General features: G+C 67.9%; 50 protein-coding genes (2 of these 50 running past the window's edge). 26 read left to right on the forward strand and 24 right to left on the reverse strand.

Going from position 1 to position 57,671, the window contains the following annotated elements; genetic code table 11:
* The 9 genes from CDA09_RS22725 to CDA09_RS22765 all read right to left on the reverse strand — a co-directional run.
* On the reverse strand, positions 1-68 hold the 5' portion of the coding sequence (locus CDA09_RS22725) for an alpha/beta fold hydrolase (protein WP_121430599.1). 703 nt of this gene lie to the left of the window's left edge; the window shows 68 of its 771 coding nt (coding positions 1-68); it begins with the start codon at positions 66-68; the stop codon falls past the left edge of the window.
* Entirely contained in the window at positions 69-827 is a 759-nt protein-coding gene (locus CDA09_RS22730) for an ABC transporter ATP-binding protein (protein WP_121430982.1), read from the reverse strand. It abuts the gene before it with no gap.
* Positions 828-858: 31 nt separating this feature from the next.
* Positions 859-1,617: an ABC transporter ATP-binding protein gene (locus CDA09_RS22735; protein WP_121430600.1), complete on the reverse strand. Its 759-nt coding sequence runs from the start codon at positions 1,615-1,617 to the stop codon at positions 859-861.
* On the reverse strand, positions 1,610-2,578 hold the full coding sequence (locus CDA09_RS22740) for a branched-chain amino acid ABC transporter permease (RefSeq protein ID WP_121430601.1): 969 nt from the start codon (positions 2,576-2,578) through the stop codon (positions 1,610-1,612). Before CDA09_RS22740 ends, CDA09_RS22735 begins: the two co-directional genes overlap by 8 nt.
* A gap of 13 nt (positions 2,579-2,591) precedes the next feature.
* Positions 2,592-3,458: a branched-chain amino acid ABC transporter permease gene (locus CDA09_RS22745; RefSeq protein ID WP_121430602.1), complete on the reverse strand. Its 867-nt coding sequence runs from the start codon at positions 3,456-3,458 to the stop codon at positions 2,592-2,594.
* A gap of 229 nt (positions 3,459-3,687) precedes the next feature.
* On the reverse strand, positions 3,688-4,851 hold the full coding sequence (locus CDA09_RS22750) for an ABC transporter substrate-binding protein (protein WP_121430983.1): 1,164 nt from the start codon (positions 4,849-4,851) through the stop codon (positions 3,688-3,690).
* A gap of 174 nt (positions 4,852-5,025) precedes the next feature.
* The gene (locus tag CDA09_RS22755; protein WP_121430603.1) at positions 5,026-6,618 is read right to left on the reverse strand and encodes a benzoate-CoA ligase family protein; all 1,593 of its coding nucleotides are present in this window, start codon (positions 6,616-6,618) and stop codon (positions 5,026-5,028) included.
* 220 nt (positions 6,619-6,838) lie between these two features.
* Positions 6,839-7,306, reverse strand: coding sequence for a DUF4863 family protein (locus CDA09_RS22760; RefSeq protein WP_121430604.1), 468 nt, complete (start codon positions 7,304-7,306; stop codon positions 6,839-6,841).
* Between the two features lie 53 nt (positions 7,307-7,359).
* The gene (locus CDA09_RS22765; RefSeq protein ID WP_121430605.1) at positions 7,360-8,937 is read right to left on the reverse strand and encodes a 3,4-dehydroadipyl-CoA semialdehyde dehydrogenase; all 1,578 of its coding nucleotides are present in this window, start codon (positions 8,935-8,937) and stop codon (positions 7,360-7,362) included.
* A 327-nt stretch (positions 8,938-9,264) separates the two neighbouring features.
* Between CDA09_RS22765 and CDA09_RS22770 the strand changes: the two genes are divergently transcribed.
* The 7 genes from CDA09_RS22770 to CDA09_RS22800 all read left to right on the forward strand — a co-directional run bounded on the left by CDA09_RS22770 (position 9,265) and on the right by CDA09_RS22800 (position 17,862).
* The gene (locus tag CDA09_RS22770; RefSeq protein ID WP_121430606.1) at positions 9,265-10,167 is read left to right on the forward strand and encodes a helix-turn-helix transcriptional regulator; all 903 of its coding nucleotides are present in this window, start codon (positions 9,265-9,267) and stop codon (positions 10,165-10,167) included.
* Between the two features lie 30 nt (positions 10,168-10,197).
* Complete coding sequence (gene boxC, locus CDA09_RS22775; RefSeq protein WP_121430607.1) at positions 10,198-11,865, forward strand: 2,3-epoxybenzoyl-CoA dihydrolase; 1,668 nt, start codon at positions 10,198-10,200, stop codon at positions 11,863-11,865.
* Positions 11,866-12,018: 153 nt separating this feature from the next.
* Complete coding sequence (boxB, locus tag CDA09_RS22780; RefSeq protein ID WP_121430608.1) at positions 12,019-13,440, forward strand: benzoyl-CoA 2,3-epoxidase subunit BoxB; 1,422 nt, start codon at positions 12,019-12,021, stop codon at positions 13,438-13,440.
* 177 nt (positions 13,441-13,617) lie between these two features.
* Complete coding sequence (gene boxA / locus CDA09_RS22785; RefSeq protein WP_121430609.1) at positions 13,618-14,862, forward strand: benzoyl-CoA 2,3-epoxidase subunit BoxA; 1,245 nt, start codon at positions 13,618-13,620, stop codon at positions 14,860-14,862.
* A gap of 232 nt (positions 14,863-15,094) precedes the next feature.
* The gene (pcaF, locus tag CDA09_RS22790; protein ID WP_121430610.1) at positions 15,095-16,303 is read left to right on the forward strand and encodes a 3-oxoadipyl-CoA thiolase; all 1,209 of its coding nucleotides are present in this window, start codon (positions 15,095-15,097) and stop codon (positions 16,301-16,303) included.
* 17 nt (positions 16,304-16,320) lie between these two features.
* Positions 16,321-17,265, forward strand: a complete 945-nt coding sequence (locus tag CDA09_RS22795) for a methyl-accepting chemotaxis protein (protein WP_121430611.1) — start codon at positions 16,321-16,323, stop codon at positions 17,263-17,265.
* Between the two features lie 15 nt (positions 17,266-17,280).
* Complete coding sequence (locus tag CDA09_RS22800) at positions 17,281-17,862, forward strand: hemerythrin domain-containing protein (protein WP_121430612.1); 582 nt, start codon at positions 17,281-17,283, stop codon at positions 17,860-17,862.
* Between the two features lie 15 nt (positions 17,863-17,877).
* Here the strand turns inward: CDA09_RS22800 and CDA09_RS22805 are convergent, their stop codons facing one another.
* A complete protein-coding gene (locus tag CDA09_RS22805; RefSeq protein WP_121430613.1) occupies positions 17,878-18,276 on the reverse strand; it encodes a thiol-disulfide oxidoreductase DCC family protein in 399 nt (132 codons plus the stop codon).
* 96 nt (positions 18,277-18,372) lie between these two features.
* On the opposite strand from CDA09_RS22805, the gene CDA09_RS22810 reads away from it, so the two are divergent.
* The 10 genes from CDA09_RS22810 (at position 18,373) to metW (ending at position 28,620) form a co-directional block, all read left to right on the forward strand.
* The gene (locus CDA09_RS22810) at positions 18,373-19,557 is read left to right on the forward strand and encodes an FIST signal transduction protein (RefSeq protein ID WP_121430614.1); all 1,185 of its coding nucleotides are present in this window, start codon (positions 18,373-18,375) and stop codon (positions 19,555-19,557) included.
* Positions 19,554-20,252, forward strand: coding sequence for an esterase/lipase family protein (locus tag CDA09_RS22815; protein ID WP_121430615.1), 699 nt, complete (start codon positions 19,554-19,556; stop codon positions 20,250-20,252). Before CDA09_RS22810 ends, CDA09_RS22815 begins: the two co-directional genes overlap by 4 nt.
* 157 nt (positions 20,253-20,409) lie before the next feature.
* The gene (locus tag CDA09_RS22820) at positions 20,410-20,976 is read left to right on the forward strand and encodes a phasin family protein (protein ID WP_121430616.1); all 567 of its coding nucleotides are present in this window, start codon (positions 20,410-20,412) and stop codon (positions 20,974-20,976) included.
* A 117-nt stretch (positions 20,977-21,093) separates the two neighbouring features.
* Positions 21,094-22,449: a prephenate-dependent tRNA uridine(34) hydroxylase TrhP gene (gene trhP / locus CDA09_RS22825; RefSeq protein ID WP_121430617.1), complete on the forward strand. Its 1,356-nt coding sequence runs from the start codon at positions 21,094-21,096 to the stop codon at positions 22,447-22,449.
* Between the two features lie 48 nt (positions 22,450-22,497).
* Entirely contained in the window at positions 22,498-24,123 is a 1,626-nt protein-coding gene (locus CDA09_RS22830) for an ABC-F family ATPase (protein ID WP_121430618.1), read from the forward strand.
* Positions 24,124-24,334: 211 nt separating this feature from the next.
* Positions 24,335-24,718: a PTS sugar transporter subunit IIA gene (locus CDA09_RS22835; RefSeq protein ID WP_121430619.1), complete on the forward strand. Its 384-nt coding sequence runs from the start codon at positions 24,335-24,337 to the stop codon at positions 24,716-24,718.
* Positions 24,719-24,729: 11 nt separating this feature from the next.
* Positions 24,730-24,999 carry an HPr family phosphocarrier protein gene (locus CDA09_RS22840; protein ID WP_121430620.1) on the forward strand — a complete coding sequence of 90 codons (270 nt, stop codon included), beginning with the start codon at positions 24,730-24,732 and terminating at the stop codon, positions 24,997-24,999.
* 5 nt (positions 25,000-25,004) lie between these two features.
* Positions 25,005-26,735, forward strand: a complete 1,731-nt coding sequence (gene ptsP, locus CDA09_RS22845; RefSeq protein WP_121430621.1) for a phosphoenolpyruvate--protein phosphotransferase — start codon at positions 25,005-25,007, stop codon at positions 26,733-26,735.
* A gap of 167 nt (positions 26,736-26,902) precedes the next feature.
* On the forward strand, positions 26,903-28,030 hold the full coding sequence (gene metX, locus CDA09_RS22850; RefSeq protein ID WP_121430622.1) for a homoserine O-succinyltransferase MetX: 1,128 nt from the start codon (positions 26,903-26,905) through the stop codon (positions 28,028-28,030).
* 2 nt (positions 28,031-28,032) lie between these two features.
* Positions 28,033-28,620 (forward strand): methionine biosynthesis protein MetW, encoded by a 588-nt coding sequence (gene metW / locus CDA09_RS22855; protein ID WP_121430623.1) that lies wholly within the window; start codon positions 28,033-28,035, stop codon positions 28,618-28,620.
* 70 nt (positions 28,621-28,690) lie between these two features.
* Here metW and CDA09_RS22860 read toward each other — a convergent pair whose 3' ends face one another.
* A complete protein-coding gene (locus CDA09_RS22860) occupies positions 28,691-29,008 on the reverse strand; it encodes a hypothetical protein (protein ID WP_121430624.1) in 318 nt (105 codons plus the stop codon).
* A 183-nt stretch (positions 29,009-29,191) separates the two neighbouring features.
* Between CDA09_RS22860 and CDA09_RS22865 the strand changes: the two genes are divergently transcribed.
* The 4 genes from CDA09_RS22865 (at position 29,192) to CDA09_RS22880 (ending at position 35,322) form a co-directional block, all read left to right on the forward strand.
* The gene (locus tag CDA09_RS22865) at positions 29,192-30,568 is read left to right on the forward strand and encodes an AmpG family muropeptide MFS transporter (RefSeq protein WP_502697082.1); all 1,377 of its coding nucleotides are present in this window, start codon (positions 29,192-29,194) and stop codon (positions 30,566-30,568) included.
* A 33-nt stretch (positions 30,569-30,601) separates the two neighbouring features.
* Entirely contained in the window at positions 30,602-31,324 is a 723-nt protein-coding gene (locus tag CDA09_RS22870) for a uracil-DNA glycosylase family protein (protein ID WP_121430626.1), read from the forward strand.
* Between the two features lie 481 nt (positions 31,325-31,805).
* Positions 31,806-33,383, forward strand: a complete 1,578-nt coding sequence (locus tag CDA09_RS22875) for a hypothetical protein (protein ID WP_121430627.1) — start codon at positions 31,806-31,808, stop codon at positions 33,381-33,383.
* A 310-nt stretch (positions 33,384-33,693) separates the two neighbouring features.
* Positions 33,694-35,322 carry a methyl-accepting chemotaxis protein gene (locus tag CDA09_RS22880; RefSeq protein ID WP_121430628.1) on the forward strand — a complete coding sequence of 543 codons (1,629 nt, stop codon included), beginning with the start codon at positions 33,694-33,696 and terminating at the stop codon, positions 35,320-35,322.
* A gap of 51 nt (positions 35,323-35,373) precedes the next feature.
* On the opposite strand, the gene CDA09_RS22885 is transcribed toward CDA09_RS22880, so the two are convergent.
* Positions 35,374-36,048, reverse strand: coding sequence for an SDR family oxidoreductase (locus CDA09_RS22885; RefSeq protein ID WP_121430629.1), 675 nt, complete (start codon positions 36,046-36,048; stop codon positions 35,374-35,376).
* 133 nt (positions 36,049-36,181) lie between these two features.
* Between CDA09_RS22885 and CDA09_RS22890 the strand changes: the two genes are divergently transcribed.
* The 5 genes from CDA09_RS22890 (at position 36,182) to CDA09_RS23225 (ending at position 44,041) form a co-directional block, all read left to right on the forward strand.
* Positions 36,182-37,192 (forward strand): AI-2E family transporter, encoded by a 1,011-nt coding sequence (locus tag CDA09_RS22890; protein ID WP_164844465.1) that lies wholly within the window; start codon positions 36,182-36,184, stop codon positions 37,190-37,192.
* 61 nt (positions 37,193-37,253) lie between these two features.
* A complete protein-coding gene (locus CDA09_RS22895) occupies positions 37,254-37,925 on the forward strand; it encodes an MOSC domain-containing protein (protein WP_121430631.1) in 672 nt (223 codons plus the stop codon).
* Positions 37,926-38,308: 383 nt separating this feature from the next.
* On the forward strand, positions 38,309-41,269 hold the full coding sequence (locus CDA09_RS22900; protein ID WP_286164502.1) for a type VI secretion system Vgr family protein: 2,961 nt from the start codon (positions 38,309-38,311) through the stop codon (positions 41,267-41,269).
* Positions 41,270-41,280: 11 nt separating this feature from the next.
* Complete coding sequence (locus tag CDA09_RS22905) at positions 41,281-43,236, forward strand: peptidoglycan DD-metalloendopeptidase family protein (RefSeq protein ID WP_121430632.1); 1,956 nt, start codon at positions 41,281-41,283, stop codon at positions 43,234-43,236.
* A 10-nt stretch (positions 43,237-43,246) separates the two neighbouring features.
* A complete protein-coding gene (locus CDA09_RS23225; RefSeq protein WP_128106591.1) occupies positions 43,247-44,041 on the forward strand; it encodes a hypothetical protein in 795 nt (264 codons plus the stop codon).
* Between the two features lie 47 nt (positions 44,042-44,088).
* Here the strand turns inward: CDA09_RS23225 and CDA09_RS22910 are convergent, their stop codons facing one another.
* The 12 genes from CDA09_RS22910 to ureG all read right to left on the reverse strand — a co-directional run.
* Positions 44,089-46,089, reverse strand: a complete 2,001-nt coding sequence (locus tag CDA09_RS22910; protein WP_286164503.1) for a hydrogenase maturation protein — start codon at positions 46,087-46,089, stop codon at positions 44,089-44,091.
* A 12-nt stretch (positions 46,090-46,101) separates the two neighbouring features.
* A complete protein-coding gene (hypE, locus tag CDA09_RS22920; RefSeq protein WP_121430633.1) occupies positions 46,102-47,166 on the reverse strand; it encodes a hydrogenase expression/formation protein HypE in 1,065 nt (354 codons plus the stop codon).
* The gene (gene hypD, locus CDA09_RS22925) at positions 47,163-48,314 is read right to left on the reverse strand and encodes a hydrogenase formation protein HypD (protein WP_121430634.1); all 1,152 of its coding nucleotides are present in this window, start codon (positions 48,312-48,314) and stop codon (positions 47,163-47,165) included. Before hypD ends, hypE begins: the two co-directional genes overlap by 4 nt.
* Entirely contained in the window at positions 48,311-48,565 is a 255-nt protein-coding gene (locus CDA09_RS22930; RefSeq protein WP_121430635.1) for a HypC/HybG/HupF family hydrogenase formation chaperone, read from the reverse strand. The genes hypD and CDA09_RS22930 overlap by 4 nt, the downstream gene beginning before the upstream one ends.
* Before the next feature lie 3 nt (positions 48,566-48,568).
* A complete protein-coding gene (locus CDA09_RS22935) occupies positions 48,569-49,717 on the reverse strand; it encodes a Kae1-like domain-containing protein (protein WP_121430636.1) in 1,149 nt (382 codons plus the stop codon).
* A 7-nt stretch (positions 49,718-49,724) separates the two neighbouring features.
* A complete protein-coding gene (gene hypB, locus CDA09_RS22940; RefSeq protein ID WP_121430637.1) occupies positions 49,725-50,732 on the reverse strand; it encodes a hydrogenase nickel incorporation protein HypB in 1,008 nt (335 codons plus the stop codon).
* A 45-nt stretch (positions 50,733-50,777) separates the two neighbouring features.
* Positions 50,778-51,119, reverse strand: coding sequence for a hydrogenase maturation nickel metallochaperone HypA (gene hypA, locus CDA09_RS22945; protein ID WP_121430638.1), 342 nt, complete (start codon positions 51,117-51,119; stop codon positions 50,778-50,780).
* Entirely contained in the window at positions 51,112-52,233 is a 1,122-nt protein-coding gene (locus CDA09_RS22950; RefSeq protein ID WP_121430639.1) for a nickel-dependent hydrogenase large subunit, read from the reverse strand. The genes hypA and CDA09_RS22950 overlap by 8 nt, the downstream gene beginning before the upstream one ends.
* A 271-nt stretch (positions 52,234-52,504) precedes the next feature.
* Positions 52,505-54,676, reverse strand: a complete 2,172-nt coding sequence (locus CDA09_RS22955; RefSeq protein WP_121430640.1) for a primosomal protein N' — start codon at positions 54,674-54,676, stop codon at positions 52,505-52,507.
* A 499-nt stretch (positions 54,677-55,175) separates the two neighbouring features.
* On the reverse strand, positions 55,176-56,246 hold the full coding sequence (hemE, locus tag CDA09_RS22960; protein ID WP_121430641.1) for a uroporphyrinogen decarboxylase: 1,071 nt from the start codon (positions 56,244-56,246) through the stop codon (positions 55,176-55,178).
* Between the two features lie 114 nt (positions 56,247-56,360).
* Positions 56,361-56,936 carry a HupE/UreJ family protein gene (locus CDA09_RS22965; RefSeq protein ID WP_121430642.1) on the reverse strand — a complete coding sequence of 192 codons (576 nt, stop codon included), beginning with the start codon at positions 56,934-56,936 and terminating at the stop codon, positions 56,361-56,363.
* A gap of 118 nt (positions 56,937-57,054) precedes the next feature.
* Positions 57,055-57,671, reverse strand: partial view of an urease accessory protein UreG gene (gene ureG, locus CDA09_RS22970; RefSeq protein WP_286164301.1) — the 3' portion only. It continues 64 nt past the right edge of the window; only the last 617 of its 681 coding nucleotides appear in the window; its start codon lies off the right edge, out of view — the gene reads right to left on this strand; it ends in the stop codon at positions 57,055-57,057.

Consider the following 57,671-nt stretch of genomic DNA (forward strand, 5'->3'; position numbering starts at 1 on the left):
TCGCGCGGATGCGCGGACGGCAGCCGGACGTATTCGAGATTCTTGCCGCCGACTCGAACCTGTTTCATTCAGACCCCCAGGTGTTTTTGGATGAGCTCGGGATTATTGCGCACCTCCTCGCTCGGACCGTCGAACACGACCTGGCCCTTCACGAGGATCATCGAGCGGTCGGTCAGCGCGGTGACGGCCGAATGGTTCTTGTCGACGATCACGGTGGCGATGCCGCTGTCGCGGATCTCGCGCACCACGCGCCAGATCTCGCGCACGATCAGGGGCGCCAGACCTTCGGTCGCCTCGTCGAGAATCAGCAGATCCGGATTGGTCATCAGCGCACGCCCGATCGTGAGCATCTGCTGCTCGCCGCCCGAAAGTTGACCGCCGCCGTTGGTGAGGCGTTCGGCGAGGCGCGGGAAAGTCGCCATCACGCGGTCGAACGTCCAGTCGCGCTGGCCTTCGACGCCGGCGCGCGCGGCCATCAGCAGGTTCTCCTTCACCGACAGGTTGGGGAAGATGCCGCGGCCTTCGGGCACGTAGGCGATGCCGAGGCGCGCGATCTTGTGCGTCGGCCCGCCGGTCATGCGCTGGCCGCGCACCAGCACGCCGCCGGCCTTGGGCGTCAGGAAGCCCATCATCGTGCGGATCAGCGTCGTCTTGCCCATGCCGTTGCGGCCCATCAGGCCGAGCGCCTCGCCCTTGCGGATGTGGAAGTTCACGCCGTGCAGGATGTGGCTGGAGCCGTAATAGGTATGCAGGCCGATCGCTTCCAGCAGCAGCTCGCGCGTATCCTCGGCCTTCTCGACTGCGGGCGCGGTGGCGGGCGCCAGCATGGCGCCCTCGTTCAGTATCGGCATCGACATGTCATTCATGCTCCGCCTCGTGTCCGAGATAGGCCTGCTGCACGTCGGGGCTGTTGCGGATCTGCTCCGGCGGACCCGATTCCAGCACCTGGCCGTTGACCATCACGGTGATGCGGTCCGAAACCGCGAACACCGCGTCCATGTCGTGCTCGACGAGCAGGATCGCGCGCGTCGTCTTCAGGCGATTGAGCAGCGCGACCATCTGCGCGGATTCCTCCGAGCCCATGCCGGCGAGCGGCTCGTCGAGCAGCAGCACTTCGGCGTCGGTCGCAAGCACCATCGCGATTTCCAGCTGGCGCTGTTCGCCGTGCGACATCGTGCCGGCGACGCGCTCCTCGCGGCCCGCGAGGCCGGCCTCGACGATCGCGGCGCGCGCGCGCTCAACGGCCTCGGGCATGGTCAGCGCGTCGGTGAGCAGGCTCCACGGGCGCGGCTTTCGCGACTGCGCGGCCAGCCGGCAGTTCTCCAGCACCGTGAACTTCGGGAAGATGTTGGTGCGCTGGTAGCTGCGGCCGATGCCGATGCGCGAGCGCTGGTAGGCGGTGAGGCCGGTGATGTCCTCGCCCTTGAAACGGATCGTGCCTTCGGACGGCGGCAGGTCGCCCGACAGCATGTTGATGCAGGTCGATTTCCCCGCGCCGTTCGGGCCCAGCAGCGCGTGCAGCACGCCGCGTTCGAGCTGGATATTGACGTTCTGGTTCGCCGTGAGGCCGCCGAAGCGGCGCGTCATGCCTTCGGCGGCAAGCAGCACTTCACTCATTGGTCTTTCCCCCGTTGATGCGCGCGAGGATGCGGGCCGGCGTCGCGGTCATGCCGCCCGGCATGAAGAGCACCGCGGCGACGATGGTGAGGCCCATCAAGAGCTGCCAGTGCTTGGTGAGGCCGGTGAAGATCTCCTGCAGGCCGACGAGCGCGACCGCCCCGGCGATCGCGCCGACGAGGTTGCCCATGCCGCCGAGGATCACCATCAGCAGCACGTCGCCGGACTTGTGCCACGACAGGTATTCCGGCGTGACGAAGCCGAACAGCACCGCGTACAGGAAGCCCGCGAGCCCCGCGAGGCCGCCCGCCAGCGTGAAAGCGGCGAGCTTGTAGCGGAAGGTCGCGTAGCCGAGCGAGAGCATGCGGTGCTCGTTGCTGCGGATGCCGACCAGCACGCGGCCGAAGGGCGAGCGCAGCACGAGCTTCAAGAGCGCATAGACGAAGAGCATCGCGCCGACGACGAAGTAGTACAGGTGATGCGGTTCGTTGAGGTCGAACGGCGCCCAGCCGGCGATCGCGGCGTCGGGCTTGAAGTTGAGGTAGATGCCGTCCGAGCCGCCGCCGACCGGCGTGTCGTGGAACACGTAGTAGGCCATCTGCGCGAACGCGAGCGTCACCATGATGAAGTAGATGCCCTTGGTCCTGAGCACGAAGAGGCCGATCAGGAAGGCGGCGACCGCCGCCGCGAGTACCGAGGCGGGCAGCGCCAGCCACAGGCTCGCCGGGTCGTACTTCGGCGTGAGCAGCGCGACCGCATAGGCGGCGATGCCGAAGTAGGCCGCGTGGCCGAAGGACACCAGCCCGGTGATGCCGACCAGCAGGTCCAGGCTCATCGCGAAGATCGCGAGGATCAGCACCTTCGCGACCAGTTCGGCGTAGAAGGCCGAGCCGAAGGCCGGGAAGGCCAGCACGCCGGCCAGCACTGCGAGCTTGAGGATGGTGGAGGTACGGGAATTCATCGTCTTGTCTCCCTCAAGCCTTTTTGAAGATGCCTTCCGGGCGCCACAGCAGCACCACGGCCATCACGAGATAGACCATCAGGCCCGCGAGGTCCGGCAGCAGCACCTTGCCGAAAGTGTCGGCGAAGCCGATCACGAGCGCCGCAACGAGCGCGCCCCACACCGAGCCGACGCCGCCGATCACGACGATCACGAAGGAGATGATCAGCACGCTGCTGCCCATGCCCGGATACACGGACGAGATCGGCGCCGCGAGCATGCCGGCGAGCGCGGCGAGCGCGACACCGAGCGCGAACACCGTGCGGTACAGCAGGTTGATGTCGATGCCGAGCGCCTTGACCATGTCGCGGTCGTGGCTGCCGGCGCGGATCATCATGCCCAGGCGCGTCTTCTGGATCAGCCAGTACAGCCCGCCCGCGAGCGCGAGACACACGATCGAGATCACCAGGCGATAGACGGGGTAGCTGAGGTTGTCGGAGAGCGGGATCGAGGCCGAGAAGAGCTCGGGGATCGTCACGCCATGCACCTCGTCGCCGACCGCGAGGCTGCGCAGTTCCTCGAAGATCAGGATCAGGCCGTAGGTCAGCAGCACCTGCTCGAGGTGGTCGCGCTTGTACAGATGCGAGAACAGCGCCCATTCGAGGATCGCGCCGAACACGAAGGCGAGCGGGATGCCCAGCGCGATCGCGAGCATCAGGTTGCCCGTCATGCTCGTCAGCGCGAACGCGAGGTAGGCGCCGACCATGTAGAAGCTGCCGTGCGCGAGGTTGATGATGCCCATGATGCCGAACACCAGCGTCAGCCCGCTGGCCACCAGGAACAGCAGCAGGCCGTACTGCAGCGAGTTCAGCACCTGGATCAGGAAGGAAACGAAATCCATGAGTCTTCCCCTCCGGGCACCGTTTCAGGGTGCCCGGATATGTTGGATTGGAGCGGATGGGACGGACTGCTATCGGCCCGGTAGGCACGGTCGCTCCCTCCCCTTCAAGGGGAGGGCTGGGGTGGGGATGGGTGGACTCCGAAGCGCCCGAAAGAAACCCATCCCCATCCTGTCCTTCCCCTTGAAGGGGAAGGGACCTTGTCTGAACCGGTGGCCGGGCGAGTTGGCCTTACATCCTGCAACCGCGCGCCGGGTCCGCGAGTGCCTTCTCGGCGACGCCGACGAGCTTGTTGTCGCGGCCTTCGACCTTGCGCAGGTAGATGTCCTGCACCGGGTTGTGCGCCTTGGAGATCGTGAAGGCGCCGCGCGGGCTGTCGATCTTCGCCGCCGCCATCGCCTTCGCGACCGCGTCCTTGTCGAACTTGGCGCCCTTCAGGCTATCCAGGCCGCTCTTGAGCATCTGCGCCGCGTCGTAGCCCTGCACCGCATACACGTCGGGCTGCATCTTGTAGCTGATCGCATACGCCTTGCGGAAAGCCTGGTCCTTCGGATTGGTCAGGTTGTCGGCATAGTGCAGCGTCGTCATCAGGCCTTCACCGGAGCCGCCCATCGCGTCGATCGTGCCGTCGGTGAGGAAGCCCGAACCGTACAGCGGGATCGACTTCTTCAGGCCCGCGGCGTCGTAGTCCTTGACGAACTTGACCGCGCCGCCGCCGGCGAAGAACACGAACACCGCGTCCGGCTTGAGCGAGGCGATCTCGGTCAGGAAGGGCTGGAACTCGACGTTCGGGAAGGGCAGATACAGCTCTTTCGCGACCTTGCCGCCGGCTTTCTCGAACGCTTCCTTGAAGCCCGCCACCGACTGCTCGCCGAAGGAGTACTTCCAGCTCACCGTGACGACGTTCTTGTGGCCGCGCTCGGCGACGATCTTGCCCATCGCGTAGGCCGGCTGCCAGGCCGAGAAGGAGCTGCGGAAGACGTTGGGCGCGCACAGCGGGCCGGTCAGCTCGTCGGCGCCGGCGTTGGGGATGATCAGGAGCGTCTTGGTGTCGCGCGCGACTTTCGCCATCGCCAGCGCGACGCCCGAATGCACGGTGCCGACCAGCACGTCGACGTTGTCTCGCTTCACGAGCTTGGACGCGTTCTCGGTCGCCTTCGAGGGATCGGACTCGTCATCGACGACCGAATATTCGACCTCGTAGCCGCCGAGCTTGCCGCCCTGCTCGGTGACGTACTGCTTGAAGCCGTTGGTGATCGCGGTGCCGAGCGCGGCGTAGGTGCCGGTGTAGGGCAGCATCAGGCCGACCTTGATCTTCTCGGCGGCCTGCGCGGCGCCCAGCGGCACCAGCGCGCCGGCCAGCACACCGACCAGCGAGCCCAGCATCACCTGCATCATCGTACGGCGCTTCTGTTGCGTCTTCTTCATGGTTGTCTCCTCCATGGGGATGGGTGGGGCTTTGCCCCTTGTATTCGGGTCGTTCCTGCGGCCGTCAGGCCGGCGATCGGGCGCATCCGTTCGCCCCGAGTCCGTCGACGGGCTCGGGGCGAATCGCATGTCATTGCCGGATCAGTGATTTCCTGCCATCGCGCGCAGCTTGAACCGCTGGATCTTGCCCGTCGCGGTCTTCGGCAGCTCCTCGACGAACTCCATCCAGCGCGGGTACTTGTAGGGCGCCAGATGCGCCTTCACGTGCGCCTTGATCTCGGCGGCGAGCTGCTCGGAGCGGGTGAAACCGGGCTTGAGCACGATGAAGGCCTTGGGCTTGATCAGGCGCTCCTCGTCCTCGTGGCCGACGACGGCCGCCTCGAGGATCGCCGGGTGCCGGATCAGGCAGGACTCGACCTCGATCGGCGACACGTAGATGCCGGACACCTTGAGCATGTCGTCGTTGCGCCCGGCATACACGTAGTAGCCCTGGGCGTTGCGCGAGTACTTGTCGCCGCTCCTCGTCCACGGCCCCTGGAAGGTCGAACGCGTCTTCTCGCGGTTGTTCCAGTACGTGACCGCGCTCGTGCATCCCGAGATCTGCAGCTCGCCGGGCTCGTCGGCACCCTCGATGACGTTGCCGTCGTCGTCGATGAGACGCACCTGATAGCCCGGCACGGGTTTGCCGGTGGTGCCGTAGCACACTTCGCCGGGGCGGTTGGACAGGAAGATGTGCAGCATCTCGGTCGAGCCGATGCCGTCGAGGATCTCGACGCCGAAGCGCTCGGTCCAGCGCCGGCCGATATCCTCCGGCAGCGCCTCGCCCGCCGAGGTGCACATGCGCATCGCGAGCTCGTCGCGCGTCGGACAGTCGGCATCCGCCAGCATCGACGCGTACAGCGTCGGCACGCCGTAGAAGATCGTCGGCTGCTGCTCGCGCAGGCGCTTGAACGCCGCGGCGGGCGTCGGGCGTTCGGCCATCAGCACCGCGGTCGCGCCGACCGCGAGCGGAAAGGTCAGGCCGTTGCCCAGGCCGTAGGCGAAGAAGAGCTTGGCCGCGGAGAACACGACGTCATCCTCCTTGATGCCGAGGATGGGCTTCGCGTACAGCTCGGCGGTGTGGATCAGGCTCGAGTGGATGTGCACGGTGCCCTTGGGCGCACCGGTCGAGCCGGACGAGTACAGCCAGAAACAATGGTCGTCGCAGGTCGTCGCGACCGCATCGAAGCGGTCGGAGGCGGCGTTCATCAACGGCGCGAGCGCGTTGTCACCCTCGCCGCCGGCGACGATGATGCGTTCGAGCGATTCGACCTTGCCCAGCAGCGGCGCAAAAGTCTCGTACAGCGGCGCGGAGACGACGGCGATGCGCGCGCGGCTGTCGGTGAGCATGTACTCGTAGTCGGACTGCGTCAGCAGCGTGTTCACCGCGATCGGCACGACGCCGGCCTTGATCGCACCGAGGAACACGGTCGGGAAGTCGATCGAGTCATGCACGCACATCAGGATGCGCTGCTCGCGCACGATACCGAGCGCACCGAGCGCGTTGGCGAAGCGGTTCACGCGCGCGGCGAGCTCATCGTAGGTATAGCGGCCCTGGTCGTCGATGTAGGCGACCTTCTTGCCGCGGCCGGCGTCGAGGTTGCGGCCGATGAGGTCGTCCGCGGCGTTGTATTGCCGCGGCAGGGTGATGGTGGGCGGGCTGGTGCTGTGGTCCGCGGCGCTGAGCGTGGTCATGCCTTTGTCTCCTCCGTTCTTCCGGCAGGTGCCGGGGGTATTCCGGTGCCGGTCTTGGCGCCGGCGTCTTTGTTCAGGTCAGCCTCTTTGCTGAAAACCGCCCCCGTCACGGGGTGTTCCGCGCCTCGTTGGCGCGTGGCGGACGCCTCGGCACGAAACACCCCGCGCCGGGGGCTGCGCCGTGCCTGATCGGGCGCGCGAGGCGGTAAAAGAGGCTGCCTTACTGCTTCGTAAACTCGATCGCGCCCTGCGGCAGCAGGTACAGCACGTAGGCGCGGCCGCCCATCACGGTCGGCCGGTGCACGCTGCCCGGCCCATACACGAACCAGCCGGCGCCGTGGCCGTCGAACTTCGCGTCGCCTGCGAGCGGCATGATCATGTCGATCTCGCCGTTGGGGTGCGCATGCTGCGGGCCGACGAGGTCCTGCATCTCGACGACGTCGACGCTGAAGCCGTGGAGCGCATCGGTCGGCTTGATGACGCGGCCGTAGCGGATGCCGCCGTGCTCGCGCTCGCACATCCAGCCGGCGGCGACGGCCTCGCGACAGGCCTGCGCGATGGCCCGGAACTCGGGGCCGTTCGCCGGGAAGCGTTCGTTGAGGAAGTCCGCGAGCTGCGCGTCGATCGCGCGGCCAGCGATCTCGCCGGTCACCTTCGCGATCAGCGTCTGGAACTGGTCAGGCGTCATGTTCCGTGTCTCTCCATCAGGGCTGGGGGCGGGATGCGTACAGGTTTTATAGTTCATGCGCCGAGCAGCGCGGCGTCGACTGCGTCACGCGACAGGGCGTCGAGCACCGCGGGGCCGCCCTGCACGACGCAGCGGCGGTGGTACATCGCCAGCGCGCGCAGGCCGCCGAGCTCCTCGCCGCCACCGGCGCGTCCCGGGCCGCCATGCAGGCAGGTGGGCATCACGTTGCCGTGGCCGGTGTGGTTCGCGCCGACCGCGGCATCGACGACCATCATGCGGCCGTGCAGGTCGGCGATCGCCGGCACGAGCTCGCCGAGGAAGGCGGCGTCGCCCGAATACACCGAGGCGACGAGCGAGCCGTGGCCGCGGCGCGCGATCGCGATCGCATCCTGCGTATCGCCGTAGGGCACGATGGTCGCGACCGGGCCGAAGACTTCCACGTCATGCACGTGGCGCGCCGCCAGCCCCTTGTCGCAGAAGAGCAGCGTCGGCTGCACGAAGGCGGCGACTTCCGCATCCGCATCGACCGGCTCGAAATCCGCATCGCCGCCGAACACGACTTCGCATTCTGTCTTCAGCTTCGCCAGCCCCTCGAAGGCCGCGGCCTGCTGGGCCTTGCTCACCAGCGGCCCGACGCGCACGCCTTCGCTGCGGGGGTTGCCGACCTTGTAGCCGGCGAGCTTGCCCGACACCGCATCGGCGAGCGCGCGTGCGGCCGTCGCGGGTGCGAGGATGCGGCGGATCGCGGTGCATTTCTGGCCGGTCTTGACCGTCATCTCGCGCACGATCTCCTTCACCGCGAGATCGAATTCCGGCGTGCCGGGCTGTGCGTCCGGCCCGAGGATCGCCGAGTTCACGCTGTCGGCCTCGACGTTGAGGCGCACCGAGCGCGCGACGACGTTGGGATGCGTGCGCATGCGCGCCGCGGTGTCGGCCGAGCCGGTGAAGGACACGACGTCGCATTCGGTGACGTGATCGAGCAGGTCGCGCGCCGAGCCGCACACGATGGAGATCGCGCCCGGCGGCAGGATGCCGGCCTCGACGACGTCGGCGACCATGCGCTGCGCGAGCCACGCGGTCGGCGTCGCCGGCTTCGCGAACACCGGCACGCCGGAGAGCAGCGCCGGCGCGGCCTTCTCCCACAGGCCCCAGGCGGGAAAGTTGAACGCGTTGATGAACACCGCGACGCCGGTGAGCGGCATCAGGAAGTGCTGGCCCTGGAAGACGTCGGTCTTCGCCAGCGCCACGCGCGCCCCTTCCTTCAGGTGGCGGGCGGCGCCCAGCGCCTTGCCGGCGCGGGCGTAGCTCTTGACGGTGAAGATGGCACCATCGACGTCGAAGGCCGCATCGCCTTCGGTCGCGCCCGAATTGCGCAGCGAGAGCTCGAAATATTCTGCGCGCTTGGCCTGCAGCAGCTCGGCGATCGCGGCGAGCTTCGCGGCGCGCTCCTCGTAGCTCAGGGCCTTCAGTGCAGCGCCGCCTTCGCGGCGGGCGAACTCCAGTGCACGTGCGACGTCGATGCCGTCGGACGAAACCCGCACCAGCGCCTCGCCGGTGACGGGATCGGTGAGCGCCGTGCCTTCGCCCGCGCCTTCGACCCACTGCCCGTATACATGGTTGGCCAGCTTCACTTGGGTGTCTCCTCTCTCGGTTGAGGCATCGCGGTCTGCGCCGGATGTCTGATGTTCTGGCGTCGCGCTCGGAGCGCAACCGGTGGAGATAGAATACACGCGGAAATTTCCCCGTCAAGCACTTTACTTCCACATTTGCGGCGCACGCTTTAATAAAGCTGCAAAATTCGACACATCGCACTCGCCATTGCCAGCCTATACTGGGTGAAAACTGCATCTTGCTGCAGTGCGCCACGAATAAAACTGCACTTTAAGTGTTGACGTATCGAATCTGCTGCACTATTGTTCAACTCAACCGCTGCAGTTCGCTGCAAACAAGGAATCCAGATGAGCCTCGAAACCACGACCGAACTGAAACAGGATGAACTCCGGCCCGCCGACGCGGCGGCCGAGAGCAATATCCTGCCGACGCTCGGCAAGCGCGTCCGCGAGATCCGCGACCGCCGCGGCATGACCCGCAAGCTCGTCGCCCGCGAAGCCGGCGTCTCCGAACGCCACCTCGCCCATCTCGAAGCGGGCGACGGCAATGTGTCCATCGTCCTGCTGCACAACATCGCCCGCGCGCTCAACGTCTCGCTGATCGAGCTGCTCGCGCCGGAAACCGAAGACACCGTCGAGAAGCGCCTCATCCGCCGCTTCCTCGAACGCCTGCCGCAGCATCGCCTGGAAGAAGTGGTGTTCCGCCTGATGCGCGACTTCGGCCACGAGGAAGCCGTGCGCAGGAAGCGCATCGCGCTGATCGGCCTGCGCGGCGCGGGCAAGTCGACGCTCGGCACCCGCCTGGCGCGCGAAGAGAACATGCCCTTCGTCGAGCTCGACCGCGAGATCGAGAAGGAAACCGGCATCCCGGGGCGCGAGATCTTCTCGCTGTACGGCCAGTCCGGTTATCGCCGCATCGAGAAGCGCACCTTGGAGCGCGTGCTGCGCGACAACCCGCGCGCGGTGATCTCGGTCGGCGGCGGCGTCGTGTCGCAGCCGGAGAGCTTCGAGATGCTGCTCGCGCAATGCATGACGGTGTGGGTCAAGGCCCAGCCGGAAGAACATATGGCCCGCGTGATGGCCCAGGGCGACCTGCGGCCGATGGCGGGCAACGACGAGGCGATGGAGGACCTCAAGCGCATCCTCGAGGCGCGCCTGCCCCTCTACGCCAAGGCGGACACCGTGCTCGACACCACGGGCGAGACGGTGGACCAGAGTTTCATCAAGTTACGTCAGCTCGTACTGGGCTGAGCACATCCCACAGAGAGAGAGGAGACAGTCATGGAAGCAGTCGCCAACAAGCCGGTCGCAGAGCTGGTCGATTACCGCACCGAGCCGTCGAAGTACCGCCACTGGTCGCTCGCGACCGACGGCGAGATCGCCACGCTGACGCTCAACATCGACGAGGACGGCGGCATCCGCCCGGGCTACAAGCTCAAATTGAACTCGTACGACCTGGGCGTCGATATCGAGCTGCACGACGCGCTGCAGCGCGTGCGCTTCGAGCATCCGGAAGTGCGCACCGTCGTGGTCACCTCGGGCAAGCCGAAGATCTTCTGCTCGGGCGCCAACATCTACATGCTGGGCCTCTCCACCCACGCGTGGAAGGTGAACTTCTGCAAATTCACCAACGAGACGCGTAACGGCATCGAGGATTCCAGCGAGCACTCCGGCCTCAAGTTCCTCGCCGCGTGCAACGGCACGACCGCCGGCGGCGGCTACGAGCTGGCGCTCGCCTGCGACGAGATCGTGCTGGTCGACGACCGCAACTCCTCCGTGTCGCTGCCCGAAGTGCCGCTCCTGGGCGTGCTGCCCGGCACCGGCGGCCTCACCCGCGTCACCGACAAGCGCCGCGTGCGCCGCGACCACGCCGACATCTTCTGCACGATCTCCGAAGGCGTGCGTGGCAGCCGTGCCAAGGACTGGCGCCTGGTCGACGACGTCGTCAAGCAGCAACAGTTCGCCGAGCACATCCAGGCCCGCGCCAAGGAACTCGCGAAGACCTCCGACCGCCCGGCGGGCGCCAAGGGCGTCAAGCTCACGACGCTGGAGCGCACGGTCGACGAGAAGGGTTACCACTACGAATTCGTCGATGCGACGATCGACGCGACGGGACGCACCGTGACGCTGACCGTGCGTGCGCCGGCCGCCGTCACCGCGAAGAGCGCCGCCGAGATCGAAGCCCAGGGCATCAAGTGGTGGCCGCTGCAGATGGCGCGCGAACTCGACGATGCGATCCTCAACCTGCGCACCAACCACCTCGACGTCGGCCTGTGGCAGCTGCGCACCGAGGGCGACGCCCAGGTCGTGCTCGACATCGACGCGACGGTCGACGCCAACCGCGACAACTGGTTCGTCCGCGAGACGATCGGCATGCTGCGCCGCACGCTCGCCCGCATCGACGTGTCCTCGCGCAGCCTGTACGCGCTGATCGAGCCGGGCTCGTGCTTCGCCGGCACGCTGCTGGAAGTCGCGCTCGCCGCCGACCGCAGCTACATGCTCGACGCCGCGGAAGCGAAGAACGTCATCGGCCTGTCGGCGATGAACTTCGGCACCTTCCCGATGGTGAACGGCCTGTCGCGCATCGCCGCGCGCTTCTACCAGGAAGAAGGCCCGGTCGCCGCCGTCAAGGCGAAGCAGGGCAGCCTGCTGTCGCCCGCCGAGGCGATGGAGCTGGGCCTCGTGACCGCGATCCCGGACGACCTCGACTGGGCCGAGGAAATCCGCATCGCGATCGAGGAACGCGCCGCGCTGTCGCCCGATGCGCTCACCGGCCTCGAAGCCAACCTGCGCTTCGGCCCTGGCGAGACGATGAACACCCGCATCTTCGGCCGCCTGTCGGCATGGCAGAACTGGATCTTCAACCGCCCCAACGCCGTCGGCGAAAACGGCGCGCTGAAGCTCTTCGGCTCGGGCAAGAAGGCGCAGTTCGACTGGAACCGCGTGTAAGAGACCAACGAATCGTTCCCGCGCCGCGCGGCAGGCCGTCCCCCTGCCGTTGCATCCGGCGCCCTGGCGCGGCGGGGAAATGGCAGCAAAAGCGAGAAGCCGGCGGATTACGGAATCCCCGGCCGACACGACCAAAATCGGAGGAGTACAGAGATGATCAACTACAGCGAACGTATCCCCAACAACGTCAATCTGTCCGAGAACAAGACGCTCCAGCGCGCGCTCGAGCACTGGCAGCCGTCCTACCTCAACTGGTGGAACGAGATGGGCCCGGACAACTCGACCAACTACGACGTGTATCTGCGCACCGCGATCAGCGTCGACCCGAAGGGCTGGGCCGACTTCGGCTACGTCAAGATGCCGGACTACCGCTGGGGCATCTTCCTGACCCCGAACGAGGGCGAGAAGAAGATCAACTTCGGTGACCACAAGGGCGAGGACGTGTGGCAGGAAGTCCCGGGCGAATACCGCTCGACGCTGCGCCGCATCATCGTGACGCAAGGCGACACCGAGCCGGCCTCGGTCGAGCAGCAGCGCCACCTCGGCCTGACCGCGCCGTCGCTGTACGACCTGCGCAACCTGTTCCAGGTGAACGTCGAGGAAGGCCGCCACCTGTGGGCGATGGTCTACCTCCTGCACGCCCACTTCGGCCGCGACGGCCGCGAGGAAGGCGAAGCGCTGCTCGAGCGCCGTTCGGGCGACGCGGACAACCCCCGCATCCTCACCGCGTTCAACGAGAAGACCCCGGACTGGCTGTCGTTCTTCATGTTCACGTTCATCACCGACCGTGACGGCAAGTACCAGCTCGCGTCGCTCGCCGAATCGGCTTTCGACCCGCTGGCGCGCACCTGCAAGTTCATGCTCACCGAGGAAGCGCACCACCTCTTCGTCGGCGAATCGGGCATCGCCCGCGTGATCCAGCGCACCTGCGAGATGATGAAGGAGCTCGGCACCGACGATCCCGCCAAGCTGCGCGCCGCCGGCGTCATCGACCTGCCGACGCTGCAGAAGTACCTCAACTTCCACTTCAGCGTCACCAGCGACCTGTACGGCGCCGAAGTGTCGTCGAACGCCGCGACCTACTACACGACGGGTCTCAAGGGCCGCTTCGAGGAAGAGAAGATCAACGACGACCACAAGCTGCAGAACTCGGAATACGAGGTCATGGACGTCGCCGGCGACAAGATCCTCTCCCGCCACGTGCCCGCGCTGTCGGCCCTGAACGAGCGCCTGCGCGACGACTGGATCACCGACGTGCAGGCCGGCGTCGACCGCTGGAACCGCATCCCGGCGAAGTTCGGCTTCGCCTTCCGCTTCACGCTGCCGCACAAGGGCTTCCACCGCCGCATCGGCATGTTCGCCGACGTGCATGTCAGCCCGGACGGCCGCCTGATCTCCGAAGCCGAATGGACGCACCAGCACAGCAACTGGCTGCCGACCGAAGGCGACCGCCTGTACGTGCATTCGCTGATGGGCCGCTGCCTCGAGCCGGGCAAGTTCGCGAACTGGATCGCAGCGCCGGGCCGCGGCATCAACAACCAGCCGGTGAATTTCGAGTACGTGCGCTTTAATTAAGACGCGGCCATTAGAAGGTTCCTCCCCCTTCAAGGGGGAGGACAGGAGGGGGATGGGTTTCGGCTCGGGCGGTTGATAAAGTCCACGCACGCTGCCCGGAAACCCATCCCCACCCCAACCCTCCCCTTGAAGGGGAGGGGGCCCGGCCCGCCGCATCACCCCGTGGAGAGAGACACCATGAACGCGCCCGCAGAGCACGCCAGCCTCGCCAGGCAACACCTCATCGACCCCGAGATCTGCATCCGCTGCAACACCTGCGAGGAGATCTGCCCGGTCGATGCGATCACCCACGACAGCCGCAACTACGTCGTCAAGTTCGACACCTGCAACGGCTGCCTCGCCTGCATCTCGCCCTGTCCGACGGGCGCGATCGACTCGTGGCGCAACGTCGACAAGGCCGCGCCGCACAGCCTCGCCGACCAATATTCCTGGGACTACCTGCCCGACACCACCGAACTCGACCAGCTTGAAGCGACGGTGATGGGCGCGGCCGAACTCCCCGCCGAAGTGCAGCAGATCACCGAAGTCGCGACCGCCGGCCAGGGCGGCCCGGCGCTGGCGCCGTGGTCCGCGTCGCACCCCTACGTGAACCTCTACACGCCGGCCAACCCGATCACCGCGACCGTCACCGGCAACTACCGCCTCACCGGCGAGGACGCTTCGAGCGACATCCACCACGTCGTGCTCGACTTCGGCACGACGCCCTTCCCGGTGCTCGAAGGCCAGTCGATCGGCATCATCCCGCCGGGCGTCGATGAACGCGGCAAACCGCACCTGCTGCGCATGTACTCGGTCGCCAGCCCGCGCGACGGCGAGCGCCCGCACTACAACAACCTGTCGCTCACCGTGAAGCGCGTCGTCGAGGACCACGAAGGCCAGCCGACCCGCGGCGTCGCGTCGAACTACGTGTGCGACCTGAAGAAGGGCGACAAGGTGCAGGTCACCGGCCCTTACGGCTCGACCTACCTGATGCCCAACCACCCCGGCTCGTCGGTCATGATGATCTGCACCGGCACCGGCGCCGCGCCGATGCGCGCGATGACCGAGCGCCGCCGCCGCCGCATGGACCGCAAGGAAGGCGGCGAGCTGGTGCTCTTCTTCGGCGCCCGCGCCCCCGAGGAGCTGCCCTACTTCGGTCCGCTGCAGAAGCTGCCGAAGGACTTCATCGACATCAACTTCGCCTTCTCGCGCGTGCCCGGCGAGCCGAAGAAGTACGTGCAGGACGCGATCCGCGAGCGCGCCGACAAGGTGTTCCAGATGCTGCAGGACGACAACTGCTACATCTACATCTGCGGCCTGAAAGGGATGGAAGCCGGCGTGCTGGAAGCCTTCCGCGACATCTGCCGCGCCAAGGGCGCCGACTGGGACGCGCTGCGCCCGCAACTGCTCGGCAAGGCGCGCTTCCACGTCGAGACTTACTGACTGCCCGACCGGCAACCGCATCCATCCGTTCGCACCCGAGCCGGAAGGCTCGGTCCGAACGGTGTTTTGTTGCCGGACCAATCGTAGGGCGGAAAACAAAGTTTCGCGCGGGCAGGCGCGCAGCCTTCCGCCGCATGCTAATGTTTGAAGCCCAGCGTGCGGCGGCACGCCTGGCCGATGTGGCCCGCGGCTCAACCGCCCACGGAATATCGCCGAAAAGGAAATTGTCCGTATGACCCGTCACGCCTATATCTGCGACGCCATCCGCACCCCCTTCGGCCGCTACGGCGGCACCCTCTCCGCCGTGCGCGCGGACGATCTCGCCGCGCTCCCGATCAAGGCCCTGATGGCCCGCAATGCCACCGTCGACTGGGCCGCCGTCGACGACATCATCTACGGCTGCGCCAACCAGGCGGGCGAGGACAACCGCAACGTCGCACGCATGGCGGCGCTGCTCGCGGGCCTGCCGCTCGAAGTGCCCGGCACCACCGTCAACCGCCTGTGCGGCTCCAGCCTCGACGCCATCGGCATCGCGGCGCGCGCGATTCGCGCCGGCGAGACCGAGCTGATGATCGCCGGCGGCGTCGAAAGCATGAGCCGCGCCCCCTTCGTGCTGGGCAAAGCCGACAGCGCGTTCTCGCGCAGCGCGAAGATCGAGGACACGACCATCGGCTGGCGCTTCGTGAATCCGCTGATGAAGGCGCAGTACGGCATCGACTCGATGCCCGAGACCGCCGAGAACGTCGCGCAGGACTTCAATGTCAGCCGCGCCGACCAGGACGCCTTCGCGCTCAGGAGCCAGCAGCGCTGGGCCGCCGCGAACGAGCGCGGCTTCTTCGCGCGCGAGATCGTGCCGGTCGAGATCCCGCGCAAGAAAGGCGATCCGGTCCTGTTCACCGCCGACGAGCACCCGCGCCCTGACACCACGCCGGACGTCCTGGCGAAGCTGAAGGGCGTCGTGCGCCCCGACGGCTCCGTCACCGCCGGCAACGCCTCGGGCGTCAATGACGGCGCCTGCGCGCTGCTGCTCGCGTCCGAAGACGCGGTGCGCCGCTACGGCCTCACGCCGCGCGCGCGCATCCTCGGCACCGCCGCCGCGGGCGTCGCCCCGCGCATCATGGGCATCGGCCCGGCGCCGGCGACGCAGAAGCTCCTCGCGCGCCTGGGCATGCAGATCGGCCAGTTCGACGCCATCGAGCTCAACGAAGCCTTCGCCGCCCAGGGCCTCGCGGTGCTGCGCCAGCTCGGTCTGCCCGACGACGGTGCGCACGTGAACCCGAACGGCGGCGCGATCGCGATCGGCCACCCGCTCGGGGCCTCGGGCGCACGCCTCGTGACGACCGCGCTGAACCAGCTCGAGACCACCGGCGGCCGTTTCGGCCTCGCGACGATGTGCATCGGCGTCGGCCAGGGCATCGCGCTCGCCTTCGAGCGCGTCTGACACGGGGGCAACGGCACATGGAACGCGCACAAGACCGGACACCCATTCTCGCCGCGACCGCCGCCACCGCGCTCGCGCTGGCGGCCCTCGTGTTCCAGCCCGGCGCCGTGCATTACGGCGCGATCGTGCTGGCCGTCGCGGGCTTCCTTGTCGTCGTGGCCCGCCAGCGACGCAGCGGCGTCGCCGGCATCGCGGCCGAGCGTGCGGCGCACAGGGCTGAAATCGAGGCGGCGCAGTCGCACATCCGCGATCTCGAGTCCGTCCTCGAAGAGACCCGCGCGGCCGCCGTCGCCGCCAGCCACGAGACCGAGCGCCGCAACGCGCGGGACACCGCGGCCGTGGCTGCGGCCCGCCAGCGCATGGCCGAACTGCTCGCCAGCATCGACCAGACGCTCGCCGACATGGCGACCGCGAACGCGCTCGCGAAAGCCAGCGGCGCATGCGTGGCCGAAGGCGCGGCGCGCATGTCCGACGCGGGCGCCGAGATCGAACGCATGGGCCTGTCGATGACGCGCGCCGAGGGGGACCTCGAAACGCTCGCCGGGCAATCGAGCCGCATCGCTGCGATCGTGCAGACGATCAAGCAGATCTCCGACCAGACCAACCTGCTCTCGCTCAACGCCGCCATCGAGGCGGCGCGGGCAGGCGAAGCGGGACGCGGCTTCGCGGTGGTCGCCGACGAGGTGCGCAAGCTCGCCGAACAGGCCAAGGTCGCGAGCGAGCAGATCGGCGAGATTGCGGCGGATATCGCCGCGATGTCGCGCGATGCCTCCGAAGCCATGCAGCAGGCCGACAGCGTCGTCAAGGCGGGCGGTGACGCGAGCCGGGCCGCGCTCGCTGCGATGGACGAGATCCGCGCCGGCGCCGGCCGCCGCATCCAGGTCGTCACCCAGATCACCGAAGCGCTGGCCCACCAGCGCACCCTCGGTTCGGACATTGCCACGGCGCTCGACGCCCACTGACCACGAGGCTCCCCCGTGAAACCCGAAGCCATCCAGATCATCCGTGACGAGCACCTCGCGATCAGCGCCGTGCTGTACTCGCTGCGCTACCTCGTGAAGGGCATGCGCAAGGGCGAGGCGCCCAACTTCCCGCTGCTGCGCGCGATCCTCGACTACATCGTGTCCTACCCCGACCGCTGGCACCACCCGAAGGAGGACAAGTACCTCTTCACCGCGGTGCAGCGCCGCACGCGCGAGGCCGACGCCCTCATCGCCCGGCTCGAACGCGAGCACAATCTCGGCTACCCGATGGTCGAGGATCTCAAGAAGCAGCTCCTCGCCTTCCAGAGCGGCGAAGCGAAGGCCGGCGACGCCTTCTGCGACACCGCCGAGCGCTACGCCGAGTTCGAGTGGGATCACCTGCGCAGCGAGGAAGACGCGCTGATCCCCATCGCCGAGCGCGTCCTCACGCCCGAGGACTGGGTCGAGATCGCCGCCGCCTTCCGCGAGAACGACAACCCGCTCTTCGGCATCAAGCCCAAGGACGAGGCCGAGACGCTGTACCAGCGCATCCTCAGCCTGACGCCGGCGCCGCTCGGGCTCGGCAAGGCGTCCTGAGCCTCGAGGGGCGGCTCACCCCCGCCCCTCGGCGCGCAGCCGCCGCCGCACGCTCGCGCGGTACCAGCGCGACAGCAGCGGCCGCACGCCGGGCAGGCCGATCAGCCACGCCAGCGGGCGCAGCGGCGGCACGCGCGACATCAGCAGGATGTAGGCGTCGAGTTCCCGCCGCACCCGCCCTGCGGCGTCGCGCACGTGCAGCTCGCGCAGCGCCGCGGCCGGGTCGATGCCCTGCGCGCGCAGCTCCGCATCGCGCCCCGTGATATCCACCCAGCAGGTCCCCGCGCCCGCCTTGCCAGCCAGGCGCTCGTACTGCGTGCGGTCGCGCACGCAACTCGGGCAGGCGCCGTCGTAATAGACGGTGATGCCGCTTTCCCGCCCTTCACTGCTGTCGCTTCCGCGCTTCCCGCTCATCGCCTCACCCTACCCTTGCGGGGTTTTTCACGCCCGCTCCAAACGCCCCCGCAACGCCGGTGTCCAACCCCGCGTGACTCTCACGGAGGATTGGACATGTCGCCTGCCTCGTTCGTGCTCGCGCACGCCGCGCACCCCGACTGGCGCATCGCCTTCGCGCGCGCCCACAACCAGCTGCAGGCGCAGTTCGCCGCGCGGCGCGCCGAACATCCCGATGCCGCCCCGTTCACGCTCGGCTGGTGCTACCTCAGCGACTACTACGCCGCCAACGCCGAAGCGATCGTCGCCGCGCTGCGCGACGACCTGCCGGACATCGCCTGGGTCGGCACGGACGGCATCGGCGTCGCCGCCACCGGCATCGAATACTTCGACGAACCCGCGCTGGTGCTGATGCTCGCCCCCCTGCCGCGCGACGCCTTCCGCCTCTTCTCCGGCCTGCAGCCGCTGCCGCTGCACCCCTCGGATTTCGTCGCGCACACGGCACTGGTGCACGCCGAAGCCACCGCCCCGGACGTGCAGGAACTGCTGCAGGAGCTGGCTGCACGCACCACGACCGGCTACCTGTTCGGCGGCCTGTCGTCGGCGCGCACCCACACGCTGCAGATCGCCGACCGCGTCCTCGACGGCGGGCTGTCGGGCGTCGCGTTCACGTCGGAAATCGGACTGGTCTCGCGCGTCACGCAGGGCTGCCAGCCGGTCGGACCGCAGCGCATGGTCACCGAAGGCGAAGGCAACTACGCGATCCGCCTCGACGGCCGGCCCGCGCTCGAGTGCCTGCTCGTAGACCTCGGCCTGGACGGCGAGCTCGACGAGGACGAACTTCTCGAAGCACTGTCGGACACGCTCGTCGGCCTCAGGCGCAGCGGTGAGGGCGACCGGCTGGCACCGCCGGGCCGCTTCGGCGGCGAGACCCTCGTCCGCCACCTGGTCGGCGTCGATCCGCAGCATCAGGTCCTCGCGGTCGGCGACGAGGTCGCCGTCGGCACCTGGCTCACGTTCTGCACGCGCAACCCCGGGGCGGCCCGCGCGGACCTCGTGCGCATCGCGGACGAGGTCCGCGCCGAACTCGCCGCGAGCGGCGAATGCGCGGCAGGCGCGCTGTACGTCAGCTGCTCGGGCCGCGGCGGCCCCCACTTCGGCGCGCCGCACGCCGAACTGCGGGCCCTGCGCGAGGCCCTCGGCGACGTCCCGCTGGCCGGCTTCTTCGCCGGCGGCGAAATCGCGCGCGACCGCCTGTACGGCTACACCGGCGTGCTCACCGTGTTCACGACCCCCGCATGACACCCGCGCCGGCCGCGGTTCCGGCACCCGCGGGCGAGGAAACCGTCGTGCTCGTGCATGGCCTGTGGATGCACCCGGTGGTCTTCGCCCTCCTGCGCCGCCGCCTCACCCGCGCCTGCTTCACGGTGCCGGCCTGGACCTATCCCTCGGTGCGCGGCCGGCTCATTGCGAACGCCGACGCCCTCACCGCCTTCCTCGCGGCCCTGCCCGGCGCCGCGCCGCTGCACCTCGTCGGCCACAGCCTGGGCGGTATCGTGATCGCGAACGCCCTCGCCCGTCATCCCGACCCGCGCGTGCGCCGCATCGTGCTGATGGGGCCGCCGTGGGCCGCGTCGCACTGCGCCGCGGCGCTGCTGCGCGTACCCTGCGTGTCGGCCCTGGTCGGCCGCTCGATGCGCGACTGGATGGACATGACGCGCCCCGAACTGCCCGGCACCGAGGTCGGCGTGATCGCCGGCAACCGTCCGATCGGCCTCGCCGGCACGCTGGTCGGCCTGCCGCGGCCCCACGACGGCATCGTGCGCGTCGCGGAGACTCGCGTCGCCGCCGCGCGCGACGCCGTCACGCTGCACGTCAGCCACATGGAGATGCTGTTCTCGTCGCGCTGCGCCGAGCAGGTCACGGCCTTCCTGCGCCGCGGCGCCTTCGTCCATCACGGCGCCGCAAAGCCCGCCGGACAAGGCATTGCGGCTTGAGGCCGGACTGCGGCCGGTCGTCGCGCGCCGCATTTGCTGCACCGCACAAAATAGTTGTTGACTGGATTTCCCGTCCCGCTACAATGGAATTGTGCAATGCAGCAAATCCGGTCGACGGCAGAAGCTTGCAGACGACAAAACCGCCCCCCGAAGAGAGATGACCATGATCGCCACCAACGAAAGCTTCGCCACCGCCGCCCGCAACGTCTTCGCCACCGCCGAAGCCTCCGCGCGCAGCAGCTTCGACACCTTCGAGCGCCTCGTCGCGCTGAACCTCAACGCCAGCCGCACCGCATTCGAGGACGGCGTCGCCGCCGCGCATGCGCTGCTCGCCGCGAAGACGCCGAACGAGCTCGTCGCCGTGTCGTCCGCGCTTGCCCGTCCGTCGGCCGAAAAGGCGCTGGCCTGGTTCCATTCCGGCTACGAGATCGTCGCCCAGGGCGTCGAGCACGCCGTTGCGCCCTTCGAGACCCAGCTCTCCGAAGTGAACAAGGCCGTCGGCACTGCGCTCGAGAAGGCCGCGAAATCCGCTCCGGCCGGCTCCGAAGTCGCCGTCGCCGCGGTGCAGTCGGCCATCGCCGCCGCCAACTCGGCCTACGACACGATGAACAAGGCGACCCGCAAGGTCATCCAGTTCACCGAAGCCAACGTCGCCGCGACCACCCGCGCCGCCGTCGATGCGGTGAGCGTGCCGACCGCGACCAAGGCCAAGAAATCGGCCTGATCGCCCAGCGGGAGCCCGCCTCCCGCCATGCAGCAGTACCACCGGCGCCTACGGGCGCCGGTGTCGTTTCCGGTTATCTTTGCGCGCTTCCCCAGCAGCACGCAGCCACTACAAGAAATGCCCACCTCCCCCCGCCCCCCCGAGCTCCTCGCCCCCGCCGGCTCCCTGCAGATGATGCGCATCGCCTTCGCCTACGGCGCCGACGCGGTCTACGCCGGCCAGCCGCGCTACTCGCTGCGCGTGCGCAACAACAGCTTCGACAAGCTCGACGTCCTCGCCACCGGCATCACCGAGGCGCACGCCGCGGGCAAGGCCTTCTACCTCGTCAGCAACATCTACCCGCACAACACCAAGGTGAGGAGCTTTCTCGCCGACATGGAGCCGGTGATCGCGCTCGCGCCCGACGCGCTGATCATGGCCGACCCCGGCCTCATCATGATGGTGCGCGAGCGCTGGCCCGAGGTCGACGTGCACCTCTCGGTGCAGGCCAACACCACCAACTACGCCGCCGTGCGCTTCTGGGCTTCGGTCGGCATCAAGCGCATCATCCTGTCGCGCGAACTCTCGCTCGACGAGATCGAGGACATCCGCCAGGCCTGCCCGGACATGGAGCTCGAAGTCTTCGTGCACGGCGCGCTGTGTGTCGCCTATTCCGGCCGCTGCCTGCTGTCGGGCTACTTCAACCACCGCGACCCCAACCAGGGCACCTGCACCAACTCCTGCCGCTGGGACTACAAGGTGCATGACGCGAACGAGGACGGCGCCGGCGACCTGCACCGCAGCGCCAGCACGACGCTGCCCGCGGCCGACGCGGCGCTCGGCGGCGGCGCCCGCCACGACGCCGCCTCGCGCGTCTACCTCCTCGAGGAAGGCACCCGCCCCGGCCAGCTGATGCCGATCGAGGAAGACGAGCACGGCACCTACATCCTCAACTCGAAGGACCTGCGCGCGGTCGAGCACATCGAGCGCCTCGTCGCGATCGGCATCGATTCGCTGAAGATCGAAGGGCGCACGAAGAGCCCCTACTACGTCGCCCGCGCGAGCCAGGGCTACCGCCGCGCGATCGACGACGCGGTCGCCGGCCGCCCCTTCGACACGCGCCTCCTCGGCGAACTCGAAGGCCTCGCCAACCGCGGCTACACCGACGGCTTCTACCAGCGCCACCACACGCCCGACCACCAGAACTACCTGCGCGGCCACTCGGAATCGGGGCGCAGCCTCTTCGTCGGCGAAGTGCTGGGCATCGACGCCGCCAGCGGCCTCGCGGAAGTGGAGGTCAAGAACGGCTTCGGCCTCGGCGACCGACTGGAGTTCGTGCAGCCGCACGGCAACGTCGTCGCGCCGCTGGAGCGGCTCGAGACCCTCGACGGCACCGCCCTGGCGCGCATCCCCGGCGCCGGGCGACGCGTGCGCCTGCCGCTGCCCGCGGGCACGCGCAGCGACGCGCCGTGCTTCGTCGCGCGTCTGCTCTAGCTGCGCTACAATGCAAAGCTTTGTTTTAACAGAAATTCAGGATCCGCCGTGCTCGTCGCCGCCAACATCACCATGCAGTTCGGGGCCAAGCCCCTGTTCGAGAATGTCTCCGTCAAGTTCGGCGAGGGCAACCGCTACGGCCTGATCGGCGCGAACGGCGCGGGCAAGTCGACCTTCATGAAGATCCTGTGCGGCGCGCTCGAACAGTCCGCCGGCAACGTCTCGAAGGACCCGCACGAGCGCATGGCCTACCTGCGCCAGGACCAGTTCGGCTACGAGGACATGCGCGTGCTCGACGTCGTGCTGATGGGCCACCAGGAGATGTGGGCCTGCATGGCGGAGAAGGACGCGATCTACGCGAACCCCGAGGCGACCGAGGAAGACTACATGCACGCGGCCGAGCTCGAAGGCAAGTTCGCCGAGTACGACGGCTACACGGCCGAAGCGCGCGCGGGCGAGCTGCTGCTGGGCGTGGGCATCGGCACGGAACTGCACAACGGCCCGATGAAGAACGTCGCGCCGGGCTGGAAGCTGCGCGTGCTGCTGTGCCAGGCCCTGTTCGCCAACCCGGACATCCTGCTGCTCGACGAGCCGACCAACAACCTCGACATCAACACCATCCGCTGGCTCGAGGACGTGCTCAACGAGCGCAACTCGACGATGGTGATCATCTCGCACGACCGCCACTTCCTGAACCAGGTGTGCACGCACATGGCGGACCTCGACTACGGCACGATCACCGTGTACGCCGGCAACTACGACGACTACATGGAAGCGGCGACCCTCGCGCGCGAACGCCAGCAGGCCGCCAACGCCCGCGCGAAGGAAAAGATCCAGGACCTGCAGGAATTCGTGCGCCGCTTCTCGGCCAACAAGTCGAAGGCCAAGCAGGCCACCAGCCGCCTGAAGCTCATCGACAAGTTGAAGCCCGAGGACGTCAAGCCCTCGAGCCGCCAGTACCCGTGGATCCGCTTCGACTACGACGACAAGGACAAGCTGCACCGCCTCGCGTGCGAAGTCGAAAACCTCTCCTTCGCTTACGAAGGCATGGAGAAGCCGCTCATCAACAAGTTCTCGATCGCCATCGAGGCGGGCGAGAAGGTCGCGATCATCGGCGAGAACGGCGTCGGCAAGACCACGCTGCTGAAGCTGCTGGTCGGCGACCTGCAGCCGCAGAAGGGCCACGTGAAGTGGGCCGAGAAGGCCAAGCCCGGCTACTACGCGCAGGACCACTCGGCCGACTTCGCCGGCGCCGACAAACTCACCGACTGGATCGCCGAGTACGCCCGCGTCACCGCTTCCGTGACCGGCGAGGATCTCGAGACGCTGATCCGCGGCACACTCGGCCGCCTGCTGTTCTCGGGCGACGAGGTGCGCAAGCCGGTGAACGTGATCTCCGGCGGCGAGCAGGGCCGCATGCTGTTCGGCAAGCTGATGCTGTCGCGCCCCAACGTGCTGCTGATGGACGAGCCGACCAACCACCTCGACATGGAATCGATCGAGTCGCTCAACACCGGCCTCGACAAGTTCAGCGGCACGCTGGTGTTCATCTCGCACGACCGCGAGTTCGTGTCCTCGCTCGCGACCCGCGTCATCGAGATCAAGCTGGACGGCACCATCGTCGATTACCGCGGCACCTACGAGGAATACCTCACGAGCCAGGGCCTGGCGTAACGCCTGCGGCCGGGGGGATGCCGCACAAGATCCCCCACAATCACGCGGAAGCGGGGCAAATCAAAAACCCTGTGGCGATCACCGATACGTGGATGATCGACTGCGCGTCCAGCCACGACCGCTGGCGCCGCCGGCCGCAACTTTCGGGCGCCACCACGGCTGCAGCCCGCACGTCGGCTACAATCGTCGAATCCCCAGGGCGTCGGCGAACATGATCGGCATCTTCCTCATCACCCACGGCACGCTCGGCGAGGCGCTGATCCAGTGTGCCTGCCACGTGCTGAACAAGCGTCCCGACAACGTCATCCAGCTCGGCCTGTCCGGCCAGGACGATCCCCTGGACCTCCTGCCGGTCGCGCGCCGGATGCTCGCGACGGTCGACAAGGGGCATGGCGTCGTGATACTCACCGATATCTTCGGCGCCACGCCCGCGAACGTCGCGCTCAAGCTGCTCGAGCCGGGGCGCGTCGAGGGCATCGCGGGGGTGAACCTGCCGATGCTGCTGCGGGTGCTGACTTACCGGGAACGAGACATGAACACGCTGGTCGAGCGCGCCGTCACCGGCGGCTGCGAGGGCGTGATGCACATGAAGTGAGAGAGGGAGAGATGCCGAGAGCGGAAGTCGAGATCATCAACAAACTGGGCCTGCACGCACGGGCCTCGGCGAAGCTGACGCAGCTGGCGAGCAGCTTCGGCGCGGACGTGTGGCTGGAGCGCAACGGCCGCCGCGTGAACGCCAAGAGCATCATGGGCGTGATGATGCTGGCGGCGGCGCGCGGCGCAACGATCACCGTCGAGACCGCCGGGCAGGACGAGGACCAGGCGCTGCAGGCGATCCTCGAGCTCGTCGCGGACCGCTTCGGCGAGGGAGAGTAAGCGCCATGCCGTTCACGATCCACGGTCTGCCGGTGTCCCAGGGCATCGCCATCGGCCACGTACATCTGGTGTCGCACGCGATGCTGGAGGTGAACCACTACCACGTGGCGGCGAAATACCTGCCCGAGGAAGTGGAGCGCCTCAACGAGGCCGTCGCGACCGTGCGCGGCGAGCTGGTGGGGCTGAAGGCCGCGACGGCCGGCGGCCAGCCCCACAGCGAAGTCGGCGCCTTCGTGGATCTGCAGCTGATGATGCTGGCCGACCCGATGCTGGTCGATGCCGCACGCGTCCTGATCAACGAGCGGCGCTGCAATGCCGAGTGGGCGCTGGTGCAGCAGATGGAGCTGGTCGTCGAGCAGTTCGAGCAGATCGAGGATCCCTACCTGCGCGAGCGCAAGGCCGACGTCGTGCAGGTGGTGGAACGCGTCGTCAAGGTGCTGCTGGGCCACCCCGGCCACCTGCCGCCGAAGCGCCGCGACGGGCTCGGCACGATCATCGTCGCGCACGACCTGTCGCCGGCCGACACGATCGGCTTCCGCGACCACAACATCGGCGGCTTCGTCACCGACGTCGGCGGTCCGACCAGCCACACCGCGATCGTCGCGCGCAGCCTGCGCATCCCGGCGGTCGTGGGCCTGCACCACATCCGCCAGCTGGTCGAGGAAGACGAGCTGCTGATCATCGACGGCACGCGCGGCGTCGTGATCGTCGCGCCCGACGAGCGCATCGTCGAGGAATACCGCCTGCGCCGCAGCGAGCTGGAGCTCGAGCGCTCCAAGCTCAACCGCCTGAAGGACACACCGGCGACGACGCTCGACGGCGAGGACGTGGACCTGCTGGCGAATATCGAGGGGCCGAAGGACCTCAACCAGGTCAAGGCCGTCAACGCCGACGGCGTGGGCCTGTACCGCACCGAGTTCCTCTTCATCGGCCGCGATGCGCTGCCCGACGAGGACGAGCAGTACGAGGCCTACCGCACGGTGCTGAAATCGCTGCCGGGCAAGCCGGTGACGATCCGCACCTTCGATGTCGGCGCCGACAAGGCGCTCAACGGTGTCGGCACGCGCTTCGAACCGAACCCGGCGCTGGGGCTGCGCGCCGTGCGCTACTCGCTGGCCGAACCGCAGATGTTCCTGACGCAGCTGCGCGCACTGCTGCGCGCGTCGGTGCATGGGCGCCTGCAGATCATGATCCCGATGCTCGCGCACGCGCACGAGATCGACCAGTCGCTGCAGCTCATCGCCAAGGCCAAGGCCGAGCTCGACGCCGAGGGGCTGAAGTACGACCCGCGGGTGGAGATCGGCGGCATGATCGAGGTGCCGGCGGCAGCGCTGGCGCTGGGCATGTTCATCCGCCGCCTGTCCTTCCTGTCGATCGGCACCAACGACCTGATCCAGTACACGCTCGCGATCGACCGCTCGGACGAGGCGGTCGTGCATCTCTACGACCCGCTGCACCCCGCGGTGCTGAAGCTGATCGCCGGCACGATCCAGGCCGGCGCGCGCTTCGGCCTGCCGGTGTCGGTGTGCGGCGAGATGGCGGGCGACCCCGCCTACACGCTGCTGCTGCTGGGCATGGGCTTGCGCAATTTCTCGATGCACCCGGGCCACATCCTCGAGATCAAGCGGCAGGTGCTGCGCGCCGACCTGAACGAGCTGGCGCCGCGCGTGCAGCGCATCCTGAAGATGGACGAACAGGCCAAGGTGCGCGAGGCGGTGATGCGGCTTGCGGGCTGAGCGGCCGGCGTGCCGTTTGACAATTGGCCGTTCGCACGCTACTTTTTGCCCTTCAGCGCCGATTTGAACCACAGCTTGCGGGCGCTCAATAAATCCGGCTAAAGCGAGGGCGACCCAGTCCGCGTTTTCCAAGCCGGCTGGGTTTTTTCGTTGACAAGAATACGGCCATGATCCAACCCCAATCCGTCGGCGTCGTCGCCCCGCAGCGGGCGCATTTCGCCGAGCCGCTCCCGCTGCGCAGCGGGGGCACGCTGCCCGAATACGAATTGGTCTACGAGACCTACGGCGAGCTGAACGTCGACCGCAGCAACGCGGTGCTCGTGTGCCACGCGCTGTCGGGATCGCACCACGTCGCCGGCCACTACGCCGACGCGCCGAAGGACACCGGCTGGTGGGACAACCTCGTCGGTCCCGGCAAGCCGCTCGACACGCGCAAGTTCTTCGTCATCGGCGTGAACAACCTCGGCGGCTGCCACGGCTCGACCGGGCCGATGTCGATCAACCCGGCGAGCGGCCGGCCCTGGGGCGCGGATTTCCCCTTCGTGACCGTCGAGGACTGGGTCGGGGCGCAGGCGCGGCTCGCGGACCGGCTGGGCATCCAGCGTTTCGCCGCGATCGTCGGCGGCAGCCTGGGCGGCATGCAGGCGCTCTCCTGGACGCTGCAGTACCCGGAGCGCGTCGCCCACGCGGTCGTGATCGCGTCCGCGCCGAAGCTCACGGCACAGAACATCGCGTTCAACGAGGTCGCGCGCCAGGCGATCCTGACCGACCCGGATTTCCACGGCGGCGACTACTACGCGCACGACGTCGTGCCGGCGCGCGGCCTCAAGCTCGCGCGCATGGTCGGGCACATCACGTATCTCTCCGACGACGCGATGGGCGACAAGTTCGGCCGCAGCCTGCGCCACGGCAAGGCCATCTACAGCTACGACGTCGAGTTCGAGATCGAGTCCTACCTGCGCTACCAGGGCGACAAGTTCGCCGGTTTCTTCGACGCCAACACCTACCTGCTGGCGACCAAGGCGCTCGACTACTTCGACCCGGCCTTCGAGCACGGCGGCAACCTGCCGGCGGCGCTGTCGCCGGCGACGGCCGACTTCCTGGTCGTGTCCTTCAGCACCGACTGGCGCTTCTCGCCCGCGAGGAGCCGCGAGATCGTGTATGCGCTGCTGCACAACCAGCGCAACGTCAGCTACGCGCAGATCGAGAGCGACGCCGGGCACGACTCCTTCCTGCTCGACGACGCGCAGTACCACGCGCTGCTCGCCGCCTATTTCGACCGCATCAAGGTTTGACCATGTCCTACCGCTACGACTACGAAGTCATCACCCAGTGGATCGCGCCGGGAGAAAAGGTGCTCGACCTCGGCTGCGGCGACGGCAGCCTGCTGAAGCATCTCGCCGAGGCGCGCCAGGTGCAGGGTTACGGCGTCGAGAACGACCCGGACAAGCTCCTCGCGTGCACGCGCAACGGCGTGAACGTGATCCAGATGGACATGGAAAAGGGGCTCGCCGGCATCGAGGACGGCTTCTTCGACCACGTGATCATGAGCCTGTCGCTGCAGGCGATGCACAGCACGCAGGGGATTCTCGCCGAGATGCTGCGCGTGGCGCGCGAGGCGGTCGTGAGCTTCCCGAATTTCGGCTACTGGCGCCACCGCCAGAGCATCCTCAACGGCCGCATGCCGGTGTCGGAGAGCCTGCCGCACCAGTGGTTCAACACGCCCAACGTGCGCTTCTTCACGATCGCCGACTTCGACGCGCTATGCGAGATGAACGGCATCGCGGTGCGCGAGCGGCTCGCGTTCGACGAGGGCAAGCTGATCCTCGACGAGCCGAACTTCCTTGCGAGCGTGGCGGTGTACCGCCTCGGTCGCGGGGGCTGAATCCGGCGCCCCGATACGAAAGGACGAACGGGCCCGCTTTCGCGGGCCTTTTCATTCGTGCGCGGCGCCCTCAGCCGACCACGAAGTTGGCAACGTCGACCTTCACGGTCGGGCGGCCCAGCGCGACTGCGGTGGCGACGGCGAACTGTTTGGCCCAGTCTCCGCCCTGCCTGAAGCGTTCCTCGCCGCCATATTTGGCGACGTTGAGGATCATGTCGAGCACGAGGATCTTGCCCATCGGGTTCGACGGCGTGCATTCGAGCCGTTCGAACTCGCCCGACATCCAGGCGCGCGCCTGATCCTTCGCGAGACCCGCCGCGTCGGCGTCGGACACGATCGTTTCGTATTCGCGATCGGCGCCGAACACCACGGTGATGTGTTGCGTCATCCCTCTCTCCTCCTCGATCATTTCTGGTTTATGCGTTGCACGTGCATTCTCGGGCGAGTCGCGCAGGCAGGCAAGCCCGCGCGCGAGCGGCCTCGCCGGCGCGGAATGTAAGGCCCTGCTGCAGCGGCGGCGCGCACCAAAGCAATCTGGGATAATGCGGCGAACCTCCGCCGAAAGCCCTCCGTGCCGTCCAGTCCCTCCGCCCCGCCCCCTGCCGGCTCCACTTCGTCACGCCCCGCCTGGCTCGCCGCCCCGCCCCCTGCCGGCTCCACTTCGTCACGCCCCGCCTGGCTCGCCGCCCTGCTCAACCGCCGGATGCTGATCTGCATCTTCACCGGCTTCTCGTCGGGGCTGCCGCTGTACCTGCTGCTAAACCTGGTGCCGGCGTGGCTGAAGACCGAGGGGCTGTCGCTGAAGGCGATCGGCGCGTTCGCGCTGATCCAGTTCCCCTACACGTGGAAGTTCGTGTGGGCGCCGCTGCTGGACCGCTTCGGCATCCTGCCGTGGCTGGGGCGGCGACGTAGCTGGATGTTCCTGTCGCAGCTGGGGCTCGTCGCGTCGATCGCGTGGCTGGGGCAGCTGTCGCCGACCGAGAACCTGACGCTGGTGGTCGCCCTCACGGCCGTGCTCGCCTTCCTGTCGGCGACGCAGGACATCGCGCTCGACGCCTTCCGTCGCGAGATCCTGCCGGAGATCGAACTGGGGCTCGGCAACGCGATCCACGTGAACGCCTATCGCATCGCGGGACTGGTGCCGGGCTCGCTGTCGCTGATCCTCGCCGACCGCCTGCCGTGGGGCGAGGTGTTCCTCGTCACGGCGCTCTTCATGCTGCCGGGCGTCGCGATGACGCTGCTGGCGAAGGAGCCGGCGATGGCGGCGGGAGCGCCGCGCACGCTGCGCGACGCGGTGGTGGAGCCCTTCCGCGAGTTCTTCGGCCGTCATGGGCTGCGCTCGGCGCTGCTGGTGCTCGCCTTCCTGTTCCTCTACAAGCTCGGCGATTCGCTGTGCACGGCGCTGGCGACGCCCTTCTACCTCGACATGGGCTTCACCAAGACCGAGATCGGCCTGATCGCCAAGAACGCCGGTTTGTGGCCGTCGGTGATCGGCGGCATCCTCGGCGGCATCTGGATGGTGAAGCTGGGCATCAACCGCGCGCTGTGGCTGTTCGGCGTCGTGCAGATCCTGAGCATCCTCGGCTTCGTGTGGATGGCGTGGCTGGGATCGGCGCCGTCGGATGCGACACGCCTCGCGGCGCTCGCGGTCGTGATCTCGGCCGAAGCGGCCGGCGTCGGCCTGGGCACGACGGCCTTCGTCGCCTACATGGCACGCACGACCCACCCCGCCTACACGGCGACCCAGCTCGCGCTGTTCACGAGCCTGATGGCGGTACCGCGCACCTTCATCAACGCTTCGGCCGGCTGGCTGGTCGAACGCATGGGCTGGTACGACTTTTTCTGGCTGTGCTTCTTCCTCGCCATCCCCGGCATGCTGCTGCTGATCCGCGTCGCACCGTGGAACGGCGAACCGAAGGCGATCGTGGCGGTGCCCCGAAGCGCCTGAACGCTCCGCCCGACTCCTCCTATTCCTCAGACGATGACCACGACGACTGCCGCCACCCTGATCGCCGCCGCGCGCGACCTCTCCACCACCCTGTCCGCGATGCGCTTCGGCACGCCGGTGAGCCACGTCTACAACCCGCTCGATTATGCGTGGGCGATCCACGAGGGCTACCTGCGCCGCTATGCGGCGGGCCGCAAGCGCGTGGTGTTCATCGGCATGAACCCCGGCCCCTTCGGCATGGCGCAGACCGGCGTGCCTTTCGGCGAGATCGACGCGGTGCGCGACTGGCTCGGCCTCGCGGGGCCGGTCGGCAAGCCGGCGGTCGAAAATCCGAAACGTCCGGTCGAGGGCTTCGACTGCGCCCGCTCGGAGGTGAGCGGACGCCGCCTGTGGGGCCTCTTCCGCGAGCGCTTCGGCACGGCGGAAGCCTTCTTCGCCGAACATTTCGTCGCCAACTATTGCCCGCTGGCCTTCTTCGACGGCGGGCGCAACGTGACGCCGGACAAGCTCGCGGCGGCCGAATCGGCGCCGCTGCTCGCCGCCTGCGACGCGCACCTGCGCCGCCTCATCGACACGCTCGCGCCGGAATGGGTGATTGGCGTCGGCGCCTGGGCGGAATCGCGCGCGACGGCGGCGCTCGACGGGCGCAGGCTGCGCATCGGCCGCGTGCTGCACCCCAGCCCCGCCAGCCCGGCGGCGAACCGCGGCTGGTCCGAAGCGGCGGGCCGCCAGCTCGCCGAACTGGGCGTCTGGTAACGTCGGATCGGCGGCGGACAGCCGCCACCGCGCCGACTGGCGCGACCGTAACGCCCTCCCGCCGATCATCAGGCATTTCCCTCCGTACGCTCCGGTCAGGTGCAATTTCTTGTTGCATCTCCGGTTTGCGCCGCCTCCGCGCGCTGTGACATTTTGATAATCCGATCGCAAGAGAGCCCGACTGTCATGGGTCCTGCGATCGGCTCGCCGCAACGCCGTCTTGCAGGCTGAAGCGCCAGGGGGAGGATACGTCGGCGTCGCGGCGCCGGAATCCGCCGAATTCGTGATCTTCCGCAGCGGTCAAAAGACTGCCGATACCCGCGTCTCGAGGGACACATACATGGCCGCTTTCCGTGCCCCCTGCTTTCGGCGTCCGGTTTCAGCGAGGTACGCACCGGCCCGTTGCTGCCCGGCGAGGGCCGTGGCGTCGCAGTCGAGGAGACAGCACTCTCCATCGATACGATCGGGCAGGAGTAAGGCTGTGCCGGTTGCCGACAAGCACGTCGCACCCGACGCCGGTCCCTTCCCGGGGCGACATGCGCCGGTCGAGGTCGTGATGATCGGCCATTGCCCGTCCCTCGACGGCAGCGCCGAGTGGAAGCGGCTCGCGCGCGACCTCGCGGTGCTCGCCGACATCGCCGCGCTCGGCTTCACCGCCGAAGTGGAACGCCTGCGCGCGCTCGACGAGGGCGAGGTCGAGGCCGAGCCCGGCGACGGTGCGCTGTTCGCGCTGTACCGGCTGCCGATCCCGATCCGCTCGCTCGCCTACTTCCAGACGCTCTTTCCGCAGGCCTACGATAACGACGGCGGCTATCGCAGCGCGCTCGCCGGCCGCGCGGCGTGGCTGCCGGCTGCGGTGCACGACTTCTTTGCCGGCGCCGAGCGCAGCTTCAGCGACACCCGCACCCTGTGGATCATCCGCGTGCCCGAGTCGGAGGGCGTGCGGGCCTTCCTGCCGCAGTCCCGCGCCCGGCTCGGCGCCGAACCTTCGCAGCTGGGGGCGTTCGAGCGCGCGCTGCTGATCGAGCGCGCGGGCATCGTGGCGCTCCCCGACCTCGAACGCCTGCTGCTTCCCACCGCGCTGCCGACCGGACCCCGCGAACGCCGCGGGCGCCCGGAGGCATTGTTCCTGCCCCGCGGCACCGGGATCGACGACGTCGATCGCGAGCGCCGCCCCCCGGGCGAGATGCCGGCCCCGGACGGAACACCCGGACCGGGCGACGTCGTGGCACCAATCCTGCGCGCCCTCGCGCTTCTTCGCCCGGACATGCAGTGCCTGCTGGCGCTGCCGCTCGACCTGCGCCCGCAGGACGAGCTGCCGGCGCCGGCGCACGATTTCCTCGACCACATCGCGCGCATCGCTGACGGGAGCGGGGGCGGCGAGCTCACCGGGAAGCTGCGCCACCTGCAGCTGCTGTGGCCCTACCTGCGCAGCGAAGCGTACCCGCTCGCCTCGCCCTGCGGGCTCGTTGCCGGCATGCAGGCGCGCGTCGCGCAAAATCACGGCGTGTGGCAAACGATCGCCGGCCGTCCGCTGCCAGGCGGGGCGCGGCCCTGGCCGCCGGTGACGCGACAGCAGGCAAGCGCACTGCGCGAAACGCCCGGGGTGACGGTGCTGCTGGCGCGTGCCGGCGAGCTGCAGGTCGATGACGAGATCCTGTGCGCCCCCTGTCTGCCGGCCGCGGATCTGCGCCGCATGAGCACCGCGCAGCGCGCACAGGAGCCTTGGCGCTCGGCCGAGGTGATGCGCTTCATCGGCTGGCTGCGCCGCGGGCTCAAGGCCCTGGGCGAGCAGCTGCTGTTCGACACGGATCCGCAGGACCCGCGCCCCGAACTTGCGCTGCGCGCCTTCTTCGAGCGCCTGCACGAGGCCGGGGCGCTGCGCGGCGCACGCCCCGAGAGCGCATACCGCATCCGGGCGATTCCGTCGGCCGAATCGACGATCGCATTCGAGATCGAAATCGCGCCGGCCTGCCCGATCGACCGGCTGCGCCTGACCTTCCTGCACGACCGCCACGCTGCCGTGACGGACACCCGCATCGAGGCCCTCTCAGGCTGATGTCATTGCGCCGCTGTCGCCGGCGGTGATCCACCCTGTTGCCGCGCCGACGCGCATGCGGCCCGAAGGACGCGTCGCCGCTTCATGTACGAGCATGACAATCGGGAAAATTCTTGATCCAGGTCAAGGCATCGACGCAAATCCAGGGCGGCACACCGAAATTACCGGAGAATATGTTTGATTGACTGCTGTTGGCATCGCAACAAACCCGCGACGTTTGCCGCGGCGACCCTGTTTCGAGGCAGGCGGATCACGCCGCTCCGCTCTTGCCGGAGCCGGGCAACGAGACAGTGGAGCAGGAGAATCCGCGATGATTCATCTGAAGGACATTTCGGTCGCACGCAAGATCGGGATGGTGCTGGGCATCACGATGCTGCTGGTCGCCGTCGGCATCGCAGTCATGATCCAGGGAGAGCGCGAGCAGATGTACCGCGACCGCCTGGCCGGCATCCGGGCATTGGTCGAACAGGCCGTCACCGTGGTCGATGAGCAGGCAGCACTGGCTGATGCGGGCGCGCTCACGGAACAGCAGGCGCGCGACATCGCCACGGCGGTCATCGGCAAGATGCGTTACGGCGAGGGCGACTATTTCTGGATCCAGAACCGTAACGCCCGGATGCTCGCGCACCCCATCAAGCCCGAACTGAACGGCAAGGATCTGCACGACTTCCAGGACGCCAGGGGCCAGCACATCTTCGTGCGTTTCGCCGAGATCGGACGACAGGGCGGCGAACTCCACTACATGTGGCCCAAGCCGGGCTACACCGACCCGCAACCCAAGATCTCGTACGTGAAGCAGGCCGCCCGCTGGGACTGGATCATCGGCACCGGGGTCTATACGGACGACATCGAAGCCGCGTTTCGCCGCGGGCTCGCCAGGAACGCTGCCATCCTGTCCGGGATATTCGCGCTGGCGCTGCTGCTGGCGACCGTGATCCTGCGGCGCTACGTCACCGGACCGATCAGGCACCTCGACGCGGTCATCGAACGCGTGGCCCGCGACGGCGACCTGACGGTGAGCTACGGTTACGCGTCGAAGGACGAGATCGGCAGGATGGCAGCCGCCTTCCAGCGCCTGCTGACGGCACTGCGCGAGAGCCTGGGCGCGATCCAGCGCGATGCGCAGGCCGTCGCGACCACCTCCGAACGCCTGGTGATCGCGGCGCAGCAGGTGCGCACCAGCACCGAGCACCAGAGCGAATCGGCGTCGTCGATGAGCGCGGCGGTCGAGCAGATGACCGTCAGCATCGCGCACGTGGCCGACAGCACGCACGGCGTGCGGGAACTCGGCGAGCGCAACGTTGCGGAAGAACACGACGGCGCCGTGCACACGGACCACCTGAGCATCGAGCTCGGAAAGGTGCAGAGTGCCATCGAGAACGCGAACGGCACCCTCGAGGAGTTCGTCGACGCGACCCAGTTCATCGCCCATCTCACGCGGCAAGTGCGCGAGATCGCCGACCAGACGAACCTGCTCGCGCTCAATGCCGCGATCGAAGCGGCGCGGGCAGGCGAGCAGGGCCGCGGCTTTGCAGTGGTCGCCGATGAAGTCCGCAAGCTCGCCGAGAAGTCGGGCCATACGGCCAACGAGATCAATGCGCGCACGCAGCGCATCGCCGCTCAGGGCGAAGCCGTCGAGAGCGCGATGAGCACGAGCCGCGAACGACTGGATGCCGCGAGAACCCTGATGGGCAAGGTCGCCGCGGTGCTCAACCACGCGGAGGCGTCGGCACTCGAAACGCGCAGCGGACTCGCCGAGATCAGCAGTGCGATGTCCGAGCAGACCGCAGTCACGACGGAAATCGCGAAGAACATCGAGTGTATCGCCCAGATGGCCGAGGAGAACACCGCCGCAGCCGAGGAGACCGCGGTGGCGGCGCAGGACCTGTACCGGGTGTCCGGCCAGCTGAGGATGACCGTCGAGAAGTTCTGCATCTGATCCGCGCCGCCCGCGACCTTGCTGCTGTGGTGACGGTCGGATATCGCCCGGTCACCAGGGCAGGGCCTGTCCCTGGTAATCCAGGAAATGCACCCCGCCCCTGCCCGATGCGCCTTCCAGCACGCGGCACACCCCTCGCGTGCTGGTCTCGACATCCAGCGGCGCTGCGGTGCCGCCCATGTCGGTCTGCACCCAGCCCGGGTGCAGGCAGAGCACGGTCGGGCCGGATTCTCCCAGCCCGGCCGCGAGGCTGTGCACGAGGTGGTTGAGCGCCGCCTTGCTGGCGCCGTACAAGCGGTGCTGCGGCGGGGCGAGCGCCACGCTACCCATGATCGAACTCATGAAGCCCAGCACGCCGTCTCGCTTGAGCTGCGGCAGCAGCAGCTCGGCCATCTGCAGCGGCGCGATGGCGTTGGTCATGAAGAGCGTGCCCGCTTCCTCCAGCGTCGCCGGCGCCACCTCGCGATGCGCCGGCCCGGAAATGCCGGCATTGACGAACACGAGATCGAACACGCTGCCATCCAGACGACCGGCCAGCGCCTCGCGACTGGTGCGATCGCAGATATCCACGCGCTCCACGCGCACGCCGTCGATGGCCGCCAGCGCCGCGGCCCCCTTGTCGTCGCGACAGGTGGCGACGACCTGCCATTGGCGTTCACGAAAGTGCCGCACGAGCCCCAGGCCGAGCCCCCGGGATGCGCCGATGATCAGGGCGGTCCTTGCCATTTGCTGCTCCTCTGGTCGGAAAAGGATGTCCCGAGGATACCAAGCGGCAAGCCGGTATTTGTGCATGCGCGATGTCGCAGCGGGTGCGAAATAGGCGATGCTCCGACTTTGCGCAGCCTTCCGGACCCAATTCATGCAAAACCGCAGTCCTTCCACCGTCGATCTCGCCAGCTTCGCCGTGATGGCAATGCTGGCCGCCTTCGTGCTCCTGCACCACATGGTGGCCGCCCTGTTCGCGGGGATCCTGACCAGCCAGTTCATCACGCTGCTGGCGAACGGCATTTTCCGGCGCGTATCGCACAGGCACTCGAAAGCGCTGGCCGCGCTGGCGGTGTTCCTGGGCCTCTCGGGCATTGTCGTCGGGGCGGTGATGCTGGGTGTCTTCGCGACCAAGGGGATGAGTGAGGAATTCGGCAGCCTGCTCGAAAAAATGGCGGCAATCATCAACCGGGCAGAAACGCTCCTGCCTGCGGTCGTCGTCGAGAATCTGCCGCGGAGCGCGGCGGACCTCAAGCAGGCGATCGCGGACGCGCTCAGGCACAACGCCGACCAGCTGAGCAACCTCGGCAAGGGCACGGCGAGCACCCTGGTCCATGTCCTGCTGGCCGTGATCATCGGCGCGATGGTGGCCTTCCACCGGTTTGTCGATCCCGCCGAAACGCGGCCGTTCGCGCAGGCGCTGCGCACACGCATCGGGTACTTCGCGCGCGCCTTCGCGAACGTCGTCTTCGCGCAGGCGCGGATTTCCGCGATCAACACGACCCTCACGGCGATCTATCTGGTACTCGTCCTGCCGCTGCTCAGCCATCCACTGCCCTACACGAAGACGATGATCGCGATCACCTTCTTCGCGGGCCTGTTGCCCGTGATCGGCAACCTCATCTCGAATACCGTGATCGTGGTCGTGAGCGCGGGAGCGGCCCCGATCGTCGCCGTCTGGTCGCTGGCCTTTCTCGTCCTCATTCACAAGCTCGAATATTTCATCAACGCCCGCATCGTCGGCTCGCGCATCAATGCGGCCGCGTGGGAGCTGCTGCTGGCGATGCTGGTCATGGATTCGCTCTTCGGCGTCGGCGGCCTGGTGCTCTCGCCCATCCTCTACGCCTACGTCAAGGCGGAACTGGCCGCCCACGAGCTGCTCTGACTCCGCGCCGGCAGGCATAATCGCTCAACTCCGCACTGGCCCCGCTTCCCCTGTCCCGCATATGCCCTCGCACATCGACCACCTCTTCATCGGCGCGCTGCGCCCGCTGCCCCCGGAAGGGCAGATGACCGGCATGTACAAACACCCTGCCCGCGGCGCCGTTGCCGTCGGCCCCGAGGGCTTCGTCGGCGACTTCCAGGGCGACCGCCGCGTCCATGGCGGCGCCGAGAAGGCGGTGCATCACTACCCCGCCGAACATTACCCGCGCCTCGCGCAGCGCTTTCCCCACAGCGCAGGGATCCTGCAGCCGGGCACGCTGGGCGAAAACCTGTCGACCCACGGCTGGACCGAAGAGACGGTGTGCATCGGCGACCTGTTCCGCGTCGGCACGGCGCTCCTGCAGTTGAGCCAGCCCCGCAGCCCGTGCTGGAAAATCGACCATCGGCTCGACGCCGAAGGGGCGTCGCTCTTCGTCGCGCACGAGGGCATCACCGGCTGGTACTACCGCGTGCGCGAAGCCGGCACGATCGCGCCCGGCGACGCGTTCGAGCTCGTCGAGCGCCCCAACCCGGATCTGAGCGTTGCGGCCTACTGGCGGGCGACCCTGGAACACCGTCCCGATCCCGCGCGGCTGCGCGCGATGGCCGCGGCAGCCGGACTCGCCCCCGACAAGGCGCAGCGGCTCGCCGACCGCGCGGCTTGGCTGGAGAACAATCCGGCCGCCACCCCTTAGCGCGCCGCCCCTCCCGCTTCCGCCCTCCGTCCCCCGCGGACCCCGCCGCCGCAGCCCGGCGGGCCCCGCGGCCGCCCCTTCGATGTCGCGGCGACTGCCTCATCGCCACCTTCGCCGCGCAGCATCTCCTGCGCATCGCCCCCCGTGCACGAGTTCCGCCTCCGTCGTGACAATGACATTGTCACGACAAGCAGTGATATGCTTTTGGTCTTTTCGACTTGCGCCCGCCCGCGATCGTGCCCGCTTCGCAAACCTTTCCCCCGCTCGCCACCCGCACCCGCCTGTACGACCTGCAGTGGCACGCGGACGGCCCGCCGCTCGCGGTCGAAGCGTGATGGGGGCGCGAATCGCTCTCGGGCGGCTTCGAGTTCCACCTCGACACGCTGTCGCAGGACGCCTGCCTCGCCCTCGACCCCCTGCTCGGACAGGCGCTGACGCTGCGCACGGCGCTCTCCGACGGCAGCCGCAGCGAACGCTCGGGGCTCGTGCGCGCGGTGGCGCATTCCGGCAGCGACGGCGGCTGGAGCCGCTACCGGCTGACGGTCGTGCCGTGGACCTGGCTGCTCACGCGCGGACGGCACAACCGCGTGTTCCAGGACAAGAGCGTCCCCGAGATCCTCGACGCCGTGTTCGCCGACTACCGCGACCACGCCGCCTGGCACTGGCACGACGACGTCGCCCCCTTCCTCGCGAACGCCCGTCCGCGCAGCTACTGCGTGCAGTACCGCGAATCCGACTACGCCTTCGTGTCGCGCCTGCTCGCCGAGGAGGGGCTCGGGTGGTGCCTCGAGGAACACCCGGATGCCCCCGCGCGCCATCGTATGCGCCTCTTCGCCGACAGCACGCAACTGCCGGAAGATCCGCTGTCGGCGCACGCGTTGGGCGGGCGCGGCATCCGCTTCCACCGCGCCGACTCGCAGGAGGACCAGGACAGCATCGTCGCTTTCGGCGCGCAACACCGCCTCGCCCCCACCCTCGGCACCGTGCTGGGCTACGACTACCGCGCCCGGCGGGCGGTCGCCACGAGCAGCCCGACCGCCCGCCGCGTCGGATCACCGGGCCTGCCGGTGCTCGAACACTACGACTACGCCGGCCAATACGCTCACGCGAGCGTGATTGAGGCCGAGCGCTACCAGCGCCTCGCGATGGAAGCCGTCGAGGCGCGCGCGAGCACATTCCTCGGCCGCGGTACCGTGCGCAGCCTGCGCCCCGGGACCTTCCTCGCCGTGAACGGCCTGCCGCTCGCCCCCGCCGCGCATCCCGCCGCCGCGGGCGAACGCTTCACCGTGCTCGACGTCCTCCATGCCGGCATCAACAACCTCGACGCCGAACGCATCGACGCCATCGCCGCGCGGCTCGCACAAGGCGGGCTGACCGACGGCGACGCGTCGCTCGCGACCGGCGACGCGCTCGAACCCACCCGCGCCCCGTCGGACCTGCCCACCGCCGTCGTCGACCTCGCGCGCAGCCGCGGCTACGGCGACACCTTCGACGCGCTGCGCACCGAGCTGCCGTGGCGCCCCGTGCTCGCCGACGACACCGGCGCGCGCATCAACCCGCGCCCGACCGCCCCCGGCCCGATGAGCGCCATCGTCGTCGGCCCGCAGGGCGAAACGGTGCCGAACGGCGCCGACGAGCTGTGGTGCGATGCCCTCGGCCGCATCAAGGTGCGCTTCCACTGGCAGGAAGGCAACACGGCAGACGACCGCTCCAGCTGCTGGGTGCGCGTCGCCAGCCGCCAGGCCGGCGCCGGCATGGGCTGGCAGTGGCTGCCGCGCATCGGCCAGGAAGTACTGGTCGGTTTCCTCGGTGGCGACATCGACCGCCCCGTCGTGCTCGGCGCGCTCTATAACGGCGGCGGCGAAGGCGGGGTCGCGCCCACCCCCGGCGGCCGCCGCGCGTCGGCCTCCGACACCGGGGTGTTCGACGCCGCGACCGACCACCGTCCCGCGGGCCAGGGCAATCTCGCCGGCGGCAACAGCCCCGCCTGGCACGGCGCCGCCGCAGCGAGCCACCGCCACCCCGGCGCGCTGAGCGGTTTCAAGACCCGGGAGTTCGGCGCCCATGGCAACGCCGCGGGCTACAACCAGCTCGTCTTCGACGACAGCGACCGCCAGCTGCGCGTGCAGCTCAAGACCACGCAACGCGCCTCGGAGCTCAACCTCGGCCACCTCATCCACCAGGCCGGCAATTACCGCGGCTCCTTCCGCGGCACCGGCGCCGAACTGCGCACCGACGCCTGGGGCGCGCTGCGCGCCGGCCGCGGCATCGTCATGAGCACCTGGCCGGCGCGCCACCCCGCGCAGCCGGCCGGCGACTTCGGCCCCGGCATGGCGCTGCTCAAACAGGCCTGCACGCTCGCCGACACCCTCTCGCGCGCCGCACAGACGCACCAGACCGTAGCGCTCGCCGCCGCCATCGGCAGCACCGGCCCCAACGCCAGCGCCGCGGATCCCGACCACCCGCCCCTCAAGGCCCTCAGCCGGCTCGCGAGCGGCATGGTCTCGGCCCGCAACCTCGCCGACGCCACCACCGACGCGCAGAACGGCAACACCGCCGTCACCGGCGACAATGTCCCGCAGCTCGCCGCCCCCGCAATCCTGCAAGCCGCCCAGGCCGGCATCGGCCTCGTCGCCGGGCAAAGCCTCCAGATCGCCGCCGGCGACACCACCACCCTCATGAGCGGCGCCGACAGCAACTTCGTCGTCGCCGGCAGCGCCCGCCTCCACACCGGCCAGGCGCTCGGCCTCCTCGCCGGCGCCATCCGGCCCGGCGACGGCAACACCGGCCTCCGCCTGATCGCCGCCAGGGACGACATCGAACTGCAGGCGCAGAGCGACGAACTGAAGCTCCTCGCCCGCGACGCGCTCACGCTCGTCAGCGCCGACGCAAACATCGACTTCGCCGCGGCGAAGAAGATCGTGCTAAGCGTCGAAGGCGGCGCCAGCATCACGATCGACGGCGGCATCACCGTCGCGTGCCCGGGGACGATCACGGTGCATGCGTCGAAGAAGAGCTTCGGCGGGCCGACCGTACACATCCAGCCCTTGCCCGACCTGCCAGAGTTCGAAGGTGAGAGCTATGCAAAAAAATATGTTGCAGTCAGCCTGGACGGTCTTCCATTCACAAATGCGACCGTCCGCGCTTATGACAAAGTGTCCAAGCGATTTATCTGGGAAGGAGATATAGGAACTACCCACGAATCGTTCACACGCCATACCTACACCGCGCTATTCGGACTTGCGGAAACTTGGGAAGGTGTCTTTTCGGATGTCACAGCTCCTGACGAACTCGCTATGGGCGACCCGAGCGAGAATGAAGAAGACAACCAGAACAGCACTTAAAAATACGCGCTATGAATATACGTTATTACAAGGTAAAGAACGGCGATTCACTGTGGAAAATTAGCCGCAAAGAAGGGATCGATTTCACCAACTTGCTGCAGGTAAACCGGATAACAAAACACAACGGCCATTTCCTTCGGGCCGGCCAGAAAATCATCCTTCCTGAGCAATCAGACTATGATACGTGCCTTTCGATCGAAATCCTCGACATCCGATTCGCTCCGATAAAGCACGCGCGAGTACGACTAACATACGACGAAAAAAGAGTAACGCGCATCGCCGGGGCAAACGGAAAGATTCACGGGATTGTGATCAAGGACCACGCGCGAGGTCTTGAGGTCGACTTCCGCACCATTGATCGGCGCTGGATCACTGTCGCGAAATACAAGACGTTGCCGTTAGGCGACAAGCGTTTAATATTAACGAATCGCGAATTCAAGGATAATGGCCAATATCAGACGAAGCGAGGCACTGAACAGTTGCATAATATGCTTCTACGGCACGATGCGCGGTCCACCAATCCAAACCAGCATATCGAACCAGGGACCGTGCACTCGAAAAACTTTTCGAAATCAGTACAGAAGCCCTTGCCGCTGGCGCTGAAACGCCAAATAAGAACGGAATCCGGTATTCATACGCACGCTGTCGCGCCGATCTACATCGAGGAGAACCTTCACCTTTCTCCCGCGAACGAGAAGTACCGAAAACTCATTATTGCAACGGCACACAAATTCGAACTGAGTCCACCAACCCTGGCTGCACTGATCGACGCCGAAGCTGTGGGTGGCGATGAAGGCTGGCGGGCCGACTCACATAATGGGACTAGCGATGCCGCCGGATTGACACAATTTCTCGAAAGTACGTGGTTGAATTCGATAGCACAAGACCCCCGAACGATTTTGAATCAGCGCATTGCGGGCAAGAATTTGCGCAACACGGATATATTTCAGATGCGTTACGATCCAGAACTATCCATCGACGCCTCTGCAGCATACGCGACACAAAATCTTAATGGGCTCCGTGCAGGAGGGTATGCAATCGACGCACTAAATCCCGAAGATCTAGCCAAAGTGATTTACGCGGCGCATCACGAAGGGCTCAGGGGTCTGATGAATATTTTATCCGGCTCATTCACGCAGGAACGTGCGGAATTCCTTCTACCAAAGCAAGTGGGCGGCGAGAAAGCGAGACAGCTGGCGCATCGTTTCGACAATGATTTTCGGCATGCTTATCTGCATTGGCTCTTTCGGGATTACATAGACGCACACATCAATGTACGACGCTTCATGGTTGATCCAGGCGTGGCCCGAACACCGCGCAGCATGGAAGAGATCTTCAGAACGCTCGGACGGAATAATCCCTTACCGCCCGCTGGTAAGCGTGTGATTCAATCGGTCTCGCCGTCCATGACACCTGCCGATTCAGCCTCGGAAGGTTGGCGCGATCCATTGGACGAATGCGTGATTCGCTCAGCAGGGTTGGCTAAGGGATGGGAGGGCGCGATTTTTCGGCCTGACGCGAGGACTGGCAAGAACGGCGAGATGCGGCCGCATCAGGGGGTTGATCTAGTCGCAACACCCGGAACCACCATCTATGCCGTCGCGGACGGCCGCATCGTTCTCGCAGAGGAAGACGATATCGGCGCATATGGGCGCCGCGTCACTCTCGGCGTCGATGTCAACGACTTGCCAGTACAGCAAAGGAATTTGTGCAATGCTCATCAGGCCACCGACGAGGTTTTCTTCTTCTACGCGCATCTTGACTCCGTCTGCGTTGTACTCGGACAGCCCGTTCGGCGAGGTACCCGTCTTGGAGCAACCGGCAGTTCCGGGAACGCCAAGGGAATGACAACGATTGCCAGAGGTGCCCATTTGCACTTTGAAGTCCGTCGGAAAAGTCGGGTTGGTCCTGGACTGGAAGGCCGCCTTGACCCGCTTCCGTTTCTCAACACATACCGCCACCCTTGAGAACGGTTCCATGAAATACGTCAAAGTGCTCGCTCTTTGCCTGTTGGTCTGGGATACATCAGCAATTCCAGGGGAACCGACAAATCCACCCGAATATATCGAGCCGAGCTCCGACAACAAGCCCATAACCGTGGGGCAGGAAAAAGCCGCTAAACGCCTGTCTCCGTCGACACTACCTTACACCCAAGAAGAGCGCTATCGATCGGCACAGGAAGAGAATGAGCGACTGCCGGACGGGAAACGACTTCGAATTGCCGCAATCGGTCATGCGACCGTTGTGGAAAGTGCGACCGGATTCAGCATGGGACTGCTAAGGAAAAAGATTGCTCACCCCCGGCGTCCCAACGTTTTCTATGAAGACATCTACGTGTATTTCACGGACGGCGAGAAACAGACCCGCGCCTCGTACGCCGCATCATCGCGGGAATGTGAAGATGGGCTCCTTAAAATTAAACGCAGCACGCCAGAATATATTTTCTTCAGCATTTCATGCGAATGGGAAAGAGTTCCCGGCTCAATGCAGTTCTTTGGCAAAAAGCGGCAGACTCACTACGTTTTCCATAGGAAGTCGAGCGCCATCTACCCGCTTTCCAGTTCCGTTGGAAAGTCCTTGGACGACCCCGTTTTCTCGTGCGTAAAGACCGTATGCGATTACAAAGGCCTTAGTTCGGATTCATCATACGGTCCGGCGCGATCGGTCTCGCTTAGGCTCAGACTAACTGACGACGGATTTCAATGTGCGCTTTACAGAAACAAGGATTTATGCCCGCAACCCGAGACCACCGTGCCGATCGTTCTGAATTGAAATGACGTGAGAGAGGGGCTCACACGGCCGATTCCGCGCGCCTCGCATCAGCCGATCTCGCGATGTCGCGCGAGGTGGCGTGGGGTCCAGGAGTGCGGGCTTTTCATCACGAAGTGGTAGCGCGCGACGTGGTAGCTGGGGTCGAAGCCGTAGAAGTTGCGGCGCATCACGGCGAGTTCCTCGTCCCGGTACGCGGCGAGGGGTTTTTCGGCTTCGTCGGCGGCGCGGCGGGCGGCCTTCGCGGCGATGCGGTCGAGGAACGCGGGGTCGGCGGCGAGGGCTGCGGCGTGGCGAGCGACTTCGCTTTCGAAGCTTGGCAGGTCGGAGCTGAAAGTGGCGTCGATGAGGCCCGCAGCGCGTGCGTCGTGCGCGAGAAGCGGCAGGCGGTTGGCCATGATGCGCTGGGCGGCGTCGGCGCCTGCGCGGCGCGGCAGCAGGTAGGTCCAGTATTCGGAGCCGTACAGGTTGCCCATGTTCTTGTAATGGGGGTTGAGCACGATGCCGTCGCGCGCCCAGACAAGGTCGGCCGCGAGCGCGAGGAAGCAGCCCCCTGCGCCGGCGTTGCCGCGCAGCGCGGCGACGGTGAGGCGGTCGGTGAGCGTGAGGAGCGCGAGGCAGACGTCGTTCATCGCGTTGATGTTGGCCCAGGATTCGTCCGCGGGGGAAGCGGCGGCCTCGATGCTGTTGAGGTGGATGCCGTTGGACCAGAAGTCGCGTCCGCCTTCGAGGACGAGGACGCGCGTGGGGCGGCTCGCGGCGAATCGGATCGCGGCGGTGAGGCGGCAGCATTGGTCGGTGGCCATCGCGCCGTTGTAGAAGTCGAAGGCGAGGAAGCCGACGGCGCCGTCGGGGCTTTCGCGGTAGCGGAGTTCGCTCCAGCGGGTGTCGGTGGCGTCGCGATGGAGCGGAATCGTGAGTTCGGGAAGTGCGGCCGCTTCGGCGGCGAAGGCGACGGTGGCGGGGAGTTTGAAGGGGTGGTCGTGATCGGAGCGTTTGACGTGGCCGATCCAGACGGCGCCATCGGTGGTTGCGCGCAGGAGGGCGCTGTCGCGGCGAGCGATGATCGTGCCGGGCGCTGCGGGGCGGAGTTCGCCGGACGCCGCTTCGTGCGCGTCGAAGAGGTGACAAGGGGTGCCGCAGAGCGTGTCGGCAACACCGGGAAAACCGTCGGCGGCGCGGAGTTTTTTCAGGATTGTTTTGGTGCTGTCGTTCGTCCAGTCAATCGCTCGGCTGGACTGCTTCATTGGCGGGCGTTCGATGCCGAGCGTTGCTTGTTCGGGTGCTAAACCGCCCCCTCCGGTCGCTGTCTCGCGCTTCGTTGGACGCGTGGCGGACGCCTCAGCACGAAACAGCGCCCGAAGGGGGCTGCTGTGGGCGGGACTGGACGACGTTTCGTTGTCTTGGGTGTTTGGGTTCGTGCCGGATTGCCCTGGCCCATAGGGCGGGACGAAATCCGGACACGGAGGCGCGTCACTCAACGACATTGGTATCGAACGGACGGATTGCGGGATTGCATCCCGCCCGAGGGAGGCCCAGCGCGCAGCGCTTTCGAGGATCTGTGCGAGCGGGGTCGGCGCCCATTGGCCGGCGCGCCAGTCCGGGACGTGTTGGATGGCACTTCTAACCGCTTGCAATGCCGCAGCGGTCATTTCGTTGCGGTAGAGGCTGGCCTTCGTCGCTTCACGCATCGGGAAAGTGACGCTCGCCCACACGGGACCCGCGTCCATCTCGGCTTCGGCCTGCAGTACGGTAACACCCCACTCCGTCTCGCCGTTCATGATCGCCCAGTCGAGCGCCGAAGGGCCGCGGTCGCCGACGATGCCGGGATGCACGATCAGCGTGAGGTCGCGCGACCAGATCGATGCGGGGACGGCGCGCTTGAGGAAGGGCGCGAGAATCAGGTCGGGGCGGAACAGCGCGACGGCTTCCTCGGCGACGCGGTCGGCGATGTCGAATTCGACCGAGAGGTCATGGCCGTCCGCCTTGAGTTCGGCGAAGAGGCGTTGCGTCAGGCTGTTGAAGCTGTGGGTGAGGAGGAGGATGCGCATCATGGAACCTTCTCAGCAGATGCGCGGGAGTTGTTCACCTGAGAGCCAATCCACCATCCGCCGGCCGCCGAAGGCGGTGCGGATCTGGACGAAGCAGTTGGCGTCCGCGGTGACGGTGCCGATGCGGGCGGCACGTTCGCCGAGGGGGTGGGCGCGCATCACGGTGAGGAGGCGCTCGGCATCCTCTTGCAGGCAGATCGCGATCAGTTTGCCTTCGTTCGCAACGTAGAGCGGGTCGAGGCCGAGGAGTTCGCAGGCGGCGGCGACCTGGGGCTGGACGGGGATCGCGGCTTCGTCGAGCTCCATGCCGACGCCGGACTGGGTCGCGATCTCGTTGAGCGTGGTGGCGAGGCCGCCGCGAGTGGGGTCGCGCAGCACGTGGATTGCGGGCACCGCTTCGAGCATGGCAGCGACCAGGCCGTGCAGCGCGGCAGTGTCGGAGGCGATTTCGGAGTCGAAGGCGAGCGATTCGCGTTGCGCCATGATCGCCATGCCGTGGTCGCCGAGCGTGCCGGAAACGAGGATCGCGTCGCCGGGGCGGGCGTTGGCGCCGCCGATTTCGCGCCCGGCGGGGAGCGCGCCGACGCCGGTGGTGGTGATGAAGACGCCGTCGCCCTTGCCCTGCTCGACGACCTTGGTATCGCCGGTGACGACCGGCACGCCGGCTTCGCGCGACGCGTGGGCCATCGAAGCGACGATGCGCGCGAGGTCGGCGAGCGGGAAGCCTTCTTCGAGGATGAAGCTCGCGGCGAGATACAGCGGGCGGGCACCCATCACGGCGAGGTCGTTGATCGTGCCATGCACCGACAGGCAGCCGATGTCGCCGCCGGGGAAGAAGAGCGGGCTGACGACGTGGGCGTCCGTGGCGATGACGAGGCGTTCGCCCGCCGCGGGGGCCGGCAGCACGGCAGCGTCGTCGCCGCGGTCGAGGTGTTCGTTGGCGAAGGCGGCGGCGAAGAGTTCGGCGATCAATTGCGCCATTGCACGTCCGCCGGCGCCGTGGCCGAGGTCGACACGGCCGTGCTTGAGGTCCAGCGGGCGGACGTAGCCCTTCTTGATCGTCCCGGCGAGGCTCATGAGGCGGTCCCGGCGACGACCGGGATGTCCCGGAAGCGCCCGTAGTTATAGTGCGCCGCGCAGGCGCCTTCGGACGACACCATGCACGAGCCCATCGGGTTCTCAGGCGTGCATGCGGTGCCGAACAGCTTGCAGTCGATGGGCGTTTTCACGCCGCGCAGGATCGCGCCGCACTCGCAGGCGCGGTTGTCGGGCACGGCGACGAATTCGAGGCCGAATTTGGCTTCGGCATCCCATTTCCGGAAGGGCGCGCGGATGCGTAGCGCGGAATACGGCACTTCCCGCAGGCCGCGCCATTCGAAGCGGCGGCGCAGCTCGAAGACTTCGGAGACGAGCGCCTGCGCCTTGAGGTTGCCCTCCTCGGTCACCACGCGCGTAAACTCGTTCTCGACTTCGGCGCGGCCTTCGTTCACCTGCCGGATCAGCATGCGGATCGCCTGCATCACGTCGAGCGGCTCGAAGCCGGCGATCACGACCGGCTTGCGGTATTCCTCGGCGAAGAAGGCGTAGGGGCGGCTGCCGATGATCGTCGATACGTGCGCGGGGCCGATGAAGCCGTCGAGCGGCACGGTGCCGAGTTCGCGCACTTCGGGCGATTCGAGGATCGTGAGGATCGCGGACGGCGTCAGCACGTGGTTGCACAGCACGCTGAAGTTGGCGAGCCCGAGCGCCTGCGCCTGGCGCAGCACCAGCGCGGTGGGCGGGGTCGTCGTCTCGAAGCCGATCGCGAAGAACACGACGTCGCGCTCCGGCATCTTCTGCGCGAGCGCCAGCGCGTCGGCGGCCGAATACACCATGCGGATGTCGGCACCGCGTGCCTTGGCCTTCAGCAGCGAGAGGCCGCCGGAGGCCGGCACGCGCAGACAATCGCCGTAGGTGCAGATCGTCACTTCCGCGCGCGAGAGCGCGAGGCGGATCGCCATGTCGATGCGGCCGATCGGCAGCACGCACACCGGGCAGCCGGGGCCGTGGATCATGCGCACGTTGGCGGGCAGGAGATCCGTGACGCCGTAGCGCGAGATCGCGTGGGTGTGGCCGCCGCAGAATTCCATGAAGGCGTAGTCGCGGCCGGTGTCGGCCTCGCGCGCGATCGCCGCCGCGAGTTTCGCCGCCAGCGCGCCGTCGCGGAACTCGTCGACGTACTTCACGCGGCGCCTTCGCCCGGGTCGGTGAGCGTGGCGCGGGAAAGACCGGCTTCGGCGAAGAGCGCGAGCGTCTGCTCGGCCTCGTCCTGGTCGAGCTTCGCCAGCGCAAAGCCGACATGCACGATCACGTAGTCGCCGACTTCGGCGCCGTCGACCAGCGCGAGCGAGATTTCCTTGCGCACGCCGCCGAGATCCACGCGGCAGGCGTCACCGGGCAGCAGTTCGACGATGCGGGCGGGAATCGCGAGACACATGGTTCAAAGTCCGTGATTCAGGTGATGCATCGCCACCCACGCCTGCCCGAGCGCGAGGCCCGCGTCGCCGGGCGACAGTGTGCGCGCTTGGAGCACGTCGAGACCTTGGCGGCGGAGCGCGGCGGCGAGGCGTTGCGACAGGATGCGGTTGTGCAGGCAGCCGCCGGAGAGCACGACCGTGGACAGGCCGGTTTGTGCGGCGACTTGCACGACCCACTCGGCGAGCGCGGCGGCGAGCGTCACGTGAAAGCGCGCCGCACCGCGGCCGACGTCGGATTCATCCGCGAGGGCGGCGAGGATCGGCGACAGGTCGAGGCGCCCCGCTCCGTCGATCGACCAGCCGTCAGGCTCCGCCGGCACGTCGCCAACGCGTTCAAGGTATCCGGACGCCGCGCCTTCGAGCGCGATCGCGGCCTCGGCTTCGACGCGCATCACCGGGCACAGCCCGAGGAGTCCCGCCGCGGCATCGAACACCCGGCCGAGGCTGGAAGTCGACGGGCACAGCGGCGCACGATCGAGGAGTTGCGCAAGCATCGCCGCCGCGTGCTGTGCGGCGAAGCGCGTCGCGATCTCGTCGGCGCGGCCGGCGCGATGCAGCACCGCGGCGGCCATGCGCCACGGTTCGCGCGCGGCGCGGTCACCGCCGGCGAGCGGCAGCGGCGCGAGATGGCCGAGGCGCTGGAAATGCGCGCCGTCGACGCGCAGCAGCTCCCCGCCCCAGGCCGTGCCGTCGGTGCCCAGGCCGACGCCGTCGAGCGCGAGGCCCAGCGCCGGGCCGCGAGGGTCACTGCGGCCGCCATTTTCCGCCAGCACCGCCGCGACATGCGCGTGATGGTGCTGCACGGCGATCGCCGGCACGCCGAGGCGCGCGGCCAGCTCGACCGCGCGACGGGAGGAATGGAAATCGGGATGCAGGTCGTGCGCAACCGCGGCCGGGGCGCCGAGAGCGAGCAAGGTTTCCACACAGGCGTCCATCTCGCGGCAGGCATCCGGGGTGTCGAGGTCGCCCACGGTCGCGCTCATCTGCGCCGTGCCGTCGTGCGCAAGGCACAACGCGCTCTTGAAGTACGCGCCGAAGGCGAGCACTGGCGGGCCGTCCAGCGCGAGCGGCAGCGTCGTAACGCAAGCGGACGGCGGCAGAACCGAGTTCATCGCCCGATCATCGGACAGTGCCGTTCGCCCTGAGCCCGTCGAAGGGCGTTGGCTGGGCTTCGACAGGCTCATCCCGAACGGTTTGGCGGTGCCCGGCAGTGGGGACCGTTTGCATGGCGTCCCGGCGACACTCGCGCGCCTTCGCCAGGCCGCGTTCGAGCCACGCGAGCCATTCGGCGATGCCCTCGCCGCTCGTCGACGAGGTGCGGATCACTTCGATGTCCGGATTGACGCGCCGCGCGTAGCCGATCGCACGCTCGATATCGAAAGTGAGGTACGGCAGCAGATCGACCTTGTTGAGCAGCATCAGGTCGGCGGCAGCGAACAGGTCGGGGTATTTCAGCGGCTTGTCCTCGCCCTCGGTCACCGACAGGATCGCCACCTTGTGCGCCTCGCCGAGATCGAACGCCGCCGGGCAGACGAGGTTGCCGACGTTCTCGATCAGCAGCAGGCTGTCGTCGGCAAGGTCCATCCGCGCGAACGCCCGCCCGATCATGTCGGCGTCGAGGTGGCAGCCCTTGCCGGTGTTGATCTGCAGCGCCGCCACACCGGTCGCGCGGATGCGCTCGGCGTCGAACTCGGTCTGCTGGTCGCCTTCGATGACGGCAGCGGGCACGCGGCCCGCGAGCTCCGTGAGGGTGCGCACGAGCAGCGTCGTCTTGCCCGAGCCGGGGCTGGAGACGAGGTTCAGCGCGAAGATGCCCTGCACAGCGAGGCGTCGGCGGTTTTCTTCCGCGCAGGCGTCGTTCCGGCCGAGGATGTCGCGCTCGATCTTCACCATCTGCGGCTGCGTCAGGCCGGGCGCGTGCGCATGCGCCGGGCCGTCGCCGAAGTGCAGGTGGTGGTGGCCGGCGTGGACGGGATCCGCATCGGCGGCGGGCGCGTGTCCCTCGGTCGGCGTGGCCGCCACCGGCTTCCAGCCCCGCGTCGGACCATCCTTCGGACGCGCGGCCTTCGCGAACCCTGCCCCGCCGATCGTCACTTCACCGCTGCCACAGCCGCACACCGTGCACATGCCCTGCTCCGCTCCATCCGCGACCACCCCGACCGCATCATGCCTTCATTCGATTTCAATTTCCCTGACCCGCATCTCCAGTCCGCCGGTCGGACGCAGCTGGTAGCCGCCGCAGTACGGGCACGGGTCGTAGCGCTGCGCGAGCGGTACGCTGCGATCACATGCCGGGCACCAGCCAACGCCGGGCAGCGCGTCGATCTCGATCACCGCCCCGGCCGCCGGCGTGTCGCGCAACACCGCATCGAGGCAGAAACGCAGCGCCTCGACTTCGACCGACGACAGCTCGCCGATCTCCAGCACCACGGTCCTCACGAGCGTGCAGCCCTGCGCCTGCGCCGTCTCCTCGACGATCGCGCGGATGCTCTCGGCGAGCGACAGCTCATGCACCCGCGACGTCCTCGATCGCGATTTCGTACGCCATGCACGGATCGAGGGACAGCGCGAGCACCTGCAGGCGCAGCATCGCCGCTTCGTCCGACGCCGCCTCCCAGCCGCAGCCTTCGCGCACGAACGGCCCCTGCGCGTGGAAATTCCATTCGGTCGGCGAAACGATCGCGTACTCGGCGATGCGCTCGCCGTCCAGCCGCACCGCGTGCATCAGCAGGCCGCGCGGCGTCTCGACGCAGGCGAGGCCCGCACCGTCGCCGAGCGGCGCCGTATCGATCATCACCGGCATGTCGCCCGCCAGCGGGTGACGCAGGCGGCTCGCGCTGTCGGAGAGATCGACGACGCGGGCGAACAGGCGCGCGGCGATGCGGTGGCGGTGCGTCAGCAGATTGCGCACCATCATCGAGTCGGCATGACGCGCGAGCACGCCCGTTTCATGCGCGCGGCCGAACAGCGTCGGCGCCGCACAGAACGCCGCGGACGGGATGCCGCCCAGCTCGTTGGCCCACGCGCCGGCGGCGAGCATCGGCAGCAGGGGCACGGCCTCGCCTTCGGGCGTCGACGAGCCCATCTCGATCAGGTCCGCCAGGGCCGCGCCGATCGTGCCGCCGCGCCGCGCGCGCTCGACGAATTCGCGCAGGCCGCTCGGTTCGCGGGTCGTGCGGAAGAAGCCGGTGAGGAGTTCCACGGCGACGAGGTCGAGCAGGTCGCCGCCGAGTTCATAGGCCTCGCGCGCATCGCCGATCTGCGCGAGCCGGTGGTGCAGCTTGGCGAAGCGGTCGGTGCGCGGCGGGTGGCCGAAGAGCCGCGGCCAGTCGAGCATCAGGCGCCACAGGTGATCCTGTGCGGTCTCGGCCGCGAGCGCGCGTTCCTCGGCCCAGGGTTCGGCACGCTGCAGGTTCGGGGCGCCCGCCGCCACGCAGGCCGCGGTCGCGGCGATCGTTTGCGCGCGCGGGCACAGGGTGGGAAAGGTCGCCACGAGCTTCAGTGCCTCGTCGACGCCGAGCCCGGCCAGCCCCTGCGCCGCCTGCGGCCGCGGGTTGTTCACGGACACGCCCGTGATGCGCCGGCCTTCGCGCCGTGCCACCAGACGCAGCACCGCGTCCGCGCTCACGGTCGCGCTCCGCGGGGGCGATTGCGCCCGGCGGCGCGGGATCCGGTGAAACGTCGCCGACAGCCCTGAACCATGCAGTCTCCTTGCGCACTGGCCCGACACGGGCCGACGGTCGCAGCGCCGCCAGGCGGCTCCGGCGGACAGGCGACGACCCGGCGATGATATGCGCAGTCGTGGGCGCGCGAAAGTCCGACGGGATGCGCGTGCGGCTGCCCGGCGAGGCCGGACGCACCGGGTCAGGCGCGCCGGCTCGTCTGCGGCGCGCTCGCGCTCAGACGTCGAGCGGATCCACGTCGAGCTGCCAGCGCAGCTCGCGCGGCGTGCGCTGGGCGCGCAGCACCTCGATCCAGTGCACGAGGAAAGCCTGCAGCGGTCCGCGCTCGTCGGTTTCGACCAGCAGCTGCGCGCGCTCGCGCCGCGCGAGGCGCGTCAGGCGCATCGGTACCGCGTCGAACACGCGCAGTCCGGCCGGGGCCATCTCCTGCGCGAGGCGGCGCGCATGGGCGAGGAACTGCATCGCGTCGTCGAGCATCGGCGCGTCGGCGCGCAGCATCGCCTGATAGGTGAAGGGCGGGAAGCCCGCGGCGCGGCGCTCGTCGAGCGCGGAGGCGGCGAAGGCGTCGAAGTCGTGCTTCACGAGGCAGCGGTACAGCGGGTGGTCGGGGTACTCGGTCTGCACCAGCACTTCGCCCGGCAGGTGCGCGCGCCCGGCCCGCCCGCCGACCTGCATCAGCTGCTGGAAGAGGCGCTCGGGGGCGCGGAAATCCGCCGCGTGCAGCGAGGCGTCGGCGCCGATCACGCCGACGAGGGTGAGCTGGGGGAAGTCGTGGCCCTTCGCCATCATCTGCGTGCCGACGAGGATGTCCGCCTCGCCGCTGGCGATCTGCGCAAGCAGGCTTTCCCACTGGCTGCGCGTGCGCGCCGAATCGCGATCGACGCGCAGCACGCGCGCCTCGGGGAAGAGTTCGGCGAGGCGCGCTTCGATGCGCTGGGTGCCGCGGCCGAAGGGCTGGATGTCCTGGTTGTTGCACACCGGGCAATGGTGCGGCACCTCGGTGTCGCAGCCGCAGTGGTGGCAGCGCAGGCGCCGGTCGGCCAGATGCACGACGAGGTTGGCCGAGCAGTGCGGGCAGTGACTCACCCAGCCGCAGGCGGGGCAGGACAGCACCGGCGCGTAACCGCGGCGGTTGAGGAACACGAGGCTCTGCTCGCCGCGCGCCAGGCGCTCGCCGATCGCAGTCCTGAGCTGCGGGCTGAGGCCCTCGTCGAGCTTCAGGCGGCGCGTGTCGATGCGGCGCACCGTGGGCAGCGTACTCGCAAGCGCGCGCGCATCGAGGCGCAGGCTGCGGTAGCGCGCCTGGCGCGCGTGCTGCCAGCTCTCCAGCGAGGGGGTCGCCGAACCCAGCACGACCGGCACCTTGCGCTGATGCGCGCGCCACACGGCAACGTCGCGCGCCGAGTAGCGCACCCCTTCCTGCTGCTTGTACGAGGCATCGTGTTCCTCGTCGACGAGGATCAGCCCCAGGCGCGGCAGCGGCGCGAACACCGACAGGCGCGTGCCGAGCACGATGTCCGCGCGCCCCTCGAGGGCCTGCACGAAGCCGCGCGAGCGCGCCCCTTCGGCGAGCGCGGAATGCAGGCTCACGACGCAGGCGGCGGGAAAGCGGTTGGCGACGCGCGATTCGAGCTGTGGCGTGAGCGCGATCTCGGGCACCAGCATCAGCACCTGCCCGCCGGCGGCGAGCGTCCGTTCGGCAAGGCGCAGGTAGACTTCCGTCTTGCCACTGCCGGTGACGCCCTGCAGGAGCCACGGCGCGAAGCCGTCCGGCGCGCTCGTGACCGCCTCGACCGCGGCGCGCTGCTCGTGCGTGAGTTCGGGGCGGCTCGCCGCGGGCTGCGCGGGGTCGGTGCCGCGCACCGCAACGACCCAGCCGCGCTTCATCGCGTCGCCGAGCGCCGCCCCTGCGGGCAGTTCGCGCGCGGCGCTGCGACGGATCACGCCGGCCGCGCGCAGTTCGCCGAGCAGCGCCAGCGCGCGGCTCGGGCGGCGCGTTTCCGCCAGCGCGGCATGGCCGGCCGCGCTCAGGTCCAGCAGCGGATCGCTCTCGCGATCGCTCACGGCATCGGCGCGCCGCAGCCCCGGCGGCAGCGCCAGCGCGATCACTTCGCCGAGCGGCGCATGGTAGTAGCGCGCGACGAAGCCGACGAGCTCCAGCCAATCCGCCGGCAGGGGCGCGACTTCGCGCTGGATGTGGCGCACCGTCTTGAGGCGCGCCGGATCGAGCTCCGATTCGGCGACCAACGCGACGATCACGCCGCTCTTCTCGCCCCGCCCGAAGGGCACGCGCACGCAGCGCCCCACATCCTCTTCACATGCGTCTTGCGACGAATAATCAAAGAGTTGTGGCAGCGGAACGGGAAGCGCGACGCGGACGATAGGCATTCGGGTCTTGTGCTCTACGCGTTTTATATCAATAAATCAGATGCTTATGGATGATTGTTAAATTCGTTGTTCGAAAACAGGAAGTAAATCTTTGCCGCGAAACCCTTCCGGCCCTTGTCCACAAATCCTGTGGATAACTTTGTTGATAGCATGGGTGAAACGCGGTAAACCCGGCGCAGCGCATGCCTTTCTGTCACTTTGCCTTAACAGTAGGCAAATTTTTATTCGTTTAATTTCAGACAGTTAGAATTTTTGGTGAATAAGCCCCAATTCCAGCCAGCATGCGGCATCGGGACCGGTCAGTTGTGCATAAGTCAAGCGGTCAACACATCTTTTTCCGCTTGACAAGGCTAGGCGGGGTGCCGTCGCCGGCTCACGCCGCACCGCAAGGGTGCGGCCAAGTGCCCCCTCGGCGCGCACTCCGCCCGACCGGAAAAGGGAACCCCGGCGGGGTGCGCAGCGTGCGCGTCCCGGCCGGGGTTCGGGTGTCGCCGGACGTTCAGACGCCGGCGCGGATCTTGCGGCTGTGCTCGTGCACGGTGTCGACCAGCACGGACACCGACTCGGGCGGCGTGAACTGCGAGATGCCGTGGCCGAGGTTGAAGACGTGGCCGGGGTGGTTGCCGAAGGAATCGAGCACGCGCCTGGCTTCGCGCGCGACGGCCTCGGGCGGCGCGAACAGCACGTTCGGGTCGAGGTTGCCCTGCAGCGCGACCTTGTCGCCGACGAGGGCGCGCGCGCGGCCGATGTCCATCGTCCAGTCGAGGCCGACGGCGTCGCAGCCGATGCCGGCGATGCTCTCGATCCACAGGCCGCCGCCCTTCGTGAACACGATATTCGGCACGCGCTCGCCGTCATGTGCCTTGATGAGGCCGTCGACGACGCGCTTCAGGTAGGGCAGCGAGAACTCGTGGTAGGCCGCTTCCGACAGCACACCACCCCAGGAGTCGAACACCATCACGGCCTGCGCGCCGGACTGGATCTGCGCGTTGAGGTAGGCGACGACCGAGTCGGCCGTCACGGTGAGGATGTGGTGCAGCAGGTCGGGACGCGAGTAGGCCATTGCCTTGACCTTGCGGTAATCGTCGGACGAGCCGCCTTCGACCATGTAGCAGGCGAGCGTCCACGGGCTGCCGGAGAAGCCGATCAGCGGCACGCTGCCGTTCAACGCACGGCGGATCTCGGCGACCGCGTCCATCACGTACTGCAGCTCGGCGTGGGGATCGGGGATCGCGAGGTTGCGGATCTCCCACTCGTCGCGCAGCGGACGCTCGAAGCGCGGGCCCTCGCCTTCGGCGAAGTACAGGCCGAGGCCCATCGCATCCGGCACGGTGAGGATGTCGGAGAACAGGATCGCGGCGTCGAGGTTGTAGCGCGCCAGCGGCTGCAGCGTGACCTCGCAGGCCAGCGTCGGGCTCTTGCACAGGTTGAGGAAGCTGCCGGCGCGCTTGCGCGTCTCGCAGTACTCGGGCAGGTAGCGCCCCGCCTGGCGCATCAGCCACATCGGCGTGTATTCGGTCGGCTGGCGCAGCAGGGCGCGCAGGAAGGTGTCGTTCTGCAGGCGGGTCACGGTTACATCCTCAAGTCTGCCCGAGCGGGCGCAAACCGCAATTATCCGCGTTTTCCGCCGTCATGCCGAGTCCGGCCCGCGGGGCGATGGCGGCGGCTCCCCGCCGCCCCGCCCTCAGCCGGCCAGGAATGCCGCGCCCGCTGCGGCGATCAGCCCGCCGAGGACGCGCTGCAGCGCGAGTCCCGCGCGCGACCGGGGCAGCCACCGCGCCAGCAGGTAACCCGCGCAGTGCAGCGCGACACTCGCCAGCGCGAAACCCGCGGCGAAGGTGAGCAGCGCACCGTCGCCCATTTCCGTGTGGTGCGCATGGCCGTGGAACAGCGCGAAGACGGCCACAAGCGGCAGACTGGCACGCGCGGGTAGCTGCGCGACGACCGCGATCAGCAGACCGAACACCAGCACCGATGCGGCGATGCCGGTTTCGACCAGGGGCAGCGCGACGCCCGCCGCCCCCAGCAGCGCACCGCCGATCATCGCCACGATGAAGGTGGCCGGCAGGGCCCAGCGCAGCGCCCCTTGCTGCCGCGCCGCGAACAGGCCGACCGCCAGCATCGCCAGCAGGTGGTCGAGGCCGCCGAACGGATGGGCGAAGCCGGCGAAGAAGCTCTCGCCGCCATGGCCGCTGTGTGCCATGGCGGAGCCGGTCGCGGCGAAGAGAGCGAGTGCGATCGGGAAACGGTGGAGGTTCATGACGATATCCTTGAGCAAACGTTGCGGAAGGAAACTGGACGAAGAATACGCGATGCATGCCAAGGCATGCGATGCACGCAACCGCGCACTTTCGCAAGCCATCGCGACATGGGGCCGGTCAGTTGCATGGCAGCCGCGGTGCGCAAGGGGTCACACCCTTTCCACCCCCGTCGAGGCGGGGGGGGCGCAGCAGGCCCTGGCGCTCGATGAAATCGATGATCTCGGCGAGGCCCTGCCCGGTCTTGAGGTTGCTGAAGACAAAGGGGCGCTCGCCGCGCATCTTCTTCGCGTCGCGATCCATCACTTCGAGGCTCGCGCCGACCAGCGGGGCGAGGTCGATCTTGTTGATCACGAGGAGGTCGCTGCGCGTGATGCCGGGGCCGCCCTTGCGCGGGATCTTGTCGCCGGCGGCGACGTCGATGACGTACAGCGTGAGGTCGGAGAGCTCGGGCGAGAAGGTCGCGGCGAGGTTGTCGCCGCCGGATTCGACGAAGATGATCTCGACGCCGGGGAAGCGCCGGATCAGGCGGTCGACGGCCTCGAGGTTGATCGACGCGTCCTCGCGGATCGCGGTGTGCGGGCAGCCGCCGGTCTCGACGCCGATGATGCGCTCGGGTTCGAGCACCTCATTGCGCACGAGAAACTGCGCGTCCTCGGCGGTGTAGATGTCGTTGGTGACGACGGCGATGTCGTAGCGTTCGCGCAAGGCAAGGCACAAGGCGAGCGTGAGCGCGG

The organism is Azoarcus sp. DN11, assembly GCF_003628555.1.
GTDB lineage: Bacteria > Pseudomonadota > Gammaproteobacteria > Burkholderiales > Rhodocyclaceae > Aromatoleum.

Coding starts and splice junctions, on each gene's coding strand:
- CDA09_RS22935 (WP_121430636.1), bottom strand. CDS start 49,717: ATGAACTCGGTTCTGCCGCCGTCCGCTTGCGTTACGACGCTGCCGCTC.
- CDA09_RS22890 (WP_164844465.1), top strand. CDS start 36,182: ATGCAAAACCGCAGTCCTTCCACCGTCGATCTCGCCAGCTTCGCCGTG.
- pcaF (WP_121430610.1), top strand. CDS start 15,095: ATGACCCGTCACGCCTATATCTGCGACGCCATCCGCACCCCCTTCGGC.
- CDA09_RS22815 (WP_121430615.1), top strand. CDS start 19,554: ATGACACCCGCGCCGGCCGCGGTTCCGGCACCCGCGGGCGAGGAAACC.
- CDA09_RS22880 (WP_121430628.1), top strand. CDS start 33,694: ATGATTCATCTGAAGGACATTTCGGTCGCACGCAAGATCGGGATGGTG.
- CDA09_RS22750 (WP_121430983.1), bottom strand. CDS start 4,851: ATGCAGGTGATGCTGGGCTCGCTGGTCGGTGTGCTGGCCGGCGCGCTG.
- hypB (WP_121430637.1), bottom strand. CDS start 50,732: ATGTGCACGGTGTGCGGCTGTGGCAGCGGTGAAGTGACGATCGGCGGG.
- boxA (WP_121430609.1), top strand. CDS start 13,618: ATGAACGCGCCCGCAGAGCACGCCAGCCTCGCCAGGCAACACCTCATC.
- CDA09_RS22835 (WP_121430619.1), top strand. CDS start 24,335: ATGATCGGCATCTTCCTCATCACCCACGGCACGCTCGGCGAGGCGCTG.
- CDA09_RS22870 (WP_121430626.1), top strand. CDS start 30,602: ATGACCACGACGACTGCCGCCACCCTGATCGCCGCCGCGCGCGACCTC.
- CDA09_RS22730 (WP_121430982.1), bottom strand. CDS start 827: ATGCTGGCGCCCGCCACCGCGCCCGCAGTCGAGAAGGCCGAGGATACG.
- boxC (WP_121430607.1), top strand. CDS start 10,198: ATGGAAGCAGTCGCCAACAAGCCGGTCGCAGAGCTGGTCGATTACCGC.
- CDA09_RS22770 (WP_121430606.1), top strand. CDS start 9,265: ATGAGCCTCGAAACCACGACCGAACTGAAACAGGATGAACTCCGGCCC.
- CDA09_RS22840 (WP_121430620.1), top strand. CDS start 24,730: ATGCCGAGAGCGGAAGTCGAGATCATCAACAAACTGGGCCTGCACGCA.
- CDA09_RS22965 (WP_121430642.1), bottom strand. CDS start 56,936: ATGAACCTCCACCGTTTCCCGATCGCACTCGCTCTCTTCGCCGCGACC.
- metX (WP_121430622.1), top strand. CDS start 26,903: ATGATCCAACCCCAATCCGTCGGCGTCGTCGCCCCGCAGCGGGCGCAT.
- trhP (WP_121430617.1), top strand. CDS start 21,094: ATGCCCACCTCCCCCCGCCCCCCCGAGCTCCTCGCCCCCGCCGGCTCC.
- ptsP (WP_121430621.1), top strand. CDS start 25,005: ATGCCGTTCACGATCCACGGTCTGCCGGTGTCCCAGGGCATCGCCATC.
- CDA09_RS22735 (WP_121430600.1), bottom strand. CDS start 1,617: ATGAGTGAAGTGCTGCTTGCCGCCGAAGGCATGACGCGCCGCTTCGGC.
- CDA09_RS22740 (WP_121430601.1), bottom strand. CDS start 2,578: ATGAATTCCCGTACCTCCACCATCCTCAAGCTCGCAGTGCTGGCCGGC.
- CDA09_RS22905 (WP_121430632.1), top strand. CDS start 41,281: ATGAATATACGTTATTACAAGGTAAAGAACGGCGATTCACTGTGGAAA.
- CDA09_RS22805 (WP_121430613.1), bottom strand. CDS start 18,276: ATGAGCGGGAAGCGCGGAAGCGACAGCAGTGAAGGGCGGGAAAGCGGC.
- CDA09_RS22860 (WP_121430624.1), bottom strand. CDS start 29,008: ATGACGCAACACATCACCGTGGTGTTCGGCGCCGATCGCGAATACGAA.
- CDA09_RS22755 (WP_121430603.1), bottom strand. CDS start 6,618: ATGACCACGCTCAGCGCCGCGGACCACAGCACCAGCCCGCCCACCATC.
- CDA09_RS22795 (WP_121430611.1), top strand. CDS start 16,321: ATGGAACGCGCACAAGACCGGACACCCATTCTCGCCGCGACCGCCGCC.
- CDA09_RS22885 (WP_121430629.1), bottom strand. CDS start 36,048: ATGGCAAGGACCGCCCTGATCATCGGCGCATCCCGGGGGCTCGGCCTG.
- CDA09_RS22910 (WP_286164503.1), bottom strand. CDS start 46,089: ATGCGCATCCTCCTCCTCACCCACAGCTTCAACAGCCTGACGCAACGC.
- CDA09_RS22895 (WP_121430631.1), top strand. CDS start 37,254: ATGCCCTCGCACATCGACCACCTCTTCATCGGCGCGCTGCGCCCGCTG.
- CDA09_RS22820 (WP_121430616.1), top strand. CDS start 20,410: ATGACCATGATCGCCACCAACGAAAGCTTCGCCACCGCCGCCCGCAAC.
- metW (WP_121430623.1), top strand. CDS start 28,033: ATGTCCTACCGCTACGACTACGAAGTCATCACCCAGTGGATCGCGCCG.
- CDA09_RS22810 (WP_121430614.1), top strand. CDS start 18,373: ATGTCGCCTGCCTCGTTCGTGCTCGCGCACGCCGCGCACCCCGACTGG.
- CDA09_RS22930 (WP_121430635.1), bottom strand. CDS start 48,565: ATGTGTCTCGCGATTCCCGCCCGCATCGTCGAACTGCTGCCCGGTGAC.
- CDA09_RS23225 (WP_128106591.1), top strand. CDS start 43,247: ATGAAATACGTCAAAGTGCTCGCTCTTTGCCTGTTGGTCTGGGATACA.
- CDA09_RS22745 (WP_121430602.1), bottom strand. CDS start 3,458: ATGGATTTCGTTTCCTTCCTGATCCAGGTGCTGAACTCGCTGCAGTAC.
- boxB (WP_121430608.1), top strand. CDS start 12,019: ATGATCAACTACAGCGAACGTATCCCCAACAACGTCAATCTGTCCGAG.
- CDA09_RS22760 (WP_121430604.1), bottom strand. CDS start 7,306: ATGACGCCTGACCAGTTCCAGACGCTGATCGCGAAGGTGACCGGCGAG.
- hypE (WP_121430633.1), bottom strand. CDS start 47,166: ATGAGCCTCGCCGGGACGATCAAGAAGGGCTACGTCCGCCCGCTGGAC.
- CDA09_RS22955 (WP_121430640.1), bottom strand. CDS start 54,676: ATGCCTATCGTCCGCGTCGCGCTTCCCGTTCCGCTGCCACAACTCTTT.